The organism is Pseudobacillus wudalianchiensis (assembly GCF_001685015.1).
GTDB lineage: Bacteria > Bacillota > Bacilli > Bacillales > Domibacillaceae > Pseudobacillus > Pseudobacillus wudalianchiensis.
In genome coordinates, this window is sequence record NZ_MAYT01000028.1 from 230,685 (window position 1) to 288,355 (window position 57,671).

The following is a 57,671-nucleotide window of genomic DNA, read 5'->3' on the forward strand; positions in this document are numbered from 1 at the left end:
CGTGATTTCTGTCAATAATCCGGCATCTCTGCCCGTTAAATGGTTCTTTTCAATTGCTGAATGGAGCAGTAGATTACTGTAGGATTGATTTTTCTCTACAGATTCAAGCAAGTCAAGGGCGATTTCGCGCACTCGTTTCTGATTTTGCTTCATTGATTATTCCCCTAACTTTTTGCCGGCGGTTAAGTCTGAGCCGGCTCCTCGTAAATATTGTTCAGCGGACATGCGTTTTTTACCGGAAGGCTGCACATCAGTAATCTTGATGGCTGTGCTGTTTCCAGTCGCTACAACAAAGCCGTTTGTTGTTAACTCTATAATCGTTCCAGGAACTGCTTCCTTCGCTGCCTTCACTTTTTCTCCCCACCAAACTTTCATCACTTGGCCGTCAAGAGTGGTATAGGCAACAGGCCACGGATGCAGCCCGCGAATATGGTTATAAATCTCTTCTCCTGTTTTTGACCAATCAATCTTTTCCTGCTCCCTTTTAATATTAGAAGCGAAAGTAGCTTTTGATTCTTCTTGCGGCACAGGAGATATTTCACCAGCAATCAACTTAGGCAACGTATCTGACAACAGTTTTGAGCCGGCTTCGCTCAGCTTATCATGCAAACTGCCAACATGGTCCGTCTCTTCTATTATTACCTCTGTCTGGCTGATGATATCCCCTGCATCCAGTCTTTCTGCCATGTACATAATGGTGATGCCCGTTTTTTCCTTGCCTTGCAAAATCGCATAATGAATAGGAGCACCGCCACGCAGTTCCGGCAGCAAAGAAGCATGCACGTTAATACAGCCGAATTTTGGTGCAGCAAGCAGCTCGTTTGGCAAAATTTGTCCATAAGCCGCTGTGACAATCACATCTGGCTGCAAGTCAATAATTTGCTGTAATTCTTCTGATGACCGTAATTTTTCCGGCTGCAAAACAGGGATATTGTGCTTCATCGCCTCCACTTTTACTGGGGGAGGTGTCAAGATCCGTTTTCTTCCAACTGGCCGGTCCGGCTGTGTTACCACAGCCTGGATCGTATAGTCCTCTTCAATTAATGTTCTCAGTACTGGAACAGAGAAGTCGGGTGTGCCCATAAATACAATCTTTGTCATGACATTTCCTCCGCTTCTAGTTCTTCCTTCGGTATATACCGCTCTACTTTGGATGTGAATAAAACACCGTGCAGATGGTCAATTTCATGCTGAATCGCCCGGGCTAAAAATCCTTCTGCCTTTAAAGTAAAAAAACGGCCTTTCACGTCTTGAGCTTTTACTTTTACAAAAGAGGGACGTGTAACATGTCCATATAGGCCTGGAAAGCTTAAACACCCTTCGATGTCGGTATCGCTTCCTTTTGCTTCTTCGATTACAGGATTGATTAGTGTAATCAACCCATGATCATCTTCAATATCCACGATGGCCAGCTGCATGTCCTTTCCAATTTGAGGAGCAGCCAATCCAACTCCATCTGCTGCAATCATCGTTTCATACATATCTTTTACAAGTTTTTTCAACTTTTTATCAAACTGTGTAACCGGTTCGCATTTCTTCTCAAGAATGGCATCCGGATAATATACGATGGGTAATTGTGCCAAAATAATCCTCCCTGGTTGTCAATAAATCAAGCAACACTTTATTTTACATCATAATAAACGGGTTCACATCTACCGCAACCTGTAAGCTTTTATCGCCTTGCTGCTTTGTATAATGTTCCATTACTGTCTTTAAGATTTCATTCAGCTTTGGTTCCCGTTTGTATTTTATCAAACATTGGTAACGATATCTATCATTGATCCGGGCAATTGGTGAAGCAACAGGCCCAAGAATAATGGCTTCATCTGATAAACGGGCTTGAATATATTGCGTAATTTTTTCTGTTACACCTGACGCTATCATGACGTCTTCATGACTGACCGTGACGAGAGCTAAGTAATAAAACGGCGGATAGTTTCCTAACTTCCTCATCATCATTTCTTCTTTATAAAATTGGTCGTAGTCTTGCTTGCCAGCGAGCTGGATGCTGTAATGCTCTGGTGTGTACGTCTGAATGACCACTTCACCTTGCAGCTGGTGCCTTCCTGCCCGACCGCTTACCTGCGTAAGCAATTGAAACGTCTTTTCTGCAGAGCGAAAGTCAGGAATATGAAGCATCGTATCAGCACTCAGTACTCCGACAAGTGTAATATTAGGGAAATCAAGCCCTTTGGCAATCATCTGAGTTCCAAGCAGAATATCCGCCTTTCCTTCTGCGAATTGCTGAAGCAGCTTTTCATGGGCACCTTTGCGGCTCGTCGTATCCACATCCATACGTACTACCCGGGCGTGTGGCAGCAGCTTGCCCAATTCGTCTTCTACCTTTTGTGTACCCGTGCCAAAATAACGAATATGATCGCTGTTACATTCTGGACACCGGGAAGGAACAGGCTCTTCAAAACCGCAATAGTGACACTTCATCCGGTGACTGTGACGATGATACGTTAAAGAAATATCACAGTGCGGACACCCTGCTACGTAGCCGCAATCACGGCACATAATAAAGGAAGAATGGCCACGCCTATTTAAGAAAAGGACCGTTTGCTCTCCTTTTTCCAACCGATCTGTCAGCTTCTCAAATAACGCACGTGAAAACATAGAGCGGTTGCCGTGGCGTAGCTCTTCACGCATATCTACGATTTCTACTTCCGGGAGCTGTTGATTATTCATTCTGTTTGGAAGCGTTAAAAGGTGATAGACCCCTTTTTGCGCTCTCGCAAAACTCTCTAAAGAAGGCGTAGCGCTGCCTAAGATAACAGGGCACTGATAAAATTCCGCCCTCTTAATCGCCGTTTCCCGTGCATGATAACGAGGGTTCTCCTCCTGTTTATAGCTCGTTTCATGCTCTTCATCAATAATAACAATGCCAAGATTTTCAAAAGGAGCAAATACCGCAGAACGCGCACCTACGACTACCTTTACTTCCTTGCGTTGAATTTTGCGCCATTCATCGTATTTTTCCCCTGTTGACAGGCCGCTGTGTAAGACAGCTACATCGTCACCAAAACGGCCTTTGAAACGGTGAACCATTTGCGGTGTTAACGAAATTTCCGGAACGAGCACAATCGCTTCTTTTCCTTTTTCCAACACACGTTGAATCGATTGTAAATAAATCTCGGTCTTTCCGCTTCCAGTCACTCCATAAAGAAGAAAGGTTTCATGGCGTACGTCCTCTATAGAGCCGAGAATGGGGGCAATAGCCTCTTGCTGCTGATTTGTTAGAGGGAGCGGTTCTGTCTTTTTAAACTGTCTATTTTCGTAAGGGTCACGGTAGACCTCCTGGTAGCGTTCTACTATAAACCCTTTTTCCAATAAGCTTTTTAATGTACTGTTTGATGTGTCCGTCTGTTCCATGACTTCTTTTGCAGAAAGCAGAGGTGACCCGGAAGCCGCTAAATAGTGTAAAACGTCTTTTTGTTTGCGGGCATTAGCAGGCAGAGCGTCCAAATGACCGCCTAGATCTTCATCCGATAAAGCGAGGCCAATCATCCGAATGCTCTTTTTCCTGTCTCTGCTCTTCACTTTATAAACAAGCTCTGCCCGGTTCTCTTTTACTTCCTGGCGTAAAGAATTAAGCAGTCCAGCTTTGGCTGCTGCCTCCCACGCCAGTTCTCCGTTTCGGTTAAATAAGCTAGCAAGCTTATCATCCATCGGCTCTGCTGTTTCCCTTATCTGAAATACTTTTTCATATTTCGCTTTCATTGCCGCTGGGAGCATTGCTTGATAAGCCGATATTTTAAAACAAAGCGTTGTTTCCGTCAGCCAATCGGCCAGCTCAAGCAATTCTTGGTTTAATACTGGCAGTAAATCCATCGGTTCAATGATAGACTTAAGTCTTTTTACGTTTGACTTATTTTTAAGCGCAGTGACGAACCCTTGGATTTTTCGCGGACCAAAGGGAACAACCACTCTCATGCCAGGTTGGATTAACCCCTCCCACTTTTCTGGCACAATATAATCAAACTCTTTATCTGTCTGCATTGCCGCTACATCTACGATGACGCTGGCTACTTGCATGCACCTTCACCCTTTTTTAAATCGGCCGCTGCTTCTAATAAGATTTCTCTTGCTGCTGCTTTCTTTGTCATTAAATCGAAATCTTTTTGCGTGCCGTCTTTTTTAAAGATCGAGATAATATTCGTTTCACTTCCGAATCCTGCCCCGTCTAATTTCACATTGTTCGCTACAATTATATCAGCTTGCTTTTTCTGTAATTTCTTTCGTGCGTATTCTGCTACATTGACGGTTTCGGCCGCAAAGCCAATCAGCATTTGATGTGTTTTCTCTTGCCCGAGCGTTTTTAGAATATCTCTTGTCCGCTCCATTTCAATGATTAGATCTCCTTCTTGTTTTTTCATTTTTTCTGTATGGACTAGTTTTGGCCGATAATCAGCGACAGCAGCCGTTTTAATAACGATGTCGCTCTCAGAAAACTTCTCCATAACGGCCTGATACATATCCTCTGCACTTTGCACATACTTTACTTTTACTCCTGAAGGAGGACTTAGCGAAACTGGGCCCGATATTAAATAGACATCCGCACCTAAATCACGGGCAACTTCGGCTAAGGCATAGCCCATTTTTCCGGTAGAACGATTAGTTAAAAAACGAACCGGATCAATAATTTCCCGTGTTGGACCAGCTGTGATCATAACCCGTTTGTTCTTTAACGGTTGTTCTTCTTTCTGCTTAAAAAATTGCTCCATGAGAGCTACAATTTTTTCCGGCTCTTCTAGACGGCCTTTCCCAACGTACCCGCAGGCAAGAAACCCTTCACCCGGCTCAACAAATTGCCAGCCAAAATCCGCAAGCGCGGCAAGATTTTTTTTCACTGCCGGGTGGTCATACATGTGGACATTCATGGCTGGAGCAATCCAGACAGGTGCGGTAGAAGCGAGTAACGTTGTAGAAATCATATCATCTGCAATGCCGTTCGCCAGCTTTCCTATCATATTAGCCGTAGCTGGAGCCACTATAATTAAATCAGCCCAATCCGCCAAATCGATATGAGCAATCACCTCTGGATGCTTTTCATCAAAGGTATTCGTATATACGTCATTTCGCGACAGCGCCTGGAAAGTGAGCGGAGTGACAAACTCACAAGCTGATTTAGTCATGATCACTTTTACTTCAGCACCTGCTTGGACCATTTTACTCGTCAATGCGGCTGCTTTATAAACCGCGATTCCCCCAGTTACACAAAGTAGAATTTTCTTTTTACTTAACATAACGAATCCTCCCATTCTTTTCAAACAACATAAGCAGCCATTGAGACCTTTATAAAACGATTGCTTCTTCTTTATTCGCTCCGTTCTTTAGCGAGCCGTATAGCTTGAAGCTAAGGGTTTTAATTAGATTGCCAATATTGCACCTAATCTTTATCTATATTCTAAACAATTGTACCGCTATTTTAGCTGAATCATGATAAACTTTGTCTTCCTGCTCGCCTTTTCATGTAAAAAAATAACAACCTTTCAAAGGTTGTTATTCCTAAAGTTTCTTATACTTCGTCATCGTAAACTTGATCTTGATCTTTTTCCTTCATCGTTAACTTATCTGCATAAATCTCTTCAAGGGCACGGCCAACATATTTATGAGAAACATAAGAATCAAGCATTTGAGTTGAACTGTTTTCTTGAAGGCTGCGGGCGCGTTTAGCGGCAATGCTGACTAACGAATATTTAGAATCAATTTTTGTTAATAAGTTATCAATAGATGGGTATAACATCTTAATCACTCTCCAACATTTTTTTATAGCGGTGCTGTACGCGTTCACGGCGGCAGTGCTCAGCGACGATGATGGATTGGATCCGGCTGCACGCTTTCTCCACTTCATCGTTCTCTACAACATAATCATACAAGCTCATCATTTCAATTTCTTTTCGAGCTTTTTCCATTCGCCCCTTAATAACGTCATCGCTCTCCGTTCCACGGGTAAGGATACGGCTATGAAGCTCGGATAAGCTAGGCGGTGCGAGGAAGATAAACAGCCCTTCCGGAAATTTCTCCCGCACTTGCTGAGCTCCTTGCACTTCAATCTCCAAGAAAATATCACGGCCTGCGTCAAGCGTTTCCCGTACATAATCAACAGGAGTTCCATAATAGTTGCCGACGAATTCCGCGTATTCAAGCAGCTTGCCTTCAGCAATTAACTGCTCAAACTCCTCTCTTGATTTGAAAAAATAATCAACGCCATCCACTTCTCCGGCACGCGGAGCGCGTGTTGTCATTGAAATAGAATACTCAAACTTAACATCCGGCTGTGAGAAAATTTCCTTTCTTACCGTCCCTTTTCCCACCCCGGAAGGTCCTGATAATACAATCAGTAAACCTTTTTCTTTCATGCCTTTCCCTGCCCTTCTTCAGTTACTTCTTCTGTGGAGAGAATTCGATGGGCAACCGTTTCCGGCTGGACAGCAGATAAAACGACGTGATCGCTGTCCATCACTAGCACCGCTCTCGTTCTTCTTCCATAAGTGGCATCGATCAACGTACCGGCTTCTCTTGCTTCCTGTACAAAGCGCTTGATTGGTGCTGACTCCGGACTGACAATCGATACAATTCTATTTGCGGATACGATGTTGCCAAATCCGATATTAATCAATCGAATGGACATAAAGTTCCTCCAATACAACAGCTTTTTACAAACGCGCTTGGCTTTATTCGATATTCTGCACTTGCTCTCTCATTTTTTCAAGGCTCGTCTTCAATTCCACAACGCCCGAACTAATCATAGAATCATTTGCTTTCGAACCGATCGTATTTACTTCACGGTTCATTTCCTGAATCATAAAGTCTAATTTACGGCCGACGGGTCCGTCATGTTCAAGCGCCTGACGAAATTGCTGGATATGACTTTCAAGACGGATGCACTCCTCATGGATATCCGATTTATCGGCAAACACAGCTACTTCTGTTGCCAGACGGTCTTCATTAAAGACACCGGCCGCCATTTCCTTCATTCGGCGTTCAAGACGCTGGCTATACGCTTCTACTACGATAGGAGCTCTCGTCTTAATTTGGAAAAGCTTTTGCTCCAAGCCGGACAGCAGGAGAAGGAGATCCTTTTTTAATTCCTGGCCTTCCGCTCGGCGCATGTCATATAACCGGGCGGCGGCTGATGCCACCGTCTCTAGCACAAGCCTTTCTAATGAGGAGTTTTCTTCTTCGCTTTCATCGATTGTAATAAAATCCGGCCGCTGCAGCAAATCCTTCAAGTCCGGCTTTGCCGAAAATCCATATTTTTCTGCTATTTGCCCCATCAATCCAACGAAATCATCTATTAACTGCCAATCCACTTGCAATGTTCGGTGTGTAAGACCTTCTCCCTCAACTGTGATAAACAGCTCTACTCGGCCTCTTTGTATGTATTTTGACAGCTCTTTCTTTATTTTATCTTCCATTTTTATTAATTGTCTTGGCATTCTTATTTGAAATTCACTAAACCGATGATTGACTGATTTCATTTCCGCAATCACCGCACAATCGGCTGATTTTATCGTGCTTCTGCCAAACCCTGTCATGCTCATTACCATCAGCCACTCACATCCTGTCGACATAATAAAAAGGCAATAGAGTACACTCTACTACCTTTTATATTGTACCATATTCTATTTTCTTTTTCTTGCAAAAAATGATCCGGCAAGTAAAAATGTCGGAATGGCGCCAATTCCAAAGACGAGCAGCCATTCTCTTGGAGCCAGAGCGGTCGTATGGAAAATGGTTTGAAGCTGCGGGATATAAATAACAGCAACCATCAATAAGAAAGAGGAGACAACGGCTGCAATCAAGTACATATTGCCAAACGGATTACGGGCTAAAACCGATTTTTCACTTCGGCAGTCAAATACGTGGATAAGCTGAGCCGTTACGAGCGTAGCAAAAGCGACCGTCTGAGCATAAACGAGATTATCTGCATGCTGCTGATAAGCAATAATGAACGCAATGAGTGTCGCAGCACCAATTAAAAAGCCGCGGGAAATAATTTTCCAGGCAAGCCCTCTCGCAAATACCCCTTCTTTCGGATGCCTTGGCGGTCTTTTCATCACGTCTTCCTCTGGCTTATCAAGCCCAAGAGCAAGCGCCGGTAAACCGTCTGTTACAAGGTTCACCCAGAGGATCTGGATCGGAACGAGCGGCAACGGCATCCCCAATACCATGGCAAACAGCATCACTAAAATCTCACCCACGTTTGATGCCAGCAAATAGCGGATAAATTTACGAATATTTTCGTAAATATTTCGGCCTTCTTCTACAGCTGCTTTAATCGTAGCAAAATGATCATTCGCTAACACTAGTGAAGACGCTTCTTTCGCTACGTCTGTTCCCGTTATTCCCATGGCAATGCCAATATCCGCCGCTTTAATAGCTGGAGCATCATTGACTCCATCCCCCGTCATAGCGACGATATGTCCCTTCTTTTGGAGAGCTTTCACAATTTTCAGCTTATCCTCTGGGGAAACCCGGGCATAAACCGCTGTGTGCTCTGCCGCTGATTCCATTTCTTTTTCTGTCATTCCGCTGAGGGCCTGCCCGTCTAAAATATCTGATTGCCGATGAGCAAGTCCTAAATCACCAGCGATCGCGGCCGCCGTTTCTTTATGATCTCCCGTAATCATAATCGTCCGGATTCCTGCCTGTTTGCACTCTGCAATCGCTTGCTTTACTTCTGGACGCGGCGGGTCGATCATTCCTTGCATTCCGATCAATGTCATGCCGGATTCTGCTTGTTCCGCATCCTGAAGTGTATCTGTTGCACGCAGCGGCTTATAAGCAACAGCAATGACTCGCAAGGCTCTTCCCGCAAGAGTTTGCAGCATTTCTTCTGTTTCCTTTCTGTAAAGCTTAGAGAAGACCTGCCTTTTTTCCTCCCATAAAATATAGTCGCTTTTTCCCATCAGCACATCCGGTGCACCTTTCGTCACAGCGAAACGCTGACCCTGTGCATCTTTCACGATCATCGTCATCATTTTTCTTTTTGAATCAAACGGAAACTCCTGCTCAACTGTAAATGTCTTGGACAGCTGCTCACGGCCTAATCCGGCTTTTAAGGCCGCTGTGAGAAGAGCCCCTTCTGTTGGATCTCCTTGAATCACAAACTCTTTTTCTTTCTTTTTCAATTCAGCGTGGTTACATAACAAGCCGAACGTAAGCAGCTGATACAAACTTTTTTCTTCCGACGGAGACACTTCTTTCGTCCCTTCAAAAAATTTCCCTTTCGGTTCATAACCTTTCCCGCTAATTTTCCAGTGTTTTCCGCTGCTCCAGGCATCCGTCACAGTCATTTGGTTTTGAGTCATCGTTCCGGTTTTATCCGAACAAATAACAGTGGTACAGCCTAGCGTTTCTACCGCTGCCAGCTGGCGAACGATCGCTTTTTGTCTGATCATCCGCTGGACACCGAGTGACAAGGCAACCGTCACAATGGCTGGCAGCCCCTCTGGGATAGCCGCCACAGCAAGCGATACACCGGTTAATAACATCGTGTACAGCTCGTGCCCCTGAATAATCCCAATTACTACAACGAGAACGGTCAAAAACAGGGCTGCTCCAATTAATATTTTTCCGAGCTGTTCAAGCCGGCGCTGCAGCGGTGTTTCTGACCTTTGGGCCGTTTGCAGCATAGAAGCAATGTTCCCCATAGCTGTTTTCATTCCTGTTGCGGTCACGACACCAATGCCGCTGCCCCTCGTGGCGAGTGTGCCCATAAACGCCATGTTCTTCATATCGGCAAGTGCCGGATTTTCTCCTTTTAAAGGAGAGGCGTGCTTTTCAACAGGAACGGATTCCCCCGTCATGGCCGATTCTTCAATCTCAAGATTAATCGCTTCTAACAGCCTAATATCCGCTCCAATTCGATCCCCTGCAGAAAACTTTAAGACGTCTCCTGCCACAATATCGGCCGACTGTATTTTTTTCCATTCCCCATCACGCAAGGCGAGCGATTGTGGAGCGGACAATTCCTTCAATGCCTGCAGCGACTTTTCTGCTCTCCTCTCCTGCAAGAATCCGAGCACACCATTGATAATGATAATGGCAAAGATCGCGGCGGAGTCAATGTACTCTCCCATTAAAGCGGAGATGACAGTCGCTGCAATGAGCACAAGAACCATAAAATCTTTAAACTGGCGGATAAAAACAACCCAGGCTGAAGGAAGCTTTTCTTCCGTCAGCTCATTTTTCCCATACTGACGTTTCCGTCTCTCTGCTTCCTCCGTTGTTAATCCGCGCTGAATGCTAGTCTGAAGTTTCGTTTCTACTTCTTCTCGTTTCAGCTCGTGAAAATTCATCTCCTCACTCCTTTAATGGACAAACTTGTCCTTCTCATAGCAAGATTATTCAGTCACCGGGCAAAACATGTTATGATTTAGTTAAGTTTTAACTAAAGTTAAGGAAAAGGAAGACAGCCTATGTCATTTGACGGTTTATTTACAAGAGCGATGACGAAAGAATTGTCCACAGCTCTTCAAGGAGGCCGGGTGAACAAAATTCATCAGCCTTATAAAAATGAAGTCATTTTAATTATTCGTGCCAAAGGAAAAAATCATAAACTTCTACTTTCTGCCCATCCTTCCTATGCAAGGGTACAGCTGACCGAAGAAAGTTATGAAAATCCAAAAGAGCCCCCTCTTTTTTGTATGATGATGCGCAAACATTTAGAAGGAGCGGTGTTGGACTCAATTGAACAAGCCGGACTTGACCGGCTAGTTATTTTTCACTTTAGGGGGAAAAATGAGATCGGCGATATTGCCTATAAACAGCTTTACGTTGAAATAATGGGCCGCCACAGCAACATCATCCTTGTTGATCAGCAAAAAGGAACCATCATTGACAGCATCAAACATATATCCGCAGCAGTTAACAGCTATCGTACCGTGTTGCCGGGCTATGATTATGTCTATCCTCCTGCACAAGATAAAGTAAATCCGCTCACGGCTACTGAGGAAGATATTATCCGTCAATTAGACTTTAATAGCGGGCGTTTAGACCGCCAGCTCGTTGCTCATTTTTCCGGTTTCTCTCCGCTGATCGCTAAAGAAATCATTCATCAAAGCGGATTAGCTAATCGTGAAACTCTGCCTCGGACGTTTATTCAGGAGATGGAACCGATACGGGAACATCTCTATACACCGACTCTGATTGAACATGAACAAAAATCCGCCTTTTATTTAAAAGATCTGCAGCATTTGCCAGGTGAACGAAAAACTTTTGAGTCGCTAAGCGAACTGTTGGATCGTTTTTATGTCGGGAAAGCGGACCGCGACAGGGTAAAACAGCAGGCGAATGATATCGAACGACTTTTAAAAAATGAAAAAGAGAAGAATGAAACAAAATTGGTTAAGCTTGAACAGACATTAAAGGAAGCTGAAAACGCAGACCGCTTTCAGCTATACGGGGAACTGCTCACGGCTCATTTATACGCTGTTGAAAAAGGCATGAAAGAAATAGAAGTTGTGAACTACTATGATGAGGCTGGCGGCAAAATGACGATTCCTTTAGATCCCCAAAAGACGCCATCAGAAAATGCGCAAAAACTATTTTCAAAATATCAGAAAGCAAAAAATGCGATTTTAGCTGTAAATGAACAGATTGAAAACACGAAAGCAGAACTTTCTTATATTGATCATCTTTTGCAGCAGATTGAATCGGCTTCACCGAAAGATATTGAAGAAATTCGCGAAGAGTTAATAGATGAAGGCTACATGAAAGCAAAATCATCGAAGAAAAAGAAGCCAGCTAACAGCAAACCAGAATTAGAAACATACGAAGCAAATGATGGCACTCTTATTTTTGTTGGCAAAAATAATAAGCAAAATGATTATTTGACGAATAAATTTGCCCGCCGAGACGAAATTTGGCTGCATACGAAGGATATTCCTGGCTCGCACGTGGTGATTCGCAGCGAGGAACCAGCAGAGGATACGATTTTAGAAGCGGCTAACCTTGCTGCCTACTTTAGCAAAGCGAAGTCATCGAGCTCTGTTCCAGTTGACTTTACAAAAGTACGGCATGTGAAAAAACCGAGCGGCGCCAAACCGGGATTCGTGATTTATGACCATCAGCAAACCGTTTATGTGACACCTAATGAGGATCTAGTGTTAAAAATGAAAAGATAATAAAAAGGGGCGACTTGAAAAGTTAACCGTTAACTAACTTTTCAAGTCGCCCCTTCCCTTTTCTTATTTCCAATTAGCAGGATCTTTTTGCCATTCGCGAAGCGTTTCGAGCTCGCTCTCTTTTACGTATTCCTTCTCGACCGCTACTTCGATTAAAGTAGAATAGCTGCTTAAGCTATGGGCGGTAATATCGGCTGCTTCGAGCTTGTCTTTACCGGATTGCAGCTCATAAGTGAAGATCGCTACGATGCCAAGCACTTCACAGCCCGCTTCTCGCAAAGCTTCTACCGCTGTAATCGCACTTCCGCCCGTAGAAATCAAATCTTCTACTACCACTACCTTCGTTCCCGGTTCTGCTTTTCCTTCAATTTGATTGCCCTTGCCATGTCCTTTAGCTTTTGAACGGACATAACACATCGGTAAGTCCATTAAATCGCTGACCCAGGCAGCATGAGGGATACCTGCCGTTGCTGTGCCGGCAATCAGCTCTGCTTCAGGATAATGCTCTTCAATTAAGGACACAAGCCCCTTGGCGATCGCTTTCCGTGTAGTTGGATAAGATAGCGTTAACCGGTTATCACAATAAATCGGTGATTTAATTCCTGAAGACCATGTAAATGGCTCATTTGGCTGTAAAAAGACCGCTTGAATATCGAGTAATTTTTCCGCAATTTCCTTATTTAACATGTGTGATCTCTCCCCACTGCTGCTTTACTTTTTGATACGCTTCAACCGGCTTATTCGCCTTTGTAATCGAACGGCCGACTACGATCATAGACGAGCCGAGCGCTCTTGCTCCGGCCGGATCAGCTATTCTCTGTTGGTCGTTAGCTTCATCTTCCTTCAGCCGGATTCCAGGTGTCACTCGTAAGAATTCAGCACCACAGGCTTCACGAATGGCTGCCGCTTCATGAACGGAACAAACGACGCCGTCGCATCCTGCTGCTTTCGTTAACTTGGCATAATGAAGCACCGATTCTTCCAAAGAAACGGGTATGAGCTGCTCCTTATGCATTTGTTTTTCAGAAGTTGATGTCAATTGCGTAACAGCCAAAAGCAACGGCCTATTTCCCGATGCGCCCTGTTCTAATCCTTCTCTAGCTGCAGCCATCATTTTTTCACCGCCGGCTGCATGGACGTTGATCATATCAACGCCAAGGTTGGCAAGTCCCTTCATCGCTTGTTGTACGGTGTTTGGAATATCGTGAAGTTTTAAATCTAAGAAAATTCGATGATTCATCTTTTTTAGCTTCTCAATCACAGCCGGGCCATTTTGCAAATAAAGCTCCATTCCGACTTTTACGTATAATGATTCATTAGAAAAAAGCTGTAAAAAATGTTCTGTATCTTCCCATGTCGGAAAATCAAGAGCAATAATAGGTTCTTTTTCCATCTTTGCTCCAGCTCCTTCCTGTTAATTCGCTTATATGATCAATCTGATTTGCACTCAAGTACTCATCCAATTCCTTAATGAGCTCAGGACAAATGTATGGATTGGAAAAATTCGCTGTCCCAATAGCAACGGCATCGGCACCAGCCAGATAAAATTCAATAATATCTTCTACTGTAGAGATACCGCCCATGCCAATGATCGGCAGGTTCGTCTGCTGGCTTACTTCGTAAATCATCCGGATCGCAACTGGCTTGATAGCTGGTCCTGATAAGCCGCCTGTTCGATTAGCGAGTATCGGCTTGCCTGTTTTTAAATCAATGCGCATGCCGAGCAGCGTATTAATCATCGTTAGGCCATCGGCTCCGCCATCTTCTACAGCTTTCGCCATTTCTACGATGTTTGACACGTTCGGAGAGAGTTTTACATAGACTGGAACTTCAGACACCTCTTTGACTTTCTTCGTCAAATGTTTCGCTGTTTCCGGTACGGTTCCAAAAGCAATTCCACCTGTTTTTACATTCGGGCAAGAGATGTTTAGCTCTAACGCCTGCACATGGGGAGAGCCTGAAATGGTACGGGCTACTTCCACATAATCCTCTACTTGGGAACCAGCTACATTGGCAATGATCGGTACATTGTATTGGGATAGCCAGGGAAGTTCTCTTTCCATTACCTTCTCGAGCCCTGGGTTTTGCAAGCCAATGGCATTCAGCATGCCTGCCGGTGTTTCTGCTACACGCGGAGTGGGATTGCCATAGCGCGGCTCTTCTGTCGTTGCCTTGATCATGATGGCTCCTAGAACATCTAAGTCATAGAGTTGGCTAAATTCACGTCCAAAACCGAAGCAGCCGGATGCAGGCATGATTGGATTTTTTAACGTTAAGCCAGGCAGTTTCGTTTCTAATCTACTCATAAAGCCACCTCTCCCATTGGAAATACAGGTCCATCACTGCAAACTTTGCGGTATTCTGTACCAGTCGGGTCATTTTGTGTATGGCAAACGCAGGCAAAGCAAGCTCCGATGCCGCAGCCCATCCGTTCCTCTAATGAAATAAATCCTTTTTTCGTTAATTGCAGCTCCTCGAGCGCTCTCAACATGACGACTGGACCGCAAGAGTACAAAATATCTCCTTGTAAATTAAACTCGCGAATCGCATCTGTTACAAATCCTTTCGTACCAAGTGAGCCATCAACAGTCGCGACATATGTTTCTCCTAATTCAGCAAATTTAGCTTCATAAAAAGCAACATCTGCTGATTGGAAACCTAGCACATGAATTGTTTTTACACCTTTTTCGTTTAAGCGTTGGGATAATTCGTACAGCGGCGGTACACCGATGCCGCCTCCGACTAAAATAGCCGTTTCTCCTGTTTGAGCCTCGTTCACCGGGAAACCATGGCCAAGCGGACCAAGTACATCGACTTGATCTCCCGCCTTTTTTTCAGCAAGCAGTTTTGTTCCTTCGCCTTCTGCCCGGTAAATCATCGTGAAACGTGAGTTTGTCTGGTCAATGTTCGCGATACTGATAGGCCGGCGAAGCAGCGGCATCGTTTGTCCGCTTACTTTAAGATGAACGAACCGGCCAGGTTCGTTCATCTCTTGTACGAGCTCACCTTGAAGAGTGAGCTCATATATATTTTTAGCAATGTTTTGTTGCGAAACAACCGTCATCCATTCTTTTTTAATCATATAAACACCGCCTCAGACTTTTTTGAAGTCTCGGCCTTCGGCATAGATTCCGCAGAGAAAATCATCGATTCTAATACACGCAGAATGGCTTCTGCTGTATCTAATGAAGTTAGACATGGAATACCATTTTCTACTGTTTCGCGGCGAATACGGAACCCATCGCGCGCAGGCTGTTTGCCTCTCGTTAATGTATTGATGACAAATTGAGCTTCACCAGAACGGATCGTATCAAGAATGTCCGGTCCTTTGGCACCAATTTTAGCCACTGTTTCTGCAGATACCCCAGCTTCTCTGAGATATTGGGCAGTGCCATGCGTAGCCAGTAGTTTGTAGCCGATGTTATTGAATCGTTTCGCTAATGCTAATGCTTCCTCTTTGTCTTTATCCGCTACTGTCATTAAGACCGTTCCTTTTGTAGGAATCTTAATACCTGCTGCTACTAGTCCCTTGTACAAAGCTTTTTCAACCGTCGTGTCTTTCCCCATAACCTCACCTGTTGATTTCATCTCAGGTCCAAGCGTCGTATCTACGCGGCGCAATTTGGCGAAGGAGAACACCGGTACTTTCACGAACACACCTTTCTCTTCTTTTACGAGGCCCGTTTCATAGCCCTGGCTTTGCAGTGAGTGTCCAAGGATCGCTTTCGTCGCAATGTTCGCCATTGGGATGTTCGTAATTTTGCTAAGGAAAGGAACCGTACGGCTTGAACGCGGATTGACTTCCAGTACAAATACTTCTCCTCTAGAAACCACATATTGAATGTTTAACAAACCGACAATATTTAAGCCTTTTGCCAATCGGATCGTGTAGTCCACAATCGTTTCTTTTTGTTCTTTTGTCAATTGCTGCGGCGGGTATACTGCAATCGAGTCACCAGAGTGAACACCAGCCCGCTCGATATGTTCCATAATGCCTGGGATTACAACGTCTGCACCGTCAGAAATTGCGTCAACTTCAATTTCCTGACCAGTTAAGTAGCGGTCGATCAGCACCGGATGTTCCGGATTGATTTTTACCGCGTTTTTCATGTAATGAAGCAATTCTGCTTCTTTGTACACAATCTCCATAGCTCGGCCGCCGAGTACATAAGACGGGCGAACGAGAACCGGATAGCCGATCTCTTCAGCAATTTTCACAGCGGCTTCGACAGAGAAAGCTGTTTTTCCAAGCGGCTGTGGAATGTCTAGGGATTGAAGTGTTTGTTCAAATTTATCCCGATTTTCTGCCCGATCCAGGTCCTCAACCGTTGTGCCTAAAACTTTTACTCCGTGTTCTATTAATTTTTCTGCTAGATTAATCGCTGTTTGGCCGCCAAATTGGACAACAACGCCTTCTGGCTGTTCTAAATCAATGATGTGCATAACATCTTCAATCGTAAGCGGCTCAAAGTACAGCTTATCAGATATACTAAAGTCTGTTGATACTGTTTCCGGGTTATTATTGATAATGATCGCTTCATATCCGGCTTCTTTAATCGCCCAGACAGAATGAACCGTTGCATAGTCAAACTCAACCCCCTGACCGATACGGATCGGTCCAGAACCAAGTACAACTACCTTTTTACGGTCCGTCACGATTGACTCGTTTTCCTCTTCATACGTTCCATAATAATATGGCGTTGCAGATTCGAACTCAGCCGCACATGTATCTACCATCTTATACACCGGGGTAATTTGATTTTCTTTACGCCAGTCATATACTTCTTTTTCTCTAACACCCCAAAGCCCTGCAATAGTAGAGTCGGCAAAGCCCATTTCTTTAGCTGTTTTTGCTGTTTCCGCATCAAATCGGTTGGCTGCTACTTCTTTCTCAAACTCAATAATATTAGAGAACTTCTTCAAGAAGAACAGATCGATTTGGCACCATTCATGGATAGTTTCAATCGTCACACCACGGCGCAGCGCTTCACCGATATAGAAAAGTCGTTCATCTCCTGCTTTTCTAATCCGCTTTTCAATCAAAGCATCGCTTACTTCCGTTGCATCTTCAAGCGCAAGGTGATACACACCGCTCTCAAGAGAACGAACAGCTTTTAAAATAGATTCTTCAAGCGTGCGGCCAATCGCCATAACTTCCCCTGTTGCTTTCATCTGTGTACCAAGTGTACGGTTCGCGGATTCAAACTTATCAAACGGCCATCTTGGAATTTTTGAAACGATATAATCAAGTGCTGGTTCAAAACAAGCATACGTTTTTCCTGTGACTGGATTTTTCATTTCATCTAATGTTAAGCCGACAGCAATTTTAGCTGCAAGCTTAGCGATTGGATAGCCCGTCGCTTTTGAAGCAAGAGCAGATGAGCGGCTGACGCGCGGATTTACTTCAATAATGTAATATTGGAAGCTGTATGGATCAAGCGCAAGCTGTACGTTACATCCGCCTTCAATACCGAGCGCACGGATGATTTTCAAAGAAGCATTCCGCAGCATTTGGTATTCACGGTCGCTTAGCGTTTGGCTCGGCGCCACTACGATAGAATCACCTGTATGCACTCCTACCGGATCAATGTTTTCCATGTTACAAACAACAATCGCATTGTCGTTAGAGTCGCGCATTACTTCATATTCAATTTCTTTAAAGCCAGCAATGCTTTTCTCTAGTAGACATTGTGTTACAGGGCTGTACTTAAGACCGCTCGTTACCGTCTCAATCAGTTCCTCTTCGTTTGTACAAATTCCGCCGCCTGTACCACCAAGCGTATAGGCCGGACGCACGATGACCGGATAGCCGATTTCTTCAACGAATGCATAAGCTTCTTCAAGTGTATGGATGATTTCACTTTCTGGTACCGGTTCATTTAATTCATTCATGAGCTGGCGGAACAAGTCGCGGTCTTCTGCCTGCTCGATCGCTGACAATTCTGTTCCAAGCACTTTCACTCCATATTCTTCAAGCACACCTGCTTTTGCCAGTTCTACAGCCATATTCAAACCTGTTTGGCCGCCAAGCGTCGGTAAGACGGCGTCTGGACGCTCTTTTTGAATAATCCGGCTAACAAATTCTAGTGTGATCGGTTCGATGTAAACCGCATCGGCAATTTCAGTGTCTGTCATGATCGTTGCCGGATTTGAGTTCACAAGAATCACACGGTAGCCCTCTTCTTTTAAAGCTAAGCAAGCTTGTGTTCCAGCATAATCAAACTCTGCGGCTTGGCCGATGACAATTGGTCCTGATCCTATTACGAGTATGCTTTCAATATCTGTACGTTTAGGCATGTTGAAGCTCCTTCCCAGCATGTTCTTTCATCATGTTGATAAAGCGGTCAAATAAATGGTTATCATCTTCTGGTCCTGGCGATGCTTCTGGATGGTATTGAACTGTGAAGGCCGGATATGTTTTATGAGCAAGTCCTTCAATCGTTCCATCGTTCAACGCAATGTGAGTGACCTTTAATTCTGTATTAGCAATCGTCTCTTCATCTACTGCGTAGCTGTGGTTTTGAGATGTAAGAGCTGTTTTTCCTGTAGCCAAGTCTTTCACCGGATGATTCGAACCACGGTGACCAAATTTTAATTTAAATGTGTTGGCGCCGGATGCTAGGGCGAACAACTGATGTCCAAGACAGATTCCGAAGATCGGCACTTGACCAATCAGCTTTCTTACTGTTTCAATAGCGTGCGGAACATCTTTCGGGTCCCCAGGTCCATTTGATAGCATGATGCCATCTGGATTTAATTGCAGGATTTCCTCAGCTGTTGTATCGTGTGGAACTACAATCACATCGCAATCACGGTTGTTTAACTCGCGCAAGATGCCGTGCTTCATTCCAAAGTCCATTAGCACTACACGGTAGCCACGGCCTGGATTCGGGTATGCCGATTTCGTAGACACCTGATCAACCTGGTCTGTCGGCAAAACGGCTGCCTGAAGACGGTGGACGACTTCTTCTGCCTTTTCTTCTACAGACACGATTGCGCCTTTTAACGTTCCGTATTGACGGATAATTCTCGTTAATTTTCTCGTATCAATACCGCATATAGCGGGGATTTGCTTCATTTTTAAATACTCATCAAGCGACATTTCGCTGCGGAAGTTGGATGGGAAATCAGCTGCTTCCTTAACGACTAATGCTTTTACAGCAGGGCGAATCGTTTCAAAATCGTCGCGGTTGATGCCGTAGTTTCCAACTAGCGGATACGTAAACGTGACAATTTGTCCACAGTAAGAGGGATCTGATAATATTTCTTGATAACCTGTCATTCCTGTCGTAAAGACAACTTCTCCAATAACGTCTTTGTCACTGCCAAAGCCCTTGCCAGTAAAGACTGTTCCATCTTCTAAAATCAGCTGTTTTTTCATGCTTGCACCTTTCCTTCCTGCCATACGAGTTTACCTTCTGAGATGGTGGCTGTAGGCCAGCCGTTGCATTTCCAGCCCGCGAATGGGGTATTTTTTCCTTTTGAATAGAACTTTTCTGGATCAATTGCTTTTTCAGCTTGCAGGTCAATTAAAGCGATGTCTGCAACTGCTCCCTCTTCAAGCTTTCCATAAGGCAGCCCGAAAGCCTGTGCTGGTTTGATCGTCATCCAATCTACGAGCTGCTTTAGCGTAATCAGCCCTTTCTGCACAAGGTGTGTGTATAAAAGCGGGAACGCTGTTTCCAGCCCAACGATGCCAAATGGAGCGCTCTTCATGCCAGCTGCTTTTTCTTCAGCTGTATGCGGGGCATGGTCGGTCGCAATAAAATCAATCGTTCCCTCCAGCAATCCTTCGATTAAAGCTTGCTGATCTTTCTTGCCACGCAACGGTGGATTCATTTTAAAATTCGTATCGATTCCCGGAATGTCTTCGTCACAAAGCAGCAAATGATGCGGTGTTACTTCAGCTGTCACCCGAATACCGGCTTTTTTTGCATCTCTTACCGTTCTGACAGACCCCTCGGTACTAATATGACAAACATGATAATGACATCCTGCTGCTTCAGCAATTAGTACATCCCGAGCAATATGTACAGATTCACAGATTGAGGGAATACCAGGGATATCGTGTTTCGCTGCAAATTCGCCGTCATGAACAGCTCCTCCATAAATCAACGAATTGTCTTCACAGTGAGCAACAACTGCTGCATCAATCGCCGCTGCCTTTTTCATGGCTTCATACATCATTCCAGCCTGCTGAACACCGACCCCATCATCCGTGAAAGCGAATGCCCCTGTTTCTTTTAAACTCACAAAATCTGTTAATTCTTTTCCTGCTTCTCTAATGGTGATCGAAGCATATGGAAGCACGCGAACATGTGAGGTTTCTTCAATGCGGTTATTTAAGTTAGTCAAGTTCTCGACTGTATCTGGAACAGGACGAGTATTCGGCATAGCCGCAATCGTCGTAAAACCGCCGGCTGCGGCTGCCATCGTGCCTGTTTCAATTGTTTCTTTATGTTCACCGCCCGGTTCACGCAAATGAACATGCAGATCAATCAGGCCCGGTACGATCAGCTGTCCTTCTGCGTCTAGAACATGTTCGCCATTTTCAGCAAGGTTCTCCCCTATTTCTAAGATCTTTGTTCCTTCTACCCGTATATCCTGTTTTTTCAATTCACCGTTCTCAGCAAGAATATTGCCATTTTTGATTAGCAAGTTCATTTGATAATCTCCCTTCCAGCACTTGTTTTAAAACAGCCATTCTAACAAATACGCCGTTCTCCATCTGTTTAAAAATACGTGATCTTTCACACTCTACGAGGCAGTCTGCAATCTCCACATCGCGATTGACTGGAGCCGGGTGCATAATAATGCTGCCTGTCTTCATACGTCTTTCTCTTTCCACTGTTAAGCCATATTTTGCATGGTATTCTTCTTTTGTCATAGCGGACTTGCCATCATGGCGTTCATGTTGAATTCTGAGCAGCATTAAAACGTCTACTTCTTCAACAAGATGATCTAAATCCATATAATCACCGGCTGCTACATAATCATCAGCAAACCATTCAGGCGGTCCAGAGAAGTGAACTTCTGCGCCAAGCTTGCGAAGGGCTTCTGCATTTGAACGAGCTACCCGGCTATGGCGAATGTCGCCGACGATTCCTATTTTTACTCCTTCAAATCGGCCAAATTCCTGCTGAATTGTGAACAGATCGAGTAAGCACTGTGTAGGGTGCTGTCCGCAGCCGTCCCCTGCGTTAATCACAGGAATATTTACTTTATCGATAAGCTGCTCGTAATATTGGTCTTCTTCGTGCCGAATGACAACTGCATTGACTCCGATTGACTCAAGCGTACGGACAGTGTCATATAGTGTTTCTCCCTTTAACACACTAGAGCTGCCTGCTTCAAACGGGATGATGTCGAGGCCCAATTTTCTCTCCGCTACTTCAAAGCTCGTCTTCGTGCGTGTGCTAGCTTCAAAAAACAAATTAGCGACAAATGTTTGTTTGCCAGCATGCCAAATTTCACCTTGAGAGAAGTTCTTTGCCTGCATTAATATTAACAGAATTTCATCTTTATTCATATCCTTAATTGAAACTAAATTTTGCATCATTGTTTTCCCGCCTCCATTTTTCATAAAAAAAACACCCGTTTTCAAGGGTGTTTGGCCATTAGACAATGTTTTGACGGCAATGCCATGCAGAAAATTGTCCCACACCCTTAAATGCCTCTCTGGACATTTTTAAAAGGTTCCTATGAAGTTGTGCATGTTTATAAGTTTTTCTTGTATGATTTATACATTTAAAGGTTAGTTTTTTCTCTTTGCCTGTCTCTCTGGACAGCGATTAAAGAGTTCGCCTATTATTCGTGAATCGTCACCCGATCAGTGTCGTCTACTTCTTCTAACTCAACAACAATTCGCTCACTACTGGCTGATGGAATGTTTTTTCCAATATAATCCGCTCGGATTGGCAGCTCACGGTGACCGCGGTCGATCAGTACTGCCATTTGAATATGAGAAGGGCGGCCAATATCCATTACTGCATCAAGAGCAGCTCGGACTGTTCTGCCTGTATAAAGAACATCATCAACAAGAATGACCACTTTGTTTGTGATATCGACTGGAATATCAGAGCCTTTTACTTCAGGATCGTTACTCTCCGTTTTAACAGAAAGATCATCTCTGTACAAAGTAATGTCAAGTTCACCAACTGGTATCTCCTGACCTTCAATTTGCTTAATACGCTCCGCTAATCTTTGTGCCAAGTAAATTCCTCTTGTTTTAATTCCGATTAATACACAATTTTCAATGCCTTTATTTCTTTCTAATATTTCATGGGCAATTCGTGTCAGTGCCCGGCGTATCGCCTGCTCATCCATAACTGTCGCTTTTTCCATGCGATCACCTCATGATCTTAGTGATAAAAAAATCCTCCCGCCGTGTAGACGAGAGGACAGATATACTTGAGCACACGGAGGGTATAAGAACACTCTCCCAGTGCATTCATCCGCTACCTTCCCAGCCTCACGGGACTGTGTTTAAAGGTCTTATTCAACTGTTATAAGCTTACTGCTTCTTTCGATGATTGTCAATTGTTTTTCGACAATAATTCTAAAAGCCGTTCAAATTCTTCAGGCAGCGGAGCTTCAAATTCCATGTACTCGCCAGTACGTGGGTGAATGAAACCGAGCACACCGGCATGCAGTGCCTGACCATCAATATCGAGCGTCTTCTTTGGACCGTATTTTGGATCACCAGCAAGCGGATAGCCGATATATTTCATATGCACCCTAATTTGATGGGTACGCCCTGTTTCAAGAACGCATTCGACGAATGTAAAATCTTTAAAGCGCTCGATAACGTGAAAATGAGTCACAGCATGTTTACCGCCATTGACCACTGCCATGCTTTGTCTGTCTTTTGTGTCACGGCCAATTGGGGCATCAATCGTGCCATCATCATGCGGGATCACACCATGAACAATGGCTTTATATTTGCGTGTAACCGTTTTGTCTACAAGCTGTTGAACAAGCTTTTCATGAGCCATATCATTTTTCGCAACCATTAATAGCCCCGATGTATCTTTATCAATTCGGTGAACGATGCCTGGACGCATCACCCCGTTGATCCCTGATAAATCCTTACAATGAGCCATAAGGCCATTAACAAGCGTACCAGAAAGATGTCCTGGGGCAGGGTGGACAACCATTCCACGCGGCTTATTCACAACGAGAACATCTTGATCCTCATAATAAATATCGAGGTCTAAATCTTCAGCTTCAATATCAAGAGGCTCAGGGTCAGGGATATCAATTATGAGTTCATCACCTGGCAAGCACTTGTAATTGGACTTAACCGGTTTGTCATTTACCTTTACTAATCCTGCCTTGATCCAATCTTGTACTTGTGTACGGGACCATTCTTCATTTATTCCTGCCGCTACTTTATCTATTCTAACGTTCTCTTCTTCTTCGCGGACGATATACTCTATCCTATCCATTCAATTTCCTCTTTTCTTTCCTGTCTTCAATAAGTATTGCCAGTATTAATAAAATAACCCCAAACGTCAGAGAAGCATCTGCAATATTAAATATTGGGAAATCGTAACCAAAAATATACGTATCAAAAAAATCAACGACCTCTTTGCGGAAAATACGGTCGATAAAGTTTCCGATTGCTCCGCCAAGCAGAAATGCAAGAGCACTCTTCATGAGCGGCTTGTTTTTTGCTTCTGTCTGCATATAATAAACAATTCCGATCACTACAGCAACTGTAATAATATAAAACAACCAAAATTGCCCTTCAAGCATGCCCCAAGCAGCTCCCCGGTTGCGATGAGAAGTAATATAAAAGAAATCCTTAATGACTTCTACGCTTTCTCCCAGGTCCATGCTTTTCACGACCAGCCACTTTGTCCACTGGTCAAGTAAAACGACTAACAGTGCCAGCAAATAGTACAAAAAAACTCCTCCATTCTTGCCTGTCTTTTCTGCCATTAAAAAAGCTGTCCTGCAAGCAGCAGACGTTTCCGATAATTATCCACACGGCATAATTTATCAGAACGGACACTTGCAGGACAACCTCCACTTAAACTGGCATGAGCACCAGCTTTTCTTTATCTATCTTACTGTACATCAGCGTAGTGCTCTGAAACAACTTCGGCACAACGCGGGCAAAGTGTCGGATGATTTGAATCTGCTCCCACTTCAGCAGAAACAACCCAACACCGTTCACATGTTTCCCCTTCTGCCTTTTCGACTACAACAGCTACATGATCAAATTGTAAAGCATGAGCAGGAGCTTCTGTTTTTGCTCCGCCCCGCTCGAATCCTGACACGATTAATAACTGTTTCATATCTTCTTGGATAGAGTCTAATAGCGCGCTTGCTTCTTCATCAGTGTACACTGTTACTTTCGCTGTTAATGACTTTCCGATTACTTTCTCATTCCGGGCTTCTTCGAGAGCTTTTAAAATATCGTCACGAAGCTTCATAAACTTCGTCCACTTATCGACCAGCTCAGTTGCTCCAGATAGTTCCTTACACTCTGGCATATCTGTTAATTGGACACTCTCTTCCGAAACACCCGGTACATAAGCCCAAACTTCATCGGCTGTATGCGATAAAATTGGTGATAAAAGCTTTGTTAAAGAAAGCAGTGTTTCATACAAGACGGTTTGAATCGCACGGCGATCTTGATGATTTTCTGGTTCGATATATAAAATATCTTTTGCAAAATCAAGATAGAACGCGCTTAAGTCCACTGTGCAGAAGTTATTAACCGCATGATAGATAGCGGCAAATTCATAGTTCTCATAATGATAATGAACTTCTTTAATAAGATTATTCAACTTAACGAGCATAAATTGGTCGACTTCACGCAAATTTTCGTAAGCAACCGTATCACGGCTCGGTTCAAAATCAGCTAAATTACCGAGCAAGAAACGGAACGTATTACGGATTTTACGATAAACTTCAGCTACTTGTTTTAAGATCGCATCCGATACACGAACATCCGCCTGGAAGTCTACAGAAGCTACCCATAGACGTAAAATGTCAGCACCGAGCTGCTTCATAACCTTAGAAGGGACTACAACGTTTCCGAGTGATTTACTCATTTTCCGACCCTCGCCATCAAGGGCAAAGCCGTGGCTTAATACTCCCTTATAAGGAGCCTTTCCAGTAATCGCCACTCCTGTCGTTAAAGACGAGTTAAACCAGCCGCGATATTGGTCAGATCCTTCTAAATAGAGATCAGCCGGCCGCTGTAAGTCTTCGCGTTCCTCCAAAACAGCTTGATGGGAAGAACCAGAATCAAACCATACATCCATAATATCGGTCTCTTTTGTAAAATGACCATTTGGACTGCCCGGATGCGTAAAGCCTTCCGGAAGCAGCTCCTTCGCTTCTCTTTCAAACCAGATATTTGAGCCGTGTTCACGGAACAATTCTGATACGTGTGCGATCGTTTCATCCGTAATGATCGGTTCGTTGTTTTCCGCATAAAAAACAGGAATCGGTACACCCCAAACGCGCTGACGAGAGATACACCAGTCTCCACGGTCACGTACCATATTGAATAGGCGTGTTTCGCCCCATGCCGGTACCCACTTTGTTTCTTTTACCGCTTCAAGCAGTTCGTTACGGAATTTATCAATAGAGGCAAACCATTGCGCCGTTGCCCGGAAAATAACTGGTTTCTTTGTCCGCCAGTCGTGCGGATAAGAATGCGTGAAGAATTCTAGCTTTAATAGTGCGCCTGCTTCTTCTAATTTCTCTGTAATTGGCTTGTTTGCTTCATCATAGAACAAACCTTCAAAGCCAGGTGCTTCCTCTGTCATGACGCCGCGATCATTCACTGGACAAAGAACATCCAATCCATATTTTTTCCCAATGATAAAGTCATCTTCCCCATGTCCAGGTGCTGTATGGACACAGCCTGTTCCGGCATCTGTCGTCACATGCTCGCCAAGCATAACGAGTGAATCTCTTCCGTATAAAGGATGCTTCGCAAGAATATGCTCCAACTCTGCCCCTTTAACTGTTTTCACCACTTGAGGAGATTCCCAGCCCACTTTAGCGGCTACTTCTTCCACTAACTCTTCTACAATTACATATTTTTCTCCGTTTGCTTCCATAACGGCGTACGTTAAGTCAGGGTGAACAGAAATTCCAAGGTTAGCCGGAATCGTCCAAGGAGTCGTTGTCCAAATGACAATTTTTGTTCCTTCGTCTAATACGCCTTTTCCATCCTTTACATCGAAAGCAACGTAAATAGAAGGAGAACGCTTGTCTTTATATTCGATTTCAGCTTCAGCAAGAGCCGACTCACTGGATGGAGACCAATACACAGGTCGTAACCCTTTATAAATATAGCCTTTTTTCGCCATCTCGCCGAACACTTTAATTTGCTGAGCTTCATATTCCGGCTTTAATGTAATATACGGATTATCCCAATCACCGCGTACACCTAAATGCTTAAATTGTTCTTTCTGGTTTGCGATTTGTTCGTAGGCATACTCTTCACACAGCTTGCGGAATTCAGCAATCGTCATTTCCTTCCGTTTGACGCCTTTGTTTGTCAGCGCCTGCTCAATTGGCAGCCCATGTGTGTCCCAACCAGGTACATATGGCGCATGAAAGCCGCTCATTGATTTATAACGGACGATAAAATCCTTTAAAATTTTATTGAGCGCATGTCCCATATGAATGTCACCATTCGCATAAGGAGGGCCATCATGAAGGACGAACATTGGCCGTCCTTTTGTCCGCTCCTGAACTCGCTCATAAATTTTCATTTCTTCCCATTTTTCCTGCATAGCCGGTTCACGCTTCGGCAAATTGCCGCGCATTGGAAATTCTGTTTTCGGCATTAATAATGTGTCTTTATATTCCATTAGTAGATCCTCCTTTTTTACAATTACAGCTTCAACAAAAAAAACCTTCTCATCCCTAAAAAAGGGACGAGAAGGTTTCCCGCGGTGCCACCCTGCTTAACACAAAAATGTGTTCACTCAAGCATTCGTATCGTGAATGACTCGCTCTTCCCTACTTGAATATCGTTCGGAAAGAGCGCTCCAGGGTGATATTCCATTTTTCGCCTTTACCGGGCTCGCACCGTTCCCCGACTCGCTTAAAAAACTAAAAAATGTACTGTCCCTATCATCGCGTGTGTCTTATTCGCTTTTCTAATGTTTCAATTATAAAAATTGTTCAGCAGTTCGTCAAGCTTACAATTCTTCTTCGCTTAGTTTCTCTAATTCCTCATTATCTACTTCAAATTCCATTAGAGCATCCCAGTCATCATTATTCAGCAGATCTAACTGAGCTTCCATTAACATTTTAAAGCGCATACGGAATACTTTCGATTGTTTTTTCAGCTCTTCAATTTCGATCGCAATTTTTCTTGCCTTCGCCAGTGATTCGTTCACAATACGATCTGCATTTTTCTCTGCTTCCCGAATAAGAAGCTTCGCTTCTTTATGGGCATTTCTTTTTACTTCTTCTGCTGTCTCCTGAGCAATAACAATCGATTTATTTAACGTTTCTTCAATATTCGAAAAGTATCCAAGCCTTTCACTTTGGCTGTTTAGCTGCTCTTCCAGCTCTTTTTTTTCTCGAATCAGTAATTCATAGTCTTTGATAATCTGATTTAAAAAACTATTTACTTCATCTTCATCATATCCGCGAAATCCACGGCTGAATTCTTTATTATGTATATCTAACGGCGTTAAAGGCACAAGCCCACCTCCATTACAAATCTTTCATTAACATTTTTCATCTACTGTTTAACATTATATAGGTTTTTCAACAGTTTGTGGTGAAATTCCTGTAATTTTGCGAATTTATTTTACGATTCCTAATACGATTCGCCATTTTTCTTTCTTTGTCTGTCCTTCGACCGTTAACAGCTTCGCCCTTCCGGCTCCTCTTACAGAAAAAACATCGCCCTCCGTACATTCAAAAGCCGGATTCTCCTGCTGCTTCCAATTAACCTTTACAAGCCCGCCCTTAATAGCCATCTGCACTTTTTGTCTCGACTGCTTCATAAAAGCAGATAAAACAGCATCGAGGCGCAGAGAGCTGACAGTCGTGCTTATTTCTTTCCATTCCTCTTCTTGGGCAATGGCTTCATCAGGACTCTTTTTATCTAGCGTGACTGCCGTCTTGCCAATTCGATTTAAATTCACTTCAATATAATGGCTCACTTCTTTTGCAGCTAGAAACTGAACTCTTTTCCCATCGGTTAAAATATCCCCAAACTTCCTCCGCCGCAGACCAAGACCCATTAGACTGCCAAGTACCTGGGGATGGGCAATGGACACAAATTTATCAGGGTAATGAAGTTCATATAATACAATATCAAACTCTTTTTCGACAGGGGTAAAATAACTAGGACAAATATAAGCTCTTTTTCTCTCTGTATGAGCAGTTCCGCCAAAGAAGAAAACAGCCGTGTCACCATGGGCCCCGACAACTGATCGAACAATCTCCTGTTCTCGAGGATCCAGAAAATCTGTCAGCTTTGGTGCATACATTTCAGCTGCTTCTCTTTTCCATTCGAACACCTGATCAATAAACTCCTTTTCTTCTGGACGAAAATGCTGATAAATGGATGACATACCCTGTTCTCCTTTTTATTGGCTCTTGTTACTACAGAGCTCTTAAATAAAAGCAAAAAAGGAAGCAGCTGCTTCCCCTTGCGATCTAGTCTTGTTATCAAATTACCCAAATGGCAAGTTGACTCAATCCTCTTGTTGCCAGATTCAACACTAGAAAAGCAACAAGCGGTGAAATATCGATCATGCCGAGCGGGGGAACAATTTTTCTGAATGGTTCCAAATAAGGCTCGCAAATTCTAGCAAGAAAGCGCCCAATAGATGTTTCACGGGCATTTGGAAACCAGGACATTAAAATATAGATAATAAGAGCCCAGGAATAGAGCTCAATCAGTCTCATCAACAAACCAACCACGATTTCCATATCGCTTAGGACCACCTCGTATTATCAGTATCATCTTCTGTTAAAAACTGTGTAATGCTGCCATCCACCTCCACGTTATCTGGAGTGCAAAGGAAGATTTTTGGGCCAAGCTGCTGAATATCTCCACCAATGGCATAAACGGTGCCGCTTAAAAAGTCAATAATTCGCTTTGCTTGATCATGCTGAATACGCTGCAAATTGACAATGACCGCTTTTCTACCCTTTAAATGGTCCGCAATCTCCTGCGCTTCTGCAAAAACTCGCGGTTCACTAAGAATAACCTTAGAAGATTTTTGCACACTTTGTAGACTCACTACATTTTTCTTAGCAGGTTTTGCGTTTTTTACTGGTCTTTCCTCTTCATCCACCTCAGTCTCTTCCACCAGTTGATAGTCATCTTCATCTAATAAAAAGAAGGCTTTAAACTTAGACTTGATTCCCATCATTCCACCTCCCGGGCTTATTCACCAACAAGGGCAGTGCCAATTCTGACCATCGTTGCACCTTCCTCGATGGCAATTTGATAATCATTGCTCATCCCCATTGACAACTCCGTACATGGTGCATGCGGCAATCGTTTGCTCTGAACTTCCTTCTGAAGCTGTTTTAATTGTTTAAAGCAGCTTCTTAACAGGTCCTCATTATCTGTCAACGGTGCCATTGTCATCAGGCCGCATATAACAATCTTTTCATATTTAGCTAACTGCTCTACAAACGAAACAACCTCTTCTGGAGACAAACCATGCTTGGACTCTTCTCCCGATACATTCACTTGAACAAAGCAATTAATCGGCTTTCCTGCCCGTTTATCAATTTCATTCGCTAATGAAAGACGGTCAAGAGAATGTATGTATGAAACTTTATCAATTATATTTTTAACTTTTCTCGATTGCAGGCTGCCAATAAAATGCCAAACTGGCTCTCCTGTTAGCTTGTCCCACTTTTCTAATAACCCTTCATCTCGGTTTTCCCCGAGATGAATAAGTCCGGCTTCAAGCGCCTCCTGAGCCCGTTCTACTGATACATATTTTGTTACAGCAATGATTTTCACTTCATCCGGCTGTCTGCCTGCTTTTTGGCAAGCTGCTTGAATCTGTGACTGTATGTCCTGTAATTTTTCTGCTACTTTCACGTTGAAACTCCTTCCTTCCATCCAATGAACCCTAACATTCTTCCCGTTTTGCCTTGATCGCGCCGATGAGAAAAAAACTCCGCACTGCAGCTTGTACACCACTTTGTCACACGGACATTTTCAAGGGGAAGTCCTGCTTTCAGTAAGATGAGCTTGTTGAGCTCTTGCAAAGAAAGATGAAACTGTCCTGCCTCCCCAGCCACTGGTGAAAATGGTGGAGAATCAAGATCACTAATCCAACGCTGTGCTGCGTCAATTACTCGGCTATCAACCTTATAACAACCTTTACAAATGGACGGGCCAATGACCGCTTCTATTTCTTGTGGCTCAATTCCGTCTTTCTTCCATTGCTCTACAAGGTTAGCTCCAATACCGAGCACTGTTCCCTTCCAACCTGCATGAGCAGTCCCTATTCTCCCATGTTTTTTCGATAAAAAATAGAGAGGAACACAATCAGCATAGCAAAGTGTTAACAGGATGCCCTTTTCATCTGTATACAAACCATCCGTATCAGGGAGACTTGAGTCATACGATAAGGCTCCTCTCCCACTGTCCGATTTTGTTACACAGGCAATACGGTTTTCATGTGTCTGGCAGGCACCAATCCATGCCTCTGCAGGAAAACTCAGAAGCTCACCCAGCTTCTGACGATTAGCGATGACATCTCCCAATCGGTCATTTACATGAAAACCGGTATTTAAGCTATCAAAATCCCCGGTGCTCTTGCCGCCCATTTTAGTGGAAAATCCCGCAACAAGGCCAGGAACAGTTTCGTGCCAATCTTTTATTATATAAAAACTGTTATGTGCAGAAACAAAAGGTTCTGTCATTTTTCTACTCCCGAGCATTTTCTTTTAGTGTAACATAATCAAACAGGAAACGTCACTGAAAAACAAATTATTCATTTTTCTGTCCAGCGTCTGCGGGCAGCGATTGTTCAGAGTAGCGAACTAGAATCACATCTTCTCCAATTTTAACAATCTGTGACCAAGGGATGACAATTTCTTCTTCTTTTCCAAAGAGACCAAGAATTTTTCCTGAAGTGCTAATCACAATCGAATCAATGGTTCCCGCTGTTAAATTTAGGTGAATATCAGAAATATTGCCGAGTTTCTTGCCATTGGCTACATTGATAATATCTTTTAACTGAAAATCAGATATTCTTCCCAATGTCTTGCCTCCTTTGGTTCTTAGTTACCGATATACTACTATATGCAGAAATAAAAAAATAAGACTCTTTAGGCGCCTGCCTCACAAGAGTCTTATCTATTTTCTAATTAATATTTTTATTCATTTGTTTAATAGCTGCTTTTTCAAGCCTTGAAACCTGCGCCTGTGAAATCCCAATTTCTTCGGCTACTTCCATCTGTGTCTTACCTTGAAAAAAGCGTTTGCGAATAATCATTTTTTCCCGATCATTTAGTCTTTTCAGGCCTTCTTTTAAAGCGATTTCCTCAATCCATTGCGTGTCTTTATGGCTGTCATCGCTTAATTGGTCCATCACAAAAATAGGATCGCCGCCGTCATTATAAATTGGCTCAAATAAAGAGACTGGATCTTGAATGGCATCAAGTGCGAATACAATTTCTTCTTTCGGTACATCCAGTTCCCTGCTGATCTCTTCAGCTGTCGGTTCCTTCGATGTTTCAGCAATCAGCCTCTCTCTCACCTGCAGCGCTTTATAAGCAATATCCCGCAGCGAACGAGAAACTCTAATCGGGTTATTATCACGCAAATACCGCCGAATCTCACCGATAATCATAGGCACAGCATATGTAGAAAAACGGACATTATGGCTTAAGTCAAAGTTATCAATCGATTTCATTAGTCCAATACAGCCAACTTGAAACAAGTCATCCACATATTCACCGCGGTTATTAAACCGTTGAATTACACTTAGAACGAGCCGCAAATTCCCATTTACCAGCTTTTCTCGGGCACTTAGCTCTCCTCCCTGAAGACGACGAAATAAATCACGCATCTCTTCATTTTTCAACACAGGAAGCTTCGAAGTATCCACACCGCATATCTCCACTTTGTTTCGCGCCATTATGAAATTTCCCTCCTCGCAGGAACTGCTGTACAACCAACAGTATCTCCCCACAAAAAGAAAACTATGCATAAAAGAAAAGCGGAAGGCGCTCGTCCAGTGCGATAGGGGGTTGGAGGATTTTCTGTGGGAGTCGCTCTTTGACTCCTGCAGAAAATTCGAAACCACCGTACGCACTAGCGCCTGCAGCTAGACAAGAAAAGCGGAAGCAGCTGCCCAGACTCGGCAGGCATAAGACGGACCGCCGAAGTGGCGCTCTTTGCCACACAGGCGTGACGGCTTATGACCGAGAGTCTAGCCGCTGCAACTGGACAATAGAAATGCGGAGCCGACTGCCCTGCCCCGACAAGCATAAGACGAAATGGCGGAGTGGCGTTCTTCAGCCACACAGCCAGATTGGCTTATGACCTCGAGGGGCAAGGAGGAGCAGCTGGACATTCGAAAAGCGAAAGGCGCTCGTCCAGTGCGATAGGGGGTTGGAGGATTTTCTGTGAGAGTCGCTCCTTGACTCCTGCAGAAAAATTCGAAACCACCGTACGCACTAGCGCCTGCAGCTGGACAAAGGAAGTGCGGAAGCGGCCGTTCAACGGCGTATGGGCTGGACAGATCCGAATGAGATAAAGGAAACACGGAAAGCGATAGCGATTCGATGCTGACTTATCGCAGAAACAGCTCAGCTAGGATTCACAGGAGTATTCCGCTAAGTGAATACCTATGTCGATTCGTGAACAAACTTTAACTTTAGAGAGCATCTGTTTCAGTTTACAAGCCTATTTTGAATTATGCTTATAGTTATTTTAGTTCATAAACAACAAAAATCCCCCATTTGTCTGCATTCGGTTAGGCGCTCAGCCGTTCGTTTGCAAATGGGGAATCTGGGTCAGTCAAACCATTTTATTAAATTCTTTTTGCAGGCGCTGAATAATTCTTTTTTCCAGCCTTGAAATGTAAGATTGTGAAATACCCAATAAATCGGCAACATCTTTTTGTGTTTTTTCTTCTTCTCCTTTCAAACCAAAACGCAGTTCCATAATTTGTTTTTCCCTATCCGTTAGATGTTCCATTGCTTTGAATAAGAGACTTCTATCCACTCCTGCTTCAATATCTCTTGTGATGATATCATCGTCAGTTCCGAGCACATCGGAGAGCAACAGCTCATTTCCATCCCAATCCACATTTAGCGGTTCATCAAACGATACTTCCGAGCGGATCTTATTGTTGCGGCGCAAATACATGAGAATCTCATTTTCAATACATCGTGAGGCATAGGTCGCTAATTTTATTTTCTTTTCCGGGTTAAATGTGTTGACGGCTTTGATTAAACCAATGGTACCGATGCTAATTAAGTCTTCAATATTGATCCCGGTATTTTCAAATTTCCTTGCAATGTAAACGACGAGTCGAAGGTTCCTCTCAATGAGCAAAGCTCTTGCTGCCTGATCACCCTTCGGCAGCTTAACCAGCAGTTTTTCTTCTTCATCCCTTGATAAAGGGGGTGGAAGTGCTTCACTCCCGCCGATATAATATATCTCGTCAGTCTTCAACTTTAGCTTAATCAGCAGCTTGTACCAATAGTAAGTGATTTTTAATCGCAAATTCCTCATAAAGCAACCTCCTCAATAATAAGAATAAATATCGCAAGCTATGATACTTCTTCGTAAGATAGAGATAGGACCATCTTCGGATGCAATATACACGAAAACTGGCCATCAGATGATAAACTCATCGGCGTAAAAACAACGAGCGCTTTCGAAATGACGGTTTTCTTTTTCTCGTTGCTTACCTCCACATAATCGGGTTTAAAAGCAGGCAGCAATTGATGAGCCTTTCCAACAGACTTGGCAGGGATTAACCTCATTTTTTCCAACCATTCTTTCGGCAAATATTCCTCTTCAAACAGTAAAACTTCCGGTTGGCCAGCTGCTTTCACAACTTCGCTAGGCAGCTGCTCCTCTAAACCAGCAATAGAAACAAACATAACAGGACACTTAGTAATCGGATCCTGAAGTTGATTTCCTGTATCGACCAATCCTCTTAAAGAAAAATCAGCTTCGTTAATTTTGAGCTTCACATTAAGCAGTTGATCGTGTTGAAGTTTAGCTGTTTCAAAGTCATCAGCTCGACTCTTAGCAAAGTAAAAAGCGATCGGCAAACCAAACATGACAAAAATCCAGCTGACTGGATCACCAAACCCCTTTAACCCAGCTAAGAAGAAGTCCGACTCCAATTGCATATCAAATTCAATAAAATAATGGGCTCCCAGCAGCATGCCTCCCGTTAAAAACGTCGAAAAATAAAAAGTCATGAGATTAACGAAAAAGTATTTCCACCGTCTATAACCAAATACAGCGAACACCATAACGGTCGATAATAAAATTTTCGCCAGTGGATGTCCTGCTATGGGGGCAAGAGGGGTAACCATCAGCAAAATGCTAATAGACCCTATTCCTCCTCCTATTAGGAGACGATACCCTTTTACGTTTCTCTTGAGAAAGATAGCTGTCATCCATAATAGCAAGCTATCGGCAAGCAAGTTCAACAGCCATAATGCATCTAAGTATACAACCACACGTATCCTATCCTCCTTTTACGCCTCATTGCATGTAAATAAGAATATTTACTCAAGTATATCGGGCAAGCAAAAAGAAGTGTGTCACAATATAGAAGGGAAACTAAACAATTTTTAAAGGAAAATTTCGGTTTTTGTCAGATTAGATAAGCGGGAAAATGGGGATAATTAGTTGCATTTATAGAACGCATGTTCTAAAATAAAATAAAGATCAAGGCTATCCAAAAGAATAGCCTTGATCTTTACAATGTAGACACCCTTTAGCGGCGTCTGTTTCTGTTTCTAAGGAATGTTGGAATATCGAGCGTTTCTTCCGCTGGCTGCGAAGGTTGTCTCGTTGGCATTTCTTGCTGCTGTTGCGGCTCTTCATGCCGTACTTCGCGCTTTGGCGGAGACATCGGTGCTTGTTGAACAGTTGGTTGTTTCATTTGACCAAAACCCGTTCTCGGCTGCTTCGGCTGCTGCAGGTCTGACTCTTTAAAGCCAGTGGCAATAACCGTTACAACAATCTCATCTTTTAAGTTCTCGTTAATGACTGAACCAAAGATCATATTTACTTCCTGATCAGAAGCGGAAGCAACGATATCAGCTGCTTCTTGAACCTCGTAAAGGCTTAAATTCGTACCGCCCGTAATATTCATGATAACGCCTTGTGCTCCATCGATAGACGTTTCGAGCAATGGGCTGGAAATGGCTTTCTTCGCTGCTTCTGCTGCGCGATTTTCTCCCGAAGCGATACCGATCCCCATGAGGGCAGAACCCTTGTTAGACATAATCGTTTTCACATCAGCAAAGTCTAAGTTAATCAAACCTGGAGTAGCAATCAAATCTGATATACCTTGAACCCCTTGACGCAATACATTATCTGCTTCTCGGAATGCTTCAAGCATCGGTGTACTCTTATCCACAATCTCCAGTAAGCGATCGTTCGGAATGACGATTAATGTGTCAACGGCTGCTTTCATCGATTCAATGCCGCTAGCCGCCTGTGTAGCCCGTTTGCGCCCTTCAAATGTAAATGGACGAGTCACAACCCCTACTGTTAAGGCTCCAAGATCTTTCGAAATTTGAGCAATAACAGGTGCTGCTCCAGTACCTGTACCACCACCCATTCCGGCAGTTACGAATACCATATCGGCTCCACGTAATGCTTCTTCAATTTGCTCCTTGCTTTCTTCAGCGGCTTTCTTTCCCACTTCTGGATTAGCTCCTGCTCCTAATCCGCGAGTGAGCTTAGAACCAATTTGCATTTTCACTTCAGCTTTTGAAAGATTAAGTGCTTGGGCGTCTGTATTTACCGCGATAAATTCAACCCCCTGCACCCCATGCTCGATCATGCGATTAACAGCATTGTTTCCGCCGCCGCCTACGCCAATAACTTTTATCGTCGCTAATGAATCTAAATTAGTATCAAACTCCAACATGACAAATCCTCCTAATTCGTCGTTATTTCTCTAAGATGACTTATTCCTCGAAAAAATAACCGAAAAATTTCTTTACTTTTGAAGTCAGCTTTTGTTCCGGCTGCTTTTCAACCTTCGCTTTTTTAGGCGGTAAAGGCTCTTCCTGCCGCGAGTCAGGCACCGTAATTGGTTCTTGGACAGCACTTACTTTTCTGCCTTGTAATTTAGCATTCTTGTAAGCATACTTAATTAACCCAACTGAAGCTGTATACTGAGGCTCTCTTACTCCAATATAATCAGGAATCGCCATGCGAACACGATTTTGGAAAACATCTTGAGCTAAATCAAGTATACCAGGTATAGACGATGTTCCGCCCGTTAAAACAAAGCCACCAGGCACATCGTGAATTCCGTGATGTCTCAACTCATCAAGAATCATTTCAAATATTTCTTCTAATCTCGCTTCAATAATATCGGAAATTTCCAATTGACTAAACTGCTGATGCTGATCACTGCCGATAATAGGAACACTAAATACCTCTTCTTCAGAGGCCATGTCATAAAAAGCATGTCCATGCTTCAGCTTGATTTTTTCTGCGTCTTCTGTAGTCGTACGCAACCCGATCGATAAATCTTTTGTAATATGGTCGCCGCCGATCGGAAAGACGGCAGTGGCTTTTATATTCCCTTGACTGAACGCGGCTACTGTTGTAGATCCCCCTCCAATATCAATGAGAACTGTGCCTAAATTTTGCTCATCTTTCGACAAAGCTACTTCTCCCGCTGCCAGCGGTTGAAAAACGATATCCATAATTTCAAGACCGGCCCGCTCTACACAACGTAATGTATTATGTAAGAATGTCTTAGAGCCCGTTACGATGATTCCTTCCATCTCTAAGCGGACGCCAATCATGCCGCGCGGATCTGTAATTTCATCTAGACCGTCTACAATAAATTGCTTAGGAATGACATTAATAATCTCACGGTCAGGGGGAATGGACATAACCTGAGAAGCATCAATCACCCTTGCCACATCTACATCAGTGATTTCTCGATTTTCACTAGAGACAGCCACCACTCCACTGCATGGCTGTAAAAGAGCGTGATTGCCGGCAATGCCAACGACCACTTGTTTAATTTCTATACCAACCATTCTTTCTGCTTGCTCGATTGCTTTCTTTATTGAATGAACGGTTTCATCGATGTCTACGACAGCGCCTTTGCGAATTCCTTTCGATTTTACATTCCCAACACCGATAATATTCAATGATTCATTTACCATTTCACCAATTATTACTTTTATAGCGGACGTACCGATGTCAAGACTTACTAACACTTCATTGCTGTTCATTCTTTGGCACCTCCCTCAGCTCTGAAAACTCATTGTCCGAACAACAATTTTTCTTTTTGGTCGAATTATTTATATAATAGAAAACATTCGTCATTTTCAACATAATTCCCTTTTAAATTTTAATATTTTTTACTATTTTACCTTTTTCCTAGATTGCGTAGGAAAAAGCAAAAAGCAGAAGATCTTCAAAGCGTTCACAAACCGCTATTTACAAGTCTACACCAAGTTGCCACCCTAGAAAAGTCAATTTTATCGAAAGAGCAGCAACACGAACCTCCAATTATAGGAACAACAGGAAAAAGTTTCCGCATTCCAAATAATGGCCCCCTTACCAAAAGCAATCCCTACTGTTGAGGAGTCGGTTCTTCAATTGCCTTTACTTTCTCTGAATCGTATGGTTTAAAATAGGATCCTACTTCCAAGTCAATAATCCCCTTAATGTTCGGATCAAGTTGACTGACAATCATAGGGTAATAAATCATCTTTTCAGAAAAAGTTTTCAGCGTAGCCGAAACTTCATACCCGTCATTCATAAATAATTGAACGTGAAGAGAATCGGTCTTTTTCGGAGCATAGTAAATTTCTGAAATAGAATTTACGATCTCCACTGGCAGCTGTTCAAGAGAGCTCATAAGCTGATCCAGCGCTCTGCCTGCCTTGAAATCATATAAAACAGGTAATTGTTCCGGAGTCCCATCAACTGCTTCTCTAAGTATCGCTCCGTTATTTAATACGGGAAACAGCTTTTTTCCCTTTGCTAGGTAAGCAAGCTTTTGCTGTTCTTTTACTGAAATTTTTACTCTGTTAGGAAAAACAATTGACACATCGGCTTGATGAATTTTCGGATCACTTTCAAGTTTTTTCTCTGTTTGTTTAGCTTCAACTTTCCAAATGCTGTCCCCTTCTTGGACACCACTTTTTGCTATAATTTCAGCTTTTGGAGTTAATGCATTTCCTTCAACCTGAATGAAGGCAATTTTACTTAGCGGCGACTGAAAATAAGCAACAGCTAGTACAATCAGGAAAAACAAGGAAATAATGAAGATGAGCCGCCGATTTGTTTTTCTTTTCCTCAGCTTTTTCAGCTTTGGAATTCTCTCTTCAATTGAGATAATTTTTCCTTCGTCCATATCCTTTCCTCCAGGTTCACCGATCTGTCGAATAAATAACGGAAGAGCGGATAAAAATATCCATGCCGCATACTCTTCCCCATTACACCTATTGTAATGCAGAGAGAAAGAGGATAAAAGAAAAAACCACTCTTTTATTTACTTACTGTTGTTTCTGCATTAATCATGCCTTATTTCACTTTATTTATTAGCTAACTCCGCCATCACTGCATATAAACGCTCTGATGCATCTTTAATCCCTAAATGAGCAGCGGCCTCTTTCATCCGTTCCCATTCCTTTTCATTGAGTAACACGTCATCCAGATTTTTCAATAGTGAAGCAGAGTTTAGTTCTTTTTCCGGAAGCATGATGGCCGCCCCATGATCTGTTAGCGAACGAGCATTCTTTTCCTGATGATTATTCGTTACATACGGACTTGGTATGAGCACACTCGGAACACCAAGAGCTGTTAATTCCGCTAATGTTGTGGCTCCCGCTCTCGAAACAACAAGATCACACTCCACAAGAACCTCTGGCATGTTATGAATAAAAGGAAGAATCGCTACGTTCTCGGGCTTGCCAGCAGCTTCTACTTCTCTTTGCACTTGTTCAAAGTGGACATCACCCGTTATATAGAGAACTTGATATGGCCGGCTGGCAAACTCGGAAAGTGACTGCACGACTGCTTCATTAATGGGACGTGCTCCCCTGCTGCCTCCAAAAATCAGTACTGTTTTCTTATTTTCAGATAGTCCAAAGCTCTCCAAAGCACGCGAAGGCTTCGCACTCACTACTTCAGAAGCACGAGGGTTCCCAGTTAGCACCACTTTGCTTTCAGGAAAAAAGCTGCCTGCTTCTTCAAAACAAATCGCTACTTTTTCCACATATTTGCTCAGGAATTTGTTCGTTAATCCCGGTACGCTGTTTTGTTCGTGGATCACTGTTGGGATACCGAGTTTAGCAGCCGCATAGACAACAGGGCCGCACACATATCCGCCTGTACCAATCACTACATCAGGCTTAAACTTCTTTAACATTTTTTTGCACTCTTTTACGCCCTTTAAAAAGCGCATCACGGTTTTTACATTTTCCATAGAAATACTTCGTTTAAAGCCCGTTATTTCGATAGAACGAAAAGGAATGTCTTCTCTCGTCACTAACTTGGACTCTAATCCCTTTTCAGTTCCAATATACAAAAATGAAGTTTCAGGATGTTTTTCTTTTATTGTTCGAATAAGGGCTAGAGCTGGATAAATGTGTCCGCCAGTTCCTCCACCGCTAACAACTATTTTCATTACGTTTCACCTCAAATTAATCACTGCACGTCTTCTTGCTATAAGTGTATGTATCATTTAATAAAAAGGTTTCTTGGCCTTTCCCTTCTCAAAATAGAGACAGGTAGCTGCTCTTTATCATACTACAATCACCCATTATATAAATATAACTTTGCTTATTTGAAAAGGAAACAAAAAAAATGTAGCAATTCTCACCTAATTGTTACATTCTTGACTCAAGTAACGGTTTTGTTTTCCATAAAATCACCTAGCATAATCTCATCTTATAGCAAGTTGATAAAGAGAATCAATTAGTATGAGAACAAAACAAAGAATTTTTCAACAAACAAAAAAAGAAACCTGAATGATCAGGTTCCAGACGATAGATAAACACTATGTTTAAGGCTGTCAAACTGAATACATCGTTTGTTCTTAAATCGAAAGCATGGATTACCGTTTGGCATAACGACTAATGTTTAATAGAATACCAAACGCCGCCAGCATGAGAGTTAAGGAAGAGCCCCCGTAGCTTAAAAACGGCAAGGTAATACCAGTAACAGGCATTAAACCTGTAACAACACCAATATTAATAATAACTTGTATAGCTAACATAGAAATAATCCCGGCTGCCAGGAAGCTGCCAAACAGATCTGGAGCGTTCAAGGCAATCCGGATACCCCGCCAAAACAATAAAGAAAAAAGCAAGAGAATAAAAATTCCTCCGATAAACCCAAGCTCCTCTGCTAGTATAGCAAAAATAAAATCTGTTTGCGGTTCAGGCAAATAATAATACTTTTGCCGGCTGCCGCCAATTCCAAGCCCAAACAGTCCGCCTGGTCCAATCGCATAAAGCGATTGAATAATTTGAAATCCACTTCCTAACGGGTCAGACCATGGATCTAAAAAGGAAGTAATCCGTTTAATCCGATAAGGCGCCGATAAAACTAATGCTACAAAGCCAGCAATGCCAGCAAGCCCCATTAGAGAAAAATGAAAAATTCGAGCACCGGACAAGAAAATCATAACGAGACAAGTACCGATCATGACAGTTCCCGTACCAAGATCCGGCTGCAGCATAATTAAACCAAATGCTGTGAATGCGAGACCTAATGCCGGCAGCAGCCCTTTTCTAAAATAAATCATGTGCTTCTGATTTTCCGATAAATAACCAGCCAAAAAAATAATCATCGCGAGCTTCATAAATTCCGATGGCTGAATCGAAAAGGCTCCTGCTCCAATCCAGCTTTGTGAACCGTTCCTCACCATTCCTACACCTGGGATCAACACAAGGATTAACAAAACAAAACAGACGATTAACGCTGTTTTCGAAAAGCGGCGCCACGTCCAATATTCCACGTTCATAATCATGAGCATCGCCACAAATCCAACGATGGCAAATAGCAGCTGCCTTTTGGCAAAAAAGAAAGCATCATGAAATTTGTATTCAGCCCATATTTCACTGGCACTGTATACCATCGTAATCCCAATAGTGAGCAGAACTGAAATCAAAATCAACAGGAAATAATCAGGAGCGAATTTTTTTACCGGCAATGGCATACACCTCTAATTCAAAGAATCCAGAGCATGCCCCGACATGTACTTTTAAGAAGACAAGCTCTTTATTTCAATGTATGCACAGCTTCGATAAATATATCTCCACGCTGTTCAAAAGTTTTATACTGATCCCAGCTTGCACAAGCCGGTGACAGTAAAATAATATCCCCTTCTACCGAAGCTTCATAAGCTGCCTGAACTGACTGCTGCATATTTTCTGTTTTGATTGTTGTTTTCACGCCAGCCCTGCTTGCCGTTTCCATCAGTTTTTCCGCTGTTTCACCAAAGGCAATTAACGCCTTTACGTTATTCATATAAGGAATTAAATCGTCGAATCCATTTCCTCTATCTAAACCGCCAGCCAGTAAGACGATTGGCTTGTCAAATGCAGTCAATGCACTTTTTGTAGCAAGTGTGTTCGTCGCTTTTGAATCGTTATAAAACCTTCTGCCATTCCACTCACGAACAAACTGCGTACGGTGTTTTACGCCTGAGAATGTGGTTAACACTTCTTTAATCGCTTCATTCCCAATACCAGCCAATTTTACTGCCGACACAGCAGCCAATATGTTTTCCAAGTTATGAGCGCCTGGAAGTGCTACTTCTGCAAGAGCAATAATATTTTCGCCGCAGAACGTAATATATCCATCCTGCACACATGCACCGGCTTCTTTTATTTCTTTTGTAGAAAAAGGAATGATCGTTGCCTGTGTGTCTTCCGTTAATTTCATCAAATGTTCTTGATCAGCATTCACGATAAGAAAATCTTCCGCTGTCTGGTTTTTAGTGATATTTAATTTTGCTTTCGCATACTCTTCTCTCGTTCCATGGTAATCAAGATGAGCATCATATAGATTCGTAATAATCGCGATATGCGGTCGGAACTTGTCTATGCCAAGCAATTGAAAAGAAGAGAGCTCAATCACTACATGATCGGCTGGCTTCGCTTTCTGAACCACCTCCGAGGCTACTTGTCCGATATTTCCAGCTAATACGGCACTTTTCTTGTCAGCTTTAAATATCTCATAGATTAGCGTCGTCGTTGTTGTTTTTCCATTTGTACCGGTAATTCCAATGAACGGAGCTTCCGAGATTAAATAAGCCAACTCTATTTCTGTTAATACGGGAATCCCTCTAGCAGCCGCTCCAGCAACGAGCGGATTATGATAAGGGATTCCAGGATTCTTCACGATCATTTCAAAACCTTCATCTAATAATTCGATTGGATGACTTCCACAAATCACTTTAATTCCTTGTTCAAGCAAATGCTGTGCTTCCGGATTTTCTCCCAGGGGCTTTCGATCATTTACTGTAACGAAGGCACCTAGTTTATGTAAAAGCAAGGCTGCACTTACTCCACTTTTGGCAAGGCCTAATACAAGAATCTTTTTATGCTGAAAATCTGTTATTGTTTTCACTAAATCCACGCTCCGATGTAAATTCCGATCATCGCACAAAGCACGCCGACCGTCCAAAATGTAACGACTACCCGCCATTCTGACCATCCGCCTAATTCAAAGTGATGGTGAAGCGGGCTCATGCGAAATACTCGCTTACCTGTTGTTTTGAAAGAAATAACCTGAATAATAACCGACAAGGTTTCGGCTACGAAAACAGCTCCAATGATGAGTAAAAGAAATTCAGATTTCGTCAAAATAGAAATAGCTGCAATGGCCCCTCCAAGAGCGAGTGACCCAGTATCTCCCATAAATACTTTTGCTGGGTTAGCGTTAAAAACTAAGAAACCTAGCACCGCTCCCACTACCGCAAAAGAAAAGATAGCTGTTTCATCAAGTCCTTGATTCCACGCCAGTACAGCAAAAGCGCCAAAAGCGATCGCCGCCGTACCCGATACAAGCCCATCAAGGCCATCGGTTAAGTTGACAGCATTTGAGAAGCCGACAAGCCAGAAAATAACGAATAACGCATATAAAATGCCGGCGTCAAATGAAATGTCTGTTAAAGGAATCGTTAACTCCGTTGATAAGTTATTCTTCGTATAAATAATGTAAAAAAGTACAGAAATGACAATTTGCCCTGCCAACTTTTGCTTTGAAGTCAATCCGAGGTTACGCTTCATCACAACCTTAATAAAATCATCAAGGAAACCTAATAAGCCAAAACCAACTGTGACAAGCAATAGCAGCACGGTTTCCGCTCCAACTTTCGCGTAAATTTGTGTCATAAACAGCACAGTGATAATAATAGCGAGCAGGAAAACGAGGCCACCCATCGTCGGTGTGCCTGATTTTTTTTGGTGGGACTCTGGCCCTTCCTCACGTATGCTTTGGCCAAATTTCAATCTCCGTAAGAAGGGAATGAACATCGGCGCTATAATAACCGTGATAAAAAAAGCCATGAACATGGTTAAAAATACATCTCTCTCCAGCATATTAATTCGCCTCTTTCTTCCGGCTGCTGAGCGCCTCTTTGGCAACGGCCCGGTCATCAAAGTCCAGCACTTGTTTGCCAATGACTTGGTAGGTTTCATGGCCTTTTCCAGCTATAACGACAGCATCACCAGATTGCGCCTGCTCGATAGCATAAAAAATGGCCTCTCTCCGGTCAGGTATCACTTTATACTCTTCTCCCACTACTCCGGCTTCCATATCTTTTAAAATAGCAGCTGGGTCTTCACTCCGCGGATTATCAGATGTAAAAATAGCATCTGTCGCATACTCACACGCTGCTTTAGCCATGAGCGGCCGTTTTGTCCGGTCCCGGTCGCCCCCGCAGCCGACAACGGTGAGCACGCGGCCAGCAGTCAGCGGCTGAACGGTTTTTAATACATTCACAAGACTGTCCGGCGTATGGGCATAATCAACGATTACCGCAATTCCTTCATCATTTGACACAAGCTCAAAGCGTCCCGCTACTCCTTCCATCCGCTCAATGGCACGAATCGCTGTGTTAAGATCTATACCTGCTGTACACGCAGCAGCTAAAGCAGCCAAAACATTATAAACATTGAATTTCCCGGCGAGTTTTGTTTTGACCTTTCTATGACCGTCCGGATAATGTAATAGGAACTCTGTGCCTGCAGATGTTAATACTATATCTGTAGCCTGAAACATAGCCCGATTGTCAATTCCATAAGTGACAATATGGGCAGCCGTTTCTCTCTTGTAAATAGCAGATGCTTCTTCATCTTCATTCAGCACAGCAAATTTTGGTTTGTCCGCTGAATAGGTATTGCCTAATTGCGCAAATAACAGTCCCTTCGCCCGTCGATACTCTTCCATTGTATGATGGTAGTCGAGGTGATCTTGCGTTAAATTTGTAAAAACAGCAATATCATAATCACAGCCCCATACCCGGCCTTCCACTAATGAGTGAGAAGACACTTCCATTACAGCCGCCGAAACACCTTTATCTCTCATTTTTTTAAATGTTTTTTGCAGCGTCAGGCTTTCCGGTGTAGTGTTCTTCGTGTCAATCACTTCTTCCCCAATCTTCATATACATTGTTCCGATTAGGCCGGTCTTTTCGCCCGCTTCCTTATAAATCTCAGTTAAGAGATGGCTTGTTGTTGTTTTTCCATTGGTGCCCGTGATGCCGACAAGCTGCATTCCAGTGGTCGGAGATCCATAATAAAAATCAGCGAGAATGGCCATTGCTTTTTTCGTATCGGCTACCATAATAACCGGTGCTCCTTCTACTTCAACAGCCTGCTCTGCTAGTATCGCTCTTGCCCCTTTATTCACCGCTTCCTGAGCAACCGTATGGCCGTCAAACGTATAACCTTTAATACAAATAAATAAAGCCCCTTCTCTCACTTGACGATGGTCGTTCTCTAAAGATAAAATTTCGGGGTCTGATGAATAAGATAATGTATAAAAAGGGAGAGACTTTAATAAGTCTGATAGATTCACTTTTTTCAATCCTTTCCGTACAGCTTCTAATATGTATTCTTGTTTAAGCAAGCCTTTTTCTATTTTAACTAAAAAAAGAGCAGGATGCGACTTCTTTTCAGAAAAAATCACAACGACCATGTTACCACAAATTCTGTTTTTTGCATGATTTTTTAGTCATGAATTTATGATTTTATCTTAATAAATGAAATACCCGCCGATAAAAACGGCGGGAAATCAAGAATTTATCTAGTGAGCCATTTAAATAGCTTAATTCTGAACGTTAATTCATAAATAGCCTAATAGTGGATCCAACTTCTACCTTTGTACCTGCCTCTGGAGATTGTTGGATAACATTTTGGCCGCTTCCTTCCACTTCAAGCTTAAAGTTATAGAGCTGTAACGAAAGATCTTTTTTATTCATCCCTTTAAAATTCGGCACTTCTACAATTTGTGGATCATTCCAAAATGTTTCTTTTTCAATTTGTTTTTTGCGCGGCTTTACATCAAGCACCTGCAAACTATCTTCCATAATCTTCCCGACAATCGGAGCGGCTACAGTTCCACCGAATTGGATGGTTCCCTTTGGATTATCAATCGCTGTATATACAACAATTTGCGGGTTATCTGCTGGGGCTACTCCAATAAAAGACACGATGTGATTGTTTTCAAGATAACGGCCATCTTTTGCTTTTTGAGCCGTTCCTGTTTTTCCGCCTACCCGATAACCCTCAATAAAGGCATTTCTACCAGTTCCTCTCGCTACTACACTTTCAAGAGCAAAACGAATTTTTTCTGAGGTTTCTGCTGAAATGACGCGTCTTTTAGCAACAGGCGCCTTTCTTTTCACAACTTCGCCTGTCGTTGGATCAATGAGTTCCTTTGCCACGTATGGTTGATAGAGAATCCCGCCATTGACAGCCGCAGAAACAGCGGCAGCCTGCTGAATAGGTGTCACAGCTACACCTTGTCCAAAAGCAGTCGTAGCCTGCTCTACCGGGCCGACCCTATCCATGTTGAAGAGAATTCCTTTCCCCTCTCCTTGCAAGTCAATGCCTGTCTTTTGTCCGAAGCCGAAATCACGGATATACTCGAACAATTTTTTCTTTCCAAGACGCTCTCCAAGCTCTACGAAGCCCGGGTTGCAAGAATTTTCAACAACTTCTAAGAAGGATTGATGACCGTGGCCGCCTTTTTTCCAGCACCGCAACCTTGCTCCTCCCACTTCCACAGCGCCCGAATCATGAAAATGATCTTTATATAAATCTACTTTCTTTTCTTCCAGAGCAGCGGCTAACGTAATAATTTTGAAAGTAGAACCAGGTTCATACGTGCTCCAAATCGGTAAATTACGGTTATAAATTTCAGGAGAGACCTTTTGGAATTGTTCGGGATTAAAGGAAGGCCGGCTCGCCATCGCCAAAATTTCTCCATTGTTTGGATTCATCGCAATGGCAATTGCTCCGTCCGGTTCATACTTTGCTTCCGCAATATCAAGCTCTCTCTCAACAATCGTTTGAATATTGGAATCAATCGTCAGCTTTAAATCTAGTCCATCTACCGGAGCTGCATATCCATCCGGCATTTGTGGCATCCGCTTCCCTTTTGCATCGGAAAAAAATCTCATTGATCCTTTTGCTCCGCTTAATTCTTTATCATAAAAGGCTTCAAGCCCCATAAGCCCCTGATTATCAATTCCCGCAAAACCGAGAACGTGAGCTAAACTTTTGCCGAAAGGATAATGCCTTTTTGAATCTTCCGCAATATACACTCCCTTAATGCCCAGCCGACGTACTTCCTCAGCTTTTTCAAAAGAAATTTTTCTTCCCTCAGGATGAATTCTTTCAATCGATGACTTTTTTGTTAAATGAAGATAGGCTTTTTTCTCTGTAATATTTAAGACGGATGCCAGCTTTTTTGCCGCTTCCTCCGGATTTTCTATTTGGCGTGGAACAACATAAACAGTAGGTGCACTTTTATTCTCTGCTAAGGCGACTCCGTTTCGATCAACGATCTTGCCCCTTTCCGGTTCAAACGGAATGTTTCGACTCCATAAATCCTGTGCCTTGTCCGTTAAATCGTCCCCCAAAGCAAACTGGACGTAACCAAGCCTCAGCCCGATCACCATAAAAATGGTTATGCCAGCGAGCAATGCAAAAACAAGCCGCTTCCTAATCGTAACAGCCGAAACCCTTCTCAAGCATGTCCCCTCCTCTCACTCTCCTTCAATATATGTAAAAAGCCAAGGATTATGATTACAAGAAAAGCGGTAGGTGCTTGATTAGCACGTACAGCTGGACACTAGAAAAGCGGAAACGGCTGTTCAGTGTTCAGCGGCGTAAGAGCTGGACGGAGCCGCCTGAGATAAAGGAAACACAAAGAGCGTGAGCGATTCGATGTTGACTTATCGCAAGAAGGAGACGGAAGCTCACTAGCCGCTAGCCGTTGCAGCTGGACAAAGAAAGACGGCAGGCGCTCGGCGAGGAACTGCTCTTCCAAACTCCGACAGAGAGGAAAATATTCGTATATTCAAGGCTCTGTTTCCTTTAGACATAAGAAAGAGCTGCCAGCGGGCAGCTCTGGCAACTCTTTATCCTACTCTGTTGGAGGCTCTTGATTCTCCTCTGTTGGAGACTCTTGATTCTCTTCTGTTTCCTGTTTTTGAATCTCTTCTTCCTCTTGCTTTCGTTCTTTTTCTTGTTGGTCAAACAGTAATTTCTCTTCCTGCTTCATTAACTTTAAGATTAATTTTTGTCCTTTTTTAATAGGGGCACCCGGCTTAATATTCTGGCTTGCGACGTATCCTTCTCCTGTGTAACTCACTTTTAAGCCAACAAGGCTGGCAGCTTTCATGACGTCACGCAATGACCAGTTTTCCATATTCGGCATCGTCACGGTACCATCTGTTTGCAGGATCACCTTTTCACCTTGTAAAATCGTCGAGTCTGCTTCTGGAGATTGGCTAACCACTGTTTTTCCTGTTCCCATCACAATTGGCTCAATCTTATCAGCCTTTAATTCTCCAACCACTTCACTTAGATTCTCATCTGCAAAGTCCTTCAATTGGATCGCTTTGGCCGCCGGTGTTTGCTTAGGCTCAATATTTAAATATTGTAAGCTGTTGCGCATAACCGGATTAAATATTTTAGATACAGGAACAGAACCTGCTTCTCCGTTCAGTTTGGGCTGGGCAACCGCTGCATAAACAACTAGCTGAGGATTTTTAGCAGGTGCCATGCCTAAAAAGGAGAAAATATAATTATTTACCCCATGTAAATAGCCACCTTTAGGATTGGGCATTTGCGCAGTTCCAGTCTTCCCAGCTACTTCATAGCCCTGAATTTGATAGATTTGCCCTGTACCATGCTCAGCTGTTGTTACGCTCTTTAATACTTCTCTCGTCTTTTCAGCTGTCTCCTTAGAAATCGGTTCGCCTACTTTCTCAGGTCCGTGCTTTACAATGGCTTTATTTGTTTTATCATCTACTATTTTATCAATCACGTAAGGGCGCATCATTTTTCCATCATTTGCAATGGCCGTAGCCGCCTGGACTAATTGCATAGCTGTCACTGTTGTTCCCTGTCCGAACGCCGTAGTGACTTGTTCAAGAGGATAATTATAGAGGATCTGTCCTTTTGCTTCATTCGGCAGCCTAATACCTGTTTTCTGCCCAAAATGAAAGTCATCTAAATACTGTCTAAACACCTCTGGCCCCATTTTTTCCAGCAAATTAGCCATCGCCACGTTAGAAGATCGCTGTACGCCTTCGAGGTAAGTAATCGTCCCCCAGCCTTGCCCTCCGTTATGATCACGAACGGCTTCACGTCCCACTTTGTATCTTCCTGATTTATAAAGTTCATTCGGATGAAAAGCGCCTTCTTCAATCGCAGCGGCCAGCGTGAAAATTTTCATGGTAGAACCTGGTTCAAATGAATATTCTACAAGATCATTGCTCCAGTTCCGACCAAGACCTTCTCGCGTATCCGGGTGAAAGGTCGGTCGCTGTCCCATCGCAAGAATCTTTCCTGTTTTAGCATCTGCCACGATAGCAAACGCTTTTCCTGGGCGGTACTCTTTTTCTACTTCATTTAACGCATCTTCTAAAAACGTCTGTATCTTTGTATCAATGGTGAGATAAATATCGTCGCCGTCATCTGGTTCTTGAATCATCTGCTTCTTATCTTGAAGCAGATATCCCCACAAGTCGCTTGTATATTGGATTTTTCCGTCTTTTCCCCTTAAGTAATCTTCATACGTTTTTTCGATACCCATTTGCCCAACCGTATGATGAAGGATTTGACTGCCTTTTTTCTGTTCTAACTTTTGTGTAAAACCAATCAAGTGTGAAGCAAATTTACCGTTCGGATAAAAGCGCTTTGAATCTCTTAAAAAGATAATCCCCGGCAACTTTTCCGCCTCAATCTTCTTTTTTACACTATTTGACAAGTCTCGCCCCTGTTTTCCGAACTCTACTTGAAAGGCGCCTTTTTTCTTTAGTCGCTTTTCAATTTCGCTTCTATCCATATCAATATACTTAGCCAGCACCTTAGCTGTCTTTTCTGGATCTGTTACATGCTTCGGCTTTTTGGGATTCGTTGTCATAGAGGGGTCTAGGATCGCTGCTAATGTAAAAGAAGTAGTATCCTCAGCAATAACAGAGCCATGCTGATCATAGATCGTTCCCCTTTTGGATTCTAATACATCGGTTCGTAAATATTTTTGTAACGCTTCATTTTTCAGAGAGTGACCGTCCGCTTTACCCGATACTTGGATAAAGAGAAAACGGGTAAATAAGACAAAAAAGAGCAGGGCGAATATTACAAATAATATCGCTGCTCCTCTTTTCATGTTCATTCGGTTTTCATTCATTGCGGCTGCACAACCTTAATATTTTGTTCGCTTAGATTCAGACCTAGTTCCTTGGCACGCTTCCAGATTCTTTCGTATGTACTTTCTTCGCTGACTTGTGCTCGAAGGTCGTGATTAACTTTCTTCTGGTCTTTAATCTGCTGTTCAACATCTTGGATATCCTTATTCACTTCATAAAGAGCAGCTTGAGTGGATACTACCTTTGCTCCTAAAAAACAAATCATAACGGCAAATAATAAGAACAGCACTTTCTCTCCTGGTGTAAACAGACGCTTCGTTACCTGCTGTTTTTTTCGTTTAAATAACTTTCTTTCCTCATGATTAACTTGCTGTTTCCTTGCTAGGTTACTCATCTTTTCACCCCTGTTTATTTTATTTTTTCCGCGATACGCAGCTTAGCAGAGCGAGCTCGATTATTGTGTTCAAGTTCTTCTTCCGACGGCAAGATGGGCTTGCGTGTAATTAGTTTTAACTCGGGTTCATATTCTTTTGGAATCATCGGCAATCCAGGCGGTAACTCCGGTCCCTGACTTGCTTCTTTAAAAATAGTTTTGCAAATCCGATCCTCAAGAGAATGAAAGGTAATGACACTTATTCTTCCTTTTGGGTTCAATAACTCAATGGAGGTCTTTAAAGACTCCTCAAATACGCGTAATTCATCATTTACAGCAATGCGGATCGCCTGAAAAATACGCTTGGCTGGATGGCCTCCCTTTCTGCGGGCGGGAGCTGGGATTCCTTCCTTAATTAATTCGACAAGTTCTCCCGTTGTTTCAATAGACTTTACTTCTCTAGCTGCTTCGATTTTACGGGCAATCTGCTTAGAGAACTTTTCTTCTCCGTATTGAAAGAAAATTCTCACCAAATCTGCATAATCCCAATGGTTAACTATATCGTAAGCGCTTAGACCGCCAGTTAAATCCATTCTCATATCGAGCGGTGCGTCGTGATGATAACTGAATCCTCTTTCCGGGGTATCAAGCTGAGGGGAAGAAACTCCAAGATCATATAGGATGCCATCCACTTTATCAACTTGTAATCGTGCAAGTTCCTCTTTTATATACTTAAAATTACTTTTGACAAATGTAACCCTGTCTCCAAACCGCTCTAGTCTTTCTGCTGCGTGACGAATTGCTGTCTCATCTTGGTCAAAGGCATAGAGCTTTCCTTTCTCTCCCAGCAACGACAACAAGTACTCGCTATGTCCTGCTCCACCTAGCGTGCAATCGACATAGATTCCATCCGGCTGTACATTGAGCCCGTCCACTGTCTCTTTCAACAGTACTGTTGTATGTTCGAAATTCATCTGTCACCATTCCATTCAAAGTCTAAATATCAAAGTCAATCATGTTTTCTGCTATTTCAGAGAATGACTCTTCCGATTTTATAAAGTAGTCTTCCCATAATGGCTTACTCCAAATCTCAATGCGGTTGGATACTCCCAGAATCACGCATTCTTTTTCAAGACGGGCATAGTTAGAAAGTGTCGATGGAATATTGACCCTGCCTTGTTTGTCGAGTTCACAATCATTTGCCCCTGAGAAGAAAAATCGCATAAAGGCACGTGCATCCTTCTTTGTTAACGGCAGAGCTTTCAACTTCTCTTCAAGCACTTGCCATTCCTCTAATGGATAACCAAACAAACATTGGTCAAGCCCTCGCGTAAGCACAAAGTGTTCTCCTAAACGCTCACGCCATTTCACAGGTATGATCAACCGGCCTTTCGCATCAATATTATGATGGTATTCACCCATGAACATACCTTTCCCTCCACTTCCATTCCTAACTGTACCACATCCCCCCACTTATCTCCACTATTTTTCATTTCTCCAGAAGTGAATAAATCCCTTCTTCCCTCCTAGTTTTTCGTTCGATGCTTTCTGCTTTGAAAAGCTTTATTTCTACACAGTTGTTTAAGACTAGGGATGACGAAGGATAAATTTCCGCATCTCTAAACATTTGCTTCTAAAAACGACACCTTTTTTATGAAAAATGAAGGATTTTCCCGGGCAATAAAAAAACAGCTGTCTTAAGAGACAGCTGTTGACTGTTGATCGCTTTCTTTATCGCTCACCTGAAAGCATTAAAAATAAGTGTTATTGATACTTTCCAATAACCGTTTATCATAACGGCTATTCGCTTATATTTTCACTAAATAATGATCGCCAGTAAAAGTAAACTCAAGCTCCATTAATTCATGAATGAAGTCTGGGCCATATTTATTTAAATACTCATATACATTTCTAATACGCTCCTGGGGAGACTGAATAGGCCTAAGCGCATTTTGCAGCTTATCATACTTTTGCAATACGATAGCGTGTCGTCTTCGAATCATCTCATCTGTTTTACGGGTTAAAAAAGCAAGCTGATTTAAATGGAAGTCGCGATTTTTGAAGATAATCGGAACGGTTTCTTTATGCAAATCTTGGGCACGCTTTTCTAGTTCATCGTATTGCTCCATTAAAGATTGTTGAACACCGGCAATCATTTCATGAAAATGATCATCTCTAACAGAATGCCAAAATGCCTCTTTCTGCTCCGCTACTCCCTGTTGAACGGCTGAAGAAAGCGAAATATGAAGCTCCTCCAAATCCCTGGCAACAGCTCTTTCCACAATCGTCATATTCAAACGAGCTTCAATCGGCGGCATTTTCATATCAAGCCGTTCAAACGCACCTTTAAGCTCTGCCCAGTAAGCAATTTCCCCTGGACCAGCAATAAAAGCAAGCGTCGGAAACAACCATTCCTGCATAAGCGGACGGGTAACGACATTATTGCTAAACTTTTCCGGTTCTTTTTCAAGAAGGGCTAGAAGCTCGGCTTTTTCATACTGGATATCTCTATTTTTACTTGAGAAGACTTCGGTATGCGGGTTATATTCTAACAAGACTCGCTCTTCATTTTCATAGAGAAACAAATTAGCAGCAGAAGAAGATAACTCGATCATCTGATTGAATTCCAAATTGGACATAATCTTTTGGCTCTGCTCGACTGCCTCTGTAATCTCCTCAGCCTGTTCAATCAATTGTTTGAAAAAAGGTTTTTCTAATTCGCGCAACGGCTTATAAGCAGAATCAATTAACAATAATCCATAGCGATTAAATAAAGCATGAATTAACCGGCTAAAGAAGTCAGTTATCGTATTTGCTTTTTCCGCCTCTTCACAAATATGATTCAATAGCTCATTCGTATAGTTTGTTTCTCCAAATTTAGAAAAGATTTTCTTAATCCAGCTTATCATTTGCTGCTTATCGTATTGAATGTCGGATACTATTTTCTTTCCAATTATCCGCTCCGGATAAGTCATCTTTTCCATCATCGATTCACTTTCTACATACACATGGTTAACCTCAGGAAAATCATGGTCTTCCCCTGCAATCCAAAACACGGGTACAACCGGAATACTTAATTCTTGTTCTTTTTCCCGCGCTAATTTAATAATAGAAATCACTTTATGAATCGTATAAAGCGGTCCTGTTAAAAGACCAGCTTGCTGTCCACCGATCACAACGGCAGAACGTTCATCTTTTAATTTTTCTAGAGAAGCCATTACCTCTGCAGAAGAAGTAAAGGGCTTCATATACGCCTCAATGCATGCAGCAAGGGACTCTCGCATATAAGTACGTGCCTGCAAATCTGCGACTCTTTTTTCATAAACACCTTGATCTGACAAGTTGTAATGAAAAAAGTCCGTTACAGGTGCTTCCTGCTTTAGATAGAGAGAAGCAAACCGGTTAATTGCAGGAACAGAAAGTGCTGCCAATTCCATGTATGTACTTCCTTTCTTCGCGCATTTTTACTTTTTTGAGTATATCATTTCTCCTAAAAAAGAAACAATATTGCGCTTTACTCTGCCCATCCCTCTTCAAGACCCTTAACCATGTTGTACAAGGTCTCCAACACAGGTAGATGAAGTCCTTTTTCAGCACCCTCTGAGAGAACATAGCCAAGAATCGCATCAACTTCAGTAGGGCGTTTGGCCTCAACATCTTTCAGCATAGACGAACGATTCATGGCAGTTGTCCGGCATATATTTATAATTTCATCCCAGGACTCTGCCTTCATCTTATTCTCAAATACAGAAAGAAACTCTCTATAAATTGTCTCAGCCATTTTTAAATAGTACGGATTGTTTACAAGTTCACCATTTGGCACTCGTAAAATCGCTGTTAATGGGTTAATGACTACGTTTGCCGCGATTTTTCCGAGCAGCATCGTTTCGTAATCTAAGCGCCATTCAAATCGAAAGTTCTCTTTTGTTCGTTTTGTAACCGCCCCGATCACTTGCTGACTGCCACGGTATACAGCTATATTTGTTTTTCCCCGGCCACGAACGTCAATATGACTAGGCCCATACTTGAAAACCCCGTGTTCAACGGCAGCTACATATATATCAGGATGTGGAAGCTTCTCTAAAGCAGCAATATGGCTCATTCCATTTTGCAAGAATACGAGTGCAGGATGCGAAGTGATTTTTTCTAATAGAGAAAGAATAGCTGGCAGCTTATATTGCTTTACAGCGATAAATAAACATTCCGGTGTATAGGAGGGCAGTTCAGCTATCGGCATTGCTTTAACAAAGTGAACCGTTGTGGCTCCTTTTTCCTCTATTGTGATACCACTCTCATTAATGATATCTGCTTGCTCTTTCGTTCTTGTGAAAAGTGTAATAGGAAACCATTCTGCTAAGCTTGCGGCAAAAAAGAGGCCAATAGCCCCGCCGCCAATTATCCCAACCTTCACATCTTTTTGCCCCTTTCACAAGAAATGAATCATTTTTTGAGTAAATTCGCCAAATTGAAAGCGTTCCCACAAGGGGTATTCATTTCTATCTGTTTCTATTATATAATGAATATATATATAAGCTTAATAAATTTGTTTATTTTTTATACAAGATTGAGGAGGAGTCACAAAATGGCAGTAACAGTCGAGAATCTTAAACTAAACTTTAAAACAATGGACGAATTCAAACGCTTCAAAGAATATGGTTTAGAGGAGCTTTCCATGCTTGAAGAGTTCCAAATCTATATGGTTGAAGATCACGCAACTTCTCCTTTTTATGGTATTTATTACGGTGATAAGCTCGCTGCCCGGATGTGCCTTTACGTAAAGAAAGACGGCGCCGCATTGCTAGAAAATGGGCCAGATCAATACTTGGAAATTTGGAAACTTGAAGTGTTGCCGCAATACCAGCATAAAGGACTCGGACTGAAGCTTGTAGAGTTTGCGAAGTCGTTCAACCTGCCTATTTTGACGAAGCCAAAGGTAAAATCACATTCCTTTTGGGAAAAGATGGGCTTTTCTCCCCTTTCAGAAAGCAGTTCCCGTCTTATTTGGAATCCATCCGCTTCAACAACTCAAAAAATTAGTTAATTACTTTCTGTATAATTCTGCCGCATTTTCAGCTTTATTGGGATGCGGCAGTTTTTTAATGATTGTTTTTTCCATTTAAAAAGGTATCCACCGCCTGATGGTGCTCATCCTTTGCCCAAAGTACCGTACATTCCCTCACTTCCTGCATCATCCGCTCGTGTAAGCGGCTCACTTCCCACATTCGAATTTGAATTTGCTTATACGCCGACAGCACTTCGCTTTGGATAGACAGCTCTTTTTCTAAGAACTGCTCGGCTTCTGCCTCATTCGCTTCATCTACTACCTGGTTAATAAATCCAATCTGATCAAGCTGTTCAGCACGGTAAATAGAGGCCTCAGATAACAATTTTAATGCATGAGGTGCTTGTATGCGCTCAAAAAGAAGAGTACCTCCTCCCCATCCCGTCGTAATGGCCAGGCTGCCTTGAATAAATCCTAATTTTGCCCCTATTTTGGCTATTCGGAAATCACAGGCTGTAGCGATTTCACACCCTCCGCCTACGGCTGCCCCATTGATGAGGGCAATAGTCGGCTTCGGCAGCACCGCAAGATTATATAAAATCTCTCCCATTTTAGACAGCATACTATAGGCTTCTTCCTCTGTACGCAAAGCATGAAATACAGACAGGTCACCGCCCGAGCAAAAAGCCTGTTCTCCTTCTCCTGTTACAACGAGAGCTCGAACATCCGTTGATTGAGCTCGATCAATTGCCTTTTGCAGCCCTTCCATCACTTCAAAGTTCACCGCATTTCTTTTCTCAGCACGTGTAATTTTAAATAATAACAATCCGCTGGGCAGTCGCTCAATATGGTAATCCATAATATCCCTCCTTTTCTTTATTGTAGCTTTCCCTTATCATGGCTTCAATACAAAAAACGCGAAGAGCCATGGTCTCTTCGCGTTTTTCACAAATAAATTTGCCAGACAGGCAAATGAATTATTTGCTTACTACTTCTTTTCCTTTATATGTGCCGCAATTTTTACATACACGGTGAGCAAGTTTCATTTCACCGCAATTCGGGCATGCTGTCATACCAGGTACTTGCAATTTAAAGTGTGTACGGCGTTTATTTTTTTTCGTTGTAGATGTTCTTCTAAAAGGGACTGCCATTATTTCCACCTCCTTAAAAGAGAATGTAAGTATGTGAAGCCAGAATTAGCTGGTACTTCTCAATTGTTATCCGTCTTAAAAAAGTCTGCCAGTCCTGCTAAGCGCGGGTCCACTTTTGATTCTTTCTCCGAAATCTGCTCTTCGCCTTGGAATTCCCATCCTTTTCCGCCAGAAATCGTATGTTCATCTGCTTCCTCGCTAATAACCTGCATCGGCACCTCAAGAAGAATTTCTTCTTCAAGAACCGGGCTCAAGTCAACAACATCGCCTTCAACTAAATGAACATCTTCATTTTCTTCGTATTCACTAAACGAAGAAGCTTTGAAAATAAATGTTTCCAGTAAAGAGAATTCGAATGGATACTCCACATCAACAAGTGTACGTGAGCACGGTAAAATCATCTTACCTTTCACATCTAAGTGAAAAGTCACTTTATCTGATCCAACATCTGCTCTTCCCATCACGTGAACCGGGGGTAATTGTCTAATCTCTGTGTTACGGCCTTCTAAATGGCTCATATCTACCATTTCATCAATCAACAAGCCTTTATCACGAGATTTTTGTAATTGAATAATTGACCATTTCATCATCGTTATCACCTCAAGGCAACAAAAGTAATTATAGCTTTCCCAAAAACGTTTGTCAATATATTTTCTTGACATTAAAGAAAAGCTAAAGGCGCTTGTTCTGCGTGATAGCGGATTGGAGCTCTCGCCGAGGAGTTGCTTTTTCAAACTCCGACAGAGAGAGCGAAATCAGCGTACACGCAAGCGCCTGCAGCTGGACAAAAGAAAAGCGAAAGGCGCTTGTTTCGTGCGATAGGAGGTTGGAGGAACTTCTGTTGGAGTCGCTCTTTGACTCCTGCAGAAATTTCGAAACCGCCGTACGCACTAGCGCCTGTAGCTGGACAAAAAGAAAAGCGGAAGCGGCTGTTCAGACTCGGCAGATATAAGACGG

Annotated in this window: 53 protein-coding genes and 1 other annotated feature (1 of these 54 only partly in view); of the genes, 3 read left to right on the forward strand and 50 right to left on the reverse strand. The window is 42.8% G+C overall.

Annotation, left to right across the window (positions count from 1 at the left end; all coding sequences use genetic code 11):
- From rsmB to A8F95_RS16565, 10 genes are all read right to left on the reverse strand, one after another.
- Positions 1-153, reverse strand: the start of a protein-coding gene (rsmB, locus tag A8F95_RS16520) for a 16S rRNA (cytosine(967)-C(5))-methyltransferase RsmB (RefSeq protein ID WP_065411515.1). It extends 1,188 nt beyond the left edge of the window; 153 of the gene's 1,341 nt are visible here — the first part of the coding sequence; the start codon lies at positions 151-153; its stop codon lies beyond the left edge, outside the window.
- Positions 154-156: 3 nt separating this feature from the next.
- Positions 157-1,101 carry a methionyl-tRNA formyltransferase gene (gene fmt / locus A8F95_RS16525; protein WP_065411516.1) on the reverse strand — a complete coding sequence of 315 codons (945 nt, stop codon included), beginning with the start codon at positions 1,099-1,101 and terminating at the stop codon, positions 157-159.
- Entirely contained in the window at positions 1,098-1,583 is a 486-nt protein-coding gene (def, locus tag A8F95_RS16530; protein WP_049661437.1) for a peptide deformylase, read from the reverse strand. Before def ends, fmt begins: the two co-directional genes overlap by 4 nt.
- A 43-nt stretch (positions 1,584-1,626) precedes the next feature.
- A complete protein-coding gene (priA, locus tag A8F95_RS16535) occupies positions 1,627-4,038 on the reverse strand; it encodes a primosomal protein N' (protein WP_065411517.1) in 2,412 nt (803 codons plus the stop codon).
- The gene (gene coaBC / locus A8F95_RS16540; protein WP_065411518.1) at positions 4,029-5,249 is read right to left on the reverse strand and encodes a bifunctional phosphopantothenoylcysteine decarboxylase/phosphopantothenate--cysteine ligase CoaBC; all 1,221 of its coding nucleotides are present in this window, start codon (positions 5,247-5,249) and stop codon (positions 4,029-4,031) included. The genes priA and coaBC overlap by 10 nt, the downstream gene beginning before the upstream one ends.
- Positions 5,250-5,521: 272 nt before the next feature.
- A complete protein-coding gene (rpoZ, locus tag A8F95_RS16545; protein ID WP_049661433.1) occupies positions 5,522-5,749 on the reverse strand; it encodes a DNA-directed RNA polymerase subunit omega in 228 nt (75 codons plus the stop codon).
- Position 5,750: 1 nt separating this feature from the next.
- Entirely contained in the window at positions 5,751-6,365 is a 615-nt protein-coding gene (gene gmk, locus A8F95_RS16550; RefSeq protein WP_049661431.1) for a guanylate kinase, read from the reverse strand.
- A complete protein-coding gene (remA, locus tag A8F95_RS16555; protein ID WP_049661430.1) occupies positions 6,362-6,637 on the reverse strand; it encodes an extracellular matrix/biofilm regulator RemA in 276 nt (91 codons plus the stop codon). Before remA ends, gmk begins: the two co-directional genes overlap by 4 nt.
- Positions 6,638-6,680: 43 nt before the next feature.
- Positions 6,681-7,556: a YicC/YloC family endoribonuclease gene (locus A8F95_RS16560; RefSeq protein ID WP_065411519.1), complete on the reverse strand. Its 876-nt coding sequence runs from the start codon at positions 7,554-7,556 to the stop codon at positions 6,681-6,683.
- A 75-nt stretch (positions 7,557-7,631) separates the two neighbouring features.
- The gene (locus A8F95_RS16565; RefSeq protein WP_065411520.1) at positions 7,632-10,310 is read right to left on the reverse strand and encodes a cation-translocating P-type ATPase; all 2,679 of its coding nucleotides are present in this window, start codon (positions 10,308-10,310) and stop codon (positions 7,632-7,634) included.
- A gap of 120 nt (positions 10,311-10,430) precedes the next feature.
- Between A8F95_RS16565 and A8F95_RS16570 the strand changes: the two genes are divergently transcribed.
- Entirely contained in the window at positions 10,431-12,137 is a 1,707-nt protein-coding gene (locus A8F95_RS16570) for an Rqc2 family fibronectin-binding protein (protein ID WP_065411521.1), read from the forward strand.
- A 63-nt stretch (positions 12,138-12,200) separates the two neighbouring features.
- Here the strand turns inward: A8F95_RS16570 and pyrE are convergent, their stop codons facing one another.
- The 20 genes from pyrE to sigG form a co-directional block, all read right to left on the reverse strand.
- Positions 12,201-12,824 carry an orotate phosphoribosyltransferase gene (gene pyrE / locus A8F95_RS16575; RefSeq protein ID WP_065411522.1) on the reverse strand — a complete coding sequence of 208 codons (624 nt, stop codon included), beginning with the start codon at positions 12,822-12,824 and terminating at the stop codon, positions 12,201-12,203.
- Positions 12,814-13,530: an orotidine-5'-phosphate decarboxylase gene (gene pyrF, locus A8F95_RS16580; RefSeq protein ID WP_065411523.1), complete on the reverse strand. Its 717-nt coding sequence runs from the start codon at positions 13,528-13,530 to the stop codon at positions 12,814-12,816. Before pyrF ends, pyrE begins: the two co-directional genes overlap by 11 nt.
- Positions 13,502-14,443, reverse strand: coding sequence for a dihydroorotate dehydrogenase (locus A8F95_RS16585; protein ID WP_065411524.1), 942 nt, complete (start codon positions 14,441-14,443; stop codon positions 13,502-13,504). Before A8F95_RS16585 ends, pyrF begins: the two co-directional genes overlap by 29 nt.
- Entirely contained in the window at positions 14,440-15,219 is a 780-nt protein-coding gene (locus tag A8F95_RS16590; protein WP_065411525.1) for a dihydroorotate dehydrogenase electron transfer subunit, read from the reverse strand. Before A8F95_RS16590 ends, A8F95_RS16585 begins: the two co-directional genes overlap by 4 nt.
- Entirely contained in the window at positions 15,216-18,434 is a 3,219-nt protein-coding gene (carB, locus tag A8F95_RS16595; protein WP_065411526.1) for a carbamoyl-phosphate synthase large subunit, read from the reverse strand. The genes A8F95_RS16590 and carB overlap by 4 nt, the downstream gene beginning before the upstream one ends.
- Complete coding sequence (locus tag A8F95_RS16600) at positions 18,427-19,518, reverse strand: carbamoyl phosphate synthase small subunit (RefSeq protein WP_065411600.1); 1,092 nt, start codon at positions 19,516-19,518, stop codon at positions 18,427-18,429. Before A8F95_RS16600 ends, carB begins: the two co-directional genes overlap by 8 nt.
- A complete protein-coding gene (locus A8F95_RS16605; protein WP_065411527.1) occupies positions 19,515-20,801 on the reverse strand; it encodes a dihydroorotase in 1,287 nt (428 codons plus the stop codon). Before A8F95_RS16605 ends, A8F95_RS16600 begins: the two co-directional genes overlap by 4 nt.
- Positions 20,764-21,693, reverse strand: a complete 930-nt coding sequence (locus A8F95_RS16610) for an aspartate carbamoyltransferase catalytic subunit (RefSeq protein ID WP_065411601.1) — start codon at positions 21,691-21,693, stop codon at positions 20,764-20,766. The genes A8F95_RS16605 and A8F95_RS16610 overlap by 38 nt, the downstream gene beginning before the upstream one ends.
- A 251-nt stretch (positions 21,694-21,944) precedes the next feature.
- Positions 21,945-22,481 (reverse strand): bifunctional pyr operon transcriptional regulator/uracil phosphoribosyltransferase PyrR, encoded by a 537-nt coding sequence (pyrR, locus tag A8F95_RS16615; RefSeq protein WP_065411528.1) that lies wholly within the window; start codon positions 22,479-22,481, stop codon positions 21,945-21,947.
- A gap of 191 nt (positions 22,482-22,672) precedes the next feature.
- On the reverse strand, positions 22,673-23,584 hold the full coding sequence (locus A8F95_RS16620) for an RluA family pseudouridine synthase (protein WP_065411529.1): 912 nt from the start codon (positions 23,582-23,584) through the stop codon (positions 22,673-22,675).
- Positions 23,577-24,080, reverse strand: a complete 504-nt coding sequence (gene lspA, locus A8F95_RS16625) for a signal peptidase II (RefSeq protein ID WP_065411530.1) — start codon at positions 24,078-24,080, stop codon at positions 23,577-23,579. Before lspA ends, A8F95_RS16620 begins: the two co-directional genes overlap by 8 nt.
- A gap of 128 nt (positions 24,081-24,208) precedes the next feature.
- Complete coding sequence (gene ileS / locus A8F95_RS16630; RefSeq protein WP_065411531.1) at positions 24,209-26,980, reverse strand: isoleucine--tRNA ligase; 2,772 nt, start codon at positions 26,978-26,980, stop codon at positions 24,209-24,211.
- Positions 26,981-27,039: 59 nt separating this feature from the next.
- Positions 27,040-27,258, reverse strand: a binding site (T-box leader).
- Between the two features lie 55 nt (positions 27,259-27,313).
- Positions 27,314-27,823: a DivIVA domain-containing protein gene (locus A8F95_RS16635; RefSeq protein WP_065411532.1), complete on the reverse strand. Its 510-nt coding sequence runs from the start codon at positions 27,821-27,823 to the stop codon at positions 27,314-27,316.
- Between the two features lie 105 nt (positions 27,824-27,928).
- Positions 27,929-28,705 (reverse strand): YlmH family RNA-binding protein, encoded by a 777-nt coding sequence (locus tag A8F95_RS16640; protein ID WP_065411533.1) that lies wholly within the window; start codon positions 28,703-28,705, stop codon positions 27,929-27,931.
- A 97-nt stretch (positions 28,706-28,802) separates the two neighbouring features.
- Complete coding sequence (locus A8F95_RS16645; protein WP_049661406.1) at positions 28,803-29,066, reverse strand: YggT family protein; 264 nt, start codon at positions 29,064-29,066, stop codon at positions 28,803-28,805.
- A 5-nt stretch (positions 29,067-29,071) separates the two neighbouring features.
- On the reverse strand, positions 29,072-29,509 hold the full coding sequence (locus A8F95_RS16650; protein WP_065411534.1) for a cell division protein SepF: 438 nt from the start codon (positions 29,507-29,509) through the stop codon (positions 29,072-29,074).
- Positions 29,510-29,526: 17 nt separating this feature from the next.
- Complete coding sequence (locus A8F95_RS16655; RefSeq protein WP_065411535.1) at positions 29,527-30,198, reverse strand: YggS family pyridoxal phosphate-dependent enzyme; 672 nt, start codon at positions 30,196-30,198, stop codon at positions 29,527-29,529.
- Positions 30,195-31,028 (reverse strand): peptidoglycan editing factor PgeF, encoded by an 834-nt coding sequence (pgeF, locus tag A8F95_RS16660; RefSeq protein WP_065411536.1) that lies wholly within the window; start codon positions 31,026-31,028, stop codon positions 30,195-30,197. Before pgeF ends, A8F95_RS16655 begins: the two co-directional genes overlap by 4 nt.
- A gap of 67 nt (positions 31,029-31,095) precedes the next feature.
- A complete protein-coding gene (locus A8F95_RS16665) occupies positions 31,096-31,368 on the reverse strand; it encodes a YlmC/YmxH family sporulation protein (protein ID WP_065411537.1) in 273 nt (90 codons plus the stop codon).
- Positions 31,369-31,471: 103 nt separating this feature from the next.
- A complete protein-coding gene (gene sigG / locus A8F95_RS16670; protein ID WP_041099837.1) occupies positions 31,472-32,248 on the reverse strand; it encodes an RNA polymerase sporulation sigma factor SigG in 777 nt (258 codons plus the stop codon).
- Positions 32,249-32,388: 140 nt separating this feature from the next.
- On the opposite strand from sigG, the gene A8F95_RS22160 reads away from it, so the two are divergent.
- The gene (locus A8F95_RS22160; RefSeq protein ID WP_141676291.1) at positions 32,389-32,655 is read left to right on the forward strand and encodes a hypothetical protein; all 267 of its coding nucleotides are present in this window, start codon (positions 32,389-32,391) and stop codon (positions 32,653-32,655) included.
- Positions 32,656-33,132: 477 nt separating this feature from the next.
- Here A8F95_RS22160 and sigE read toward each other — a convergent pair whose 3' ends face one another.
- From sigE to A8F95_RS16755, 17 genes are all read right to left on the reverse strand, one after another.
- The gene (gene sigE, locus A8F95_RS16675; RefSeq protein ID WP_049661397.1) at positions 33,133-33,852 is read right to left on the reverse strand and encodes an RNA polymerase sporulation sigma factor SigE; all 720 of its coding nucleotides are present in this window, start codon (positions 33,850-33,852) and stop codon (positions 33,133-33,135) included.
- Positions 33,853-33,890: 38 nt separating this feature from the next.
- Positions 33,891-34,817 (reverse strand): sigma-E processing peptidase SpoIIGA, encoded by a 927-nt coding sequence (gene spoIIGA / locus A8F95_RS16680; RefSeq protein ID WP_065411538.1) that lies wholly within the window; start codon positions 34,815-34,817, stop codon positions 33,891-33,893.
- A 260-nt stretch (positions 34,818-35,077) separates the two neighbouring features.
- Positions 35,078-36,241 carry a cell division protein FtsZ gene (ftsZ, locus tag A8F95_RS16685; protein WP_065411539.1) on the reverse strand — a complete coding sequence of 388 codons (1,164 nt, stop codon included), beginning with the start codon at positions 36,239-36,241 and terminating at the stop codon, positions 35,078-35,080.
- A gap of 40 nt (positions 36,242-36,281) precedes the next feature.
- On the reverse strand, positions 36,282-37,571 hold the full coding sequence (gene ftsA / locus A8F95_RS16690; protein WP_065411540.1) for a cell division protein FtsA: 1,290 nt from the start codon (positions 37,569-37,571) through the stop codon (positions 36,282-36,284).
- Between the two features lie 344 nt (positions 37,572-37,915).
- Positions 37,916-38,701, reverse strand: a complete 786-nt coding sequence (locus tag A8F95_RS16695) for a cell division protein FtsQ/DivIB (RefSeq protein WP_065411541.1) — start codon at positions 38,699-38,701, stop codon at positions 37,916-37,918.
- A gap of 180 nt (positions 38,702-38,881) precedes the next feature.
- On the reverse strand, positions 38,882-39,976 hold the full coding sequence (murG, locus tag A8F95_RS16700; RefSeq protein WP_065411542.1) for an undecaprenyldiphospho-muramoylpentapeptide beta-N-acetylglucosaminyltransferase: 1,095 nt from the start codon (positions 39,974-39,976) through the stop codon (positions 38,882-38,884).
- A 429-nt stretch (positions 39,977-40,405) separates the two neighbouring features.
- On the reverse strand, positions 40,406-41,506 hold the full coding sequence (gene spoVE, locus A8F95_RS16705) for a stage V sporulation protein E (protein WP_049661388.1): 1,101 nt from the start codon (positions 41,504-41,506) through the stop codon (positions 40,406-40,408).
- Positions 41,507-41,574: 68 nt separating this feature from the next.
- A complete protein-coding gene (gene murD / locus A8F95_RS16710) occupies positions 41,575-42,927 on the reverse strand; it encodes a UDP-N-acetylmuramoyl-L-alanine--D-glutamate ligase (RefSeq protein WP_065411543.1) in 1,353 nt (450 codons plus the stop codon).
- Positions 42,927-43,901: a phospho-N-acetylmuramoyl-pentapeptide-transferase gene (gene mraY / locus A8F95_RS16715; RefSeq protein WP_049661380.1), complete on the reverse strand. Its 975-nt coding sequence runs from the start codon at positions 43,899-43,901 to the stop codon at positions 42,927-42,929. The genes murD and mraY overlap by 1 nt, the downstream gene beginning before the upstream one ends.
- 1 nt (position 43,902) lies before the next feature.
- Positions 43,903-45,381: a UDP-N-acetylmuramoyl-L-alanyl-D-glutamate--2,6-diaminopimelate ligase gene (locus tag A8F95_RS16720; protein WP_065411602.1), complete on the reverse strand. Its 1,479-nt coding sequence runs from the start codon at positions 45,379-45,381 to the stop codon at positions 43,903-43,905.
- Positions 45,382-45,643: 262 nt separating this feature from the next.
- Positions 45,644-47,560, reverse strand: a complete 1,917-nt coding sequence (locus A8F95_RS16725; RefSeq protein WP_065411544.1) for a stage V sporulation protein D — start codon at positions 47,558-47,560, stop codon at positions 45,644-45,646.
- Between the two features lie 395 nt (positions 47,561-47,955).
- On the reverse strand, positions 47,956-50,229 hold the full coding sequence (locus A8F95_RS16730) for a penicillin-binding protein (RefSeq protein ID WP_065411545.1): 2,274 nt from the start codon (positions 50,227-50,229) through the stop codon (positions 47,956-47,958).
- Positions 50,226-50,582 (reverse strand): cell division protein FtsL, encoded by a 357-nt coding sequence (ftsL, locus tag A8F95_RS16735; protein ID WP_065411546.1) that lies wholly within the window; start codon positions 50,580-50,582, stop codon positions 50,226-50,228. Before ftsL ends, A8F95_RS16730 begins: the two co-directional genes overlap by 4 nt.
- Before the next feature lie 14 nt (positions 50,583-50,596).
- Positions 50,597-51,535: a 16S rRNA (cytosine(1402)-N(4))-methyltransferase RsmH gene (gene rsmH / locus A8F95_RS16740; protein ID WP_065411547.1), complete on the reverse strand. Its 939-nt coding sequence runs from the start codon at positions 51,533-51,535 to the stop codon at positions 50,597-50,599.
- A gap of 22 nt (positions 51,536-51,557) precedes the next feature.
- Positions 51,558-51,989, reverse strand: coding sequence for a division/cell wall cluster transcriptional repressor MraZ (gene mraZ / locus A8F95_RS16745; protein WP_065411548.1), 432 nt, complete (start codon positions 51,987-51,989; stop codon positions 51,558-51,560).
- A gap of 380 nt (positions 51,990-52,369) precedes the next feature.
- Positions 52,370-53,998: a bacillithiol biosynthesis cysteine-adding enzyme BshC gene (bshC, locus tag A8F95_RS16750; protein ID WP_065411549.1), complete on the reverse strand. Its 1,629-nt coding sequence runs from the start codon at positions 53,996-53,998 to the stop codon at positions 52,370-52,372.
- 77 nt (positions 53,999-54,075) lie between these two features.
- On the reverse strand, positions 54,076-54,972 hold the full coding sequence (locus tag A8F95_RS16755) for a 2-dehydropantoate 2-reductase (protein ID WP_065411550.1): 897 nt from the start codon (positions 54,970-54,972) through the stop codon (positions 54,076-54,078).
- Positions 54,973-55,143: 171 nt separating this feature from the next.
- Here A8F95_RS16755 and A8F95_RS16760 point away from each other — a divergent pair, with 171 nt between their 5' ends.
- Positions 55,144-55,602, forward strand: coding sequence for a GNAT family N-acetyltransferase (locus A8F95_RS16760; RefSeq protein ID WP_065411551.1), 459 nt, complete (start codon positions 55,144-55,146; stop codon positions 55,600-55,602).
- 55 nt (positions 55,603-55,657) lie between these two features.
- Here the strand turns inward: A8F95_RS16760 and A8F95_RS16765 are convergent, their stop codons facing one another.
- The 3 genes from A8F95_RS16765 to A8F95_RS16775 all read right to left on the reverse strand — a co-directional run bounded on the left by A8F95_RS16765 (position 55,658) and on the right by A8F95_RS16775 (position 57,301).
- Entirely contained in the window at positions 55,658-56,422 is a 765-nt protein-coding gene (locus tag A8F95_RS16765) for an enoyl-CoA hydratase/isomerase family protein (protein WP_065411552.1), read from the reverse strand.
- Positions 56,423-56,540: 118 nt separating this feature from the next.
- Positions 56,541-56,714 carry a 50S ribosomal protein L32 gene (rpmF, locus tag A8F95_RS16770; protein WP_041099796.1) on the reverse strand — a complete coding sequence of 58 codons (174 nt, stop codon included), beginning with the start codon at positions 56,712-56,714 and terminating at the stop codon, positions 56,541-56,543.
- A 59-nt stretch (positions 56,715-56,773) separates the two neighbouring features.
- Positions 56,774-57,301 carry a YceD family protein gene (locus A8F95_RS16775; protein ID WP_065411553.1) on the reverse strand — a complete coding sequence of 176 codons (528 nt, stop codon included), beginning with the start codon at positions 57,299-57,301 and terminating at the stop codon, positions 56,774-56,776.
- Positions 57,302-57,671 lie beyond the last annotated feature (370 nt).

Excerpts from the sequence above, each read along its gene's own strand:
- fmt (WP_065411516.1), bottom strand. The coding sequence starts at position 1,101 with ATGACAAAGATTGTATTTATGGGCACACCCGACTTCTCTGTTCCAGTA.
- priA (WP_065411517.1), bottom strand. The coding sequence starts at position 4,038 with ATGCAAGTAGCCAGCGTCATCGTAGATGTAGCGGCAATGCAGACAGAT.
- coaBC (WP_065411518.1), bottom strand. The coding sequence starts at position 5,249 with ATGTTAAGTAAAAAGAAAATTCTACTTTGTGTAACTGGGGGAATCGCG.
- rpoZ (WP_049661433.1), bottom strand. The coding sequence starts at position 5,749 with ATGTTATACCCATCTATTGATAACTTATTAACAAAAATTGATTCTAAA.
- gmk (WP_049661431.1), bottom strand. The coding sequence starts at position 6,365 with ATGAAAGAAAAAGGTTTACTGATTGTATTATCAGGACCTTCCGGGGTG.
- remA (WP_049661430.1), bottom strand. The coding sequence starts at position 6,637 with ATGTCCATTCGATTGATTAATATCGGATTTGGCAACATCGTATCCGCA.
- A8F95_RS16560 (WP_065411519.1), bottom strand. The coding sequence starts at position 7,556 with ATGGTAATGAGCATGACAGGGTTTGGCAGAAGCACGATAAAATCAGCC.
- A8F95_RS16565 (WP_065411520.1), bottom strand. The coding sequence starts at position 10,310 with ATGAATTTTCACGAGCTGAAACGAGAAGAAGTAGAAACGAAACTTCAG.
- A8F95_RS16570 (WP_065411521.1), top strand. The coding sequence starts at position 10,431 with ATGTCATTTGACGGTTTATTTACAAGAGCGATGACGAAAGAATTGTCC.
- pyrE (WP_065411522.1), bottom strand. The coding sequence starts at position 12,824 with ATGTTAAATAAGGAAATTGCGGAAAAATTACTCGATATTCAAGCGGTC.
- pyrF (WP_065411523.1), bottom strand. The coding sequence starts at position 13,530 with ATGGAAAAAGAACCTATTATTGCTCTTGATTTTCCGACATGGGAAGAT.
- A8F95_RS16585 (WP_065411524.1), bottom strand. The coding sequence starts at position 14,443 with ATGAGTAGATTAGAAACGAAACTGCCTGGCTTAACGTTAAAAAATCCA.
- A8F95_RS16590 (WP_065411525.1), bottom strand. The coding sequence starts at position 15,219 with ATGATTAAAAAAGAATGGATGACGGTTGTTTCGCAACAAAACATTGCT.
- carB (WP_065411526.1), bottom strand. The coding sequence starts at position 18,434 with ATGCCTAAACGTACAGATATTGAAAGCATACTCGTAATAGGATCAGGA.
- A8F95_RS16600 (WP_065411600.1), bottom strand. The coding sequence starts at position 19,518 with ATGAAAAAACAGCTGATTTTAGAAGATGGAACAGTCTTTACTGGCAAG.
- A8F95_RS16605 (WP_065411527.1), bottom strand. The coding sequence starts at position 20,801 with ATGAACTTGCTAATCAAAAATGGCAATATTCTTGCTGAGAACGGTGAA.
- A8F95_RS16610 (WP_065411601.1), bottom strand. The coding sequence starts at position 21,693 with ATGCAAAATTTAGTTTCAATTAAGGATATGAATAAAGATGAAATTCTG.
- pyrR (WP_065411528.1), bottom strand. The coding sequence starts at position 22,481 with ATGGAAAAAGCGACAGTTATGGATGAGCAGGCGATACGCCGGGCACTG.
- A8F95_RS16620 (WP_065411529.1), bottom strand. The coding sequence starts at position 23,584 with ATGGATAGGATAGAGTATATCGTCCGCGAAGAAGAAGAGAACGTTAGA.
- lspA (WP_065411530.1), bottom strand. The coding sequence starts at position 24,080 with ATGGCAGAAAAGACAGGCAAGAATGGAGGAGTTTTTTTGTACTATTTG.
- ileS (WP_065411531.1), bottom strand. The coding sequence starts at position 26,980 with ATGGAATATAAAGACACATTATTAATGCCGAAAACAGAATTTCCAATG.
- A8F95_RS16640 (WP_065411533.1), bottom strand. The coding sequence starts at position 28,705 with ATGTCATCCATTTATCAGCATTTTCGTCCAGAAGAAAAGGAGTTTATT.
- A8F95_RS16645 (WP_049661406.1), bottom strand. The coding sequence starts at position 29,066 with ATGGAAATCGTGGTTGGTTTGTTGATGAGACTGATTGAGCTCTATTCC.
- A8F95_RS16650 (WP_065411534.1), bottom strand. The coding sequence starts at position 29,509 with ATGGGAATCAAGTCTAAGTTTAAAGCCTTCTTTTTATTAGATGAAGAT.
- pgeF (WP_065411536.1), bottom strand. The coding sequence starts at position 31,028 with ATGACAGAACCTTTTGTTTCTGCACATAACAGTTTTTATATAATAAAA.
- sigG (WP_041099837.1), bottom strand. The coding sequence starts at position 32,248 with ATGGCGCGAAACAAAGTGGAGATATGCGGTGTGGATACTTCGAAGCTT.
- sigE (WP_049661397.1), bottom strand. The coding sequence starts at position 33,852 with ATGAGGAATTTGCGATTAAAAATCACTTACTATTGGTACAAGCTGCTG.
- ftsZ (WP_065411539.1), bottom strand. The coding sequence starts at position 36,241 with ATGTTGGAGTTTGATACTAATTTAGATTCATTAGCGACGATAAAAGTT.
- ftsA (WP_065411540.1), bottom strand. The coding sequence starts at position 37,571 with ATGAACAGCAATGAAGTGTTAGTAAGTCTTGACATCGGTACGTCCGCT.
- A8F95_RS16695 (WP_065411541.1), bottom strand. The coding sequence starts at position 38,701 with ATGGACGAAGGAAAAATTATCTCAATTGAAGAGAGAATTCCAAAGCTG.
- murG (WP_065411542.1), bottom strand. The coding sequence starts at position 39,976 with ATGAAAATAGTTGTTAGCGGTGGAGGAACTGGCGGACACATTTATCCA.
- mraY (WP_049661380.1), bottom strand. The coding sequence starts at position 43,901 with ATGCTGGAGAGAGATGTATTTTTAACCATGTTCATGGCTTTTTTTATC.
- A8F95_RS16730 (WP_065411545.1), bottom strand. The coding sequence starts at position 50,229 with ATGAATGAAAACCGAATGAACATGAAAAGAGGAGCAGCGATATTATTT.
- ftsL (WP_065411546.1), bottom strand. The coding sequence starts at position 50,582 with ATGAGTAACCTAGCAAGGAAACAGCAAGTTAATCATGAGGAAAGAAAG.
- rsmH (WP_065411547.1), bottom strand. The coding sequence starts at position 51,535 with ATGAATTTCGAACATACAACAGTACTGTTGAAAGAGACAGTGGACGGG.
- mraZ (WP_065411548.1), bottom strand. The coding sequence starts at position 51,989 with ATGTTCATGGGTGAATACCATCATAATATTGATGCGAAAGGCCGGTTG.
- bshC (WP_065411549.1), bottom strand. The coding sequence starts at position 53,998 with ATGGAATTGGCAGCACTTTCTGTTCCTGCAATTAACCGGTTTGCTTCT.
- A8F95_RS16760 (WP_065411551.1), top strand. The coding sequence starts at position 55,144 with ATGGCAGTAACAGTCGAGAATCTTAAACTAAACTTTAAAACAATGGAC.
- A8F95_RS16765 (WP_065411552.1), bottom strand. The coding sequence starts at position 56,422 with ATGGATTACCATATTGAGCGACTGCCCAGCGGATTGTTATTATTTAAA.
- rpmF (WP_041099796.1), bottom strand. The coding sequence starts at position 56,714 with ATGGCAGTCCCTTTTAGAAGAACATCTACAACGAAAAAAAATAAACGC.
- A8F95_RS16775 (WP_065411553.1), bottom strand. The coding sequence starts at position 57,301 with ATGAAATGGTCAATTATTCAATTACAAAAATCTCGTGATAAAGGCTTG.